General features: G+C 69.0%; 48 protein-coding genes and 8 pseudogenes (2 of these 56 running past the window's edge). 42 read left to right on the top strand and 14 right to left on the bottom strand.

The annotated features are described in order from the left end of the window. The 4 genes and pseudogenes from rplM to QUE79_RS06565 form a co-directional block, all read left to right on the top strand. Positions 1-376: pseudogene (gene rplM / locus QUE79_RS06550) on the top strand (50S ribosomal protein L13); it begins 70 nt to the left of the window's first position. A 29-nt stretch (positions 377-405) separates the two neighbouring features. After that, complete coding sequence (gene rpsI, locus QUE79_RS06555; RefSeq protein WP_286345965.1) at positions 406-891, top strand: 30S ribosomal protein S9; 486 nt, start codon at positions 406-408, stop codon at positions 889-891. 19 nt (positions 892-910) lie between these two features. Then, a complete protein-coding gene (gene glmM, locus QUE79_RS06560; protein ID WP_286345966.1) occupies positions 911-2,281 on the top strand; it encodes a phosphoglucosamine mutase in 1,371 nt (456 codons plus the stop codon). Positions 2,282-2,368: 87 nt separating this feature from the next. Continuing rightward, complete coding sequence (locus tag QUE79_RS06565; RefSeq protein WP_286345967.1) at positions 2,369-3,559, top strand: MFS transporter; 1,191 nt, start codon at positions 2,369-2,371, stop codon at positions 3,557-3,559. Positions 3,560-3,631: 72 nt separating this feature from the next. On the opposite strand, the gene coaA is transcribed toward QUE79_RS06565, so the two are convergent. Then, positions 3,632-4,579 (bottom strand): type I pantothenate kinase, encoded by a 948-nt coding sequence (gene coaA / locus QUE79_RS06570; protein ID WP_286345968.1) that lies wholly within the window; start codon positions 4,577-4,579, stop codon positions 3,632-3,634. A 79-nt stretch (positions 4,580-4,658) separates the two neighbouring features. Here coaA and glmS point away from each other — a divergent pair. The 11 genes and pseudogenes from glmS to QUE79_RS06625 all read left to right on the top strand — a co-directional run bounded on the left by glmS (position 4,659) and on the right by QUE79_RS06625 (position 13,529). Beyond that, positions 4,659-6,505: pseudogene (gene glmS / locus QUE79_RS06575) on the top strand (glutamine--fructose-6-phosphate transaminase (isomerizing)). A 44-nt stretch (positions 6,506-6,549) separates the two neighbouring features. Beyond that, positions 6,550-6,929 (top strand): annotated as a pseudogene (locus QUE79_RS06580) (holo-ACP synthase). After that, positions 6,926-8,041, top strand: a complete 1,116-nt coding sequence (alr, locus tag QUE79_RS06585; protein ID WP_286345969.1) for an alanine racemase — start codon at positions 6,926-6,928, stop codon at positions 8,039-8,041. Before QUE79_RS06580 ends, alr (QUE79_RS06585) begins: the two are co-directional and overlap by 4 nt. After that, positions 8,038-9,219 carry an alanine racemase gene (gene alr, locus QUE79_RS06590; protein ID WP_286345970.1) on the top strand — a complete coding sequence of 394 codons (1,182 nt, stop codon included), beginning with the start codon at positions 8,038-8,040 and terminating at the stop codon, positions 9,217-9,219. The genes alr (QUE79_RS06585) and alr (QUE79_RS06590) overlap by 4 nt, the downstream gene beginning before the upstream one ends. Beyond that, positions 9,219-9,740 carry a tRNA (adenosine(37)-N6)-threonylcarbamoyltransferase complex ATPase subunit type 1 TsaE gene (gene tsaE, locus QUE79_RS06595; protein WP_286345971.1) on the top strand — a complete coding sequence of 174 codons (522 nt, stop codon included), beginning with the start codon at positions 9,219-9,221 and terminating at the stop codon, positions 9,738-9,740. Before alr (QUE79_RS06590) ends, tsaE begins: the two co-directional genes overlap by 1 nt. 90 nt (positions 9,741-9,830) lie before the next feature. Next, entirely contained in the window at positions 9,831-10,514 is a 684-nt protein-coding gene (gene tsaB, locus QUE79_RS06600) for a tRNA (adenosine(37)-N6)-threonylcarbamoyltransferase complex dimerization subunit type 1 TsaB (RefSeq protein WP_286345972.1), read from the top strand. After that, a complete protein-coding gene (rimI, locus tag QUE79_RS06605) occupies positions 10,511-10,993 on the top strand; it encodes a ribosomal protein S18-alanine N-acetyltransferase (protein WP_286345973.1) in 483 nt (160 codons plus the stop codon). Before tsaB ends, rimI begins: the two co-directional genes overlap by 4 nt. After that, positions 10,990-12,045, top strand: coding sequence for a tRNA (adenosine(37)-N6)-threonylcarbamoyltransferase complex transferase subunit TsaD (gene tsaD / locus QUE79_RS06610; RefSeq protein WP_286345974.1), 1,056 nt, complete (start codon positions 10,990-10,992; stop codon positions 12,043-12,045). The genes rimI and tsaD overlap by 4 nt, the downstream gene beginning before the upstream one ends. 111 nt (positions 12,046-12,156) lie before the next feature. Next, a complete protein-coding gene (locus tag QUE79_RS06615; protein WP_286345975.1) occupies positions 12,157-12,468 on the top strand; it encodes a DUF4190 domain-containing protein in 312 nt (103 codons plus the stop codon). A 137-nt stretch (positions 12,469-12,605) separates the two neighbouring features. Beyond that, the gene (locus QUE79_RS06620) at positions 12,606-13,331 is read left to right on the top strand and encodes a DUF4190 domain-containing protein (protein WP_286345976.1); all 726 of its coding nucleotides are present in this window, start codon (positions 12,606-12,608) and stop codon (positions 13,329-13,331) included. Continuing rightward, positions 13,332-13,529 (top strand): hypothetical protein, encoded by a 198-nt coding sequence (locus QUE79_RS06625; protein ID WP_286345977.1) that lies wholly within the window; start codon positions 13,332-13,334, stop codon positions 13,527-13,529. It abuts the gene before it with no gap. Positions 13,530-13,531: 2 nt separating this feature from the next. On the opposite strand, the gene QUE79_RS06630 is transcribed toward QUE79_RS06625, so the two are convergent. Continuing rightward, positions 13,532-14,719 (bottom strand): THUMP-like domain-containing protein, encoded by a 1,188-nt coding sequence (locus QUE79_RS06630; protein ID WP_286345978.1) that lies wholly within the window; start codon positions 14,717-14,719, stop codon positions 13,532-13,534. A gap of 228 nt (positions 14,720-14,947) precedes the next feature. On the opposite strand from QUE79_RS06630, the gene groES reads away from it, so the two are divergent. The 4 genes from groES (at position 14,948) to QUE79_RS06650 (ending at position 18,702) form a co-directional block, all read left to right on the top strand. After that, entirely contained in the window at positions 14,948-15,244 is a 297-nt protein-coding gene (groES, locus tag QUE79_RS06635) for a co-chaperone GroES (RefSeq protein ID WP_286345979.1), read from the top strand. A gap of 149 nt (positions 15,245-15,393) precedes the next feature. After that, entirely contained in the window at positions 15,394-16,347 is a 954-nt protein-coding gene (rarD, locus tag QUE79_RS06640; protein WP_286345980.1) for an EamA family transporter RarD, read from the top strand. Between the two features lie 111 nt (positions 16,348-16,458). After that, positions 16,459-17,796, top strand: a complete 1,338-nt coding sequence (locus QUE79_RS06645; protein WP_286345981.1) for an ABC transporter substrate-binding protein — start codon at positions 16,459-16,461, stop codon at positions 17,794-17,796. A gap of 162 nt (positions 17,797-17,958) precedes the next feature. After that, positions 17,959-18,702 (top strand): SGNH/GDSL hydrolase family protein, encoded by a 744-nt coding sequence (locus QUE79_RS06650; protein WP_286345982.1) that lies wholly within the window; start codon positions 17,959-17,961, stop codon positions 18,700-18,702. 207 nt (positions 18,703-18,909) lie between these two features. Here the strand turns inward: QUE79_RS06650 and QUE79_RS06655 are convergent. From QUE79_RS06655 to QUE79_RS25310, 5 genes and pseudogenes are all read right to left on the bottom strand, one after another. Next, positions 18,910-19,646, bottom strand: a pseudogene (locus QUE79_RS06655) (ABC transporter ATP-binding protein). A gap of 62 nt (positions 19,647-19,708) precedes the next feature. Further along, positions 19,709-20,761: an ABC transporter ATP-binding protein gene (locus tag QUE79_RS06660; RefSeq protein ID WP_434011076.1), complete on the bottom strand. Its 1,053-nt coding sequence runs from the start codon at positions 20,759-20,761 to the stop codon at positions 19,709-19,711. 25 nt (positions 20,762-20,786) lie between these two features. Then, entirely contained in the window at positions 20,787-21,773 is a 987-nt protein-coding gene (locus tag QUE79_RS06665; RefSeq protein ID WP_286345983.1) for a branched-chain amino acid ABC transporter permease, read from the bottom strand. 12 nt (positions 21,774-21,785) lie between these two features. Beyond that, on the bottom strand, positions 21,786-22,499 hold the full coding sequence (locus tag QUE79_RS25305) for a branched-chain amino acid ABC transporter permease (protein WP_350271654.1): 714 nt from the start codon (positions 22,497-22,499) through the stop codon (positions 21,786-21,788). After that, the gene (locus QUE79_RS25310; protein WP_350271655.1) at positions 22,481-23,149 is read right to left on the bottom strand and encodes a carboxypeptidase-like regulatory domain-containing protein; all 669 of its coding nucleotides are present in this window, start codon (positions 23,147-23,149) and stop codon (positions 22,481-22,483) included. Before QUE79_RS25310 ends, QUE79_RS25305 begins: the two co-directional genes overlap by 19 nt. Positions 23,150-23,400: 251 nt before the next feature. Here QUE79_RS25310 and guaB point away from each other — a divergent pair, with 251 nt between their 5' ends. The 9 genes from guaB (at position 23,401) to guaA (ending at position 34,283) form a co-directional block, all read left to right on the top strand. Further along, on the top strand, positions 23,401-24,903 hold the full coding sequence (gene guaB, locus QUE79_RS06675; protein WP_286345984.1) for an IMP dehydrogenase: 1,503 nt from the start codon (positions 23,401-23,403) through the stop codon (positions 24,901-24,903). Positions 24,904-25,046: 143 nt separating this feature from the next. Then, positions 25,047-25,967 (top strand): hypothetical protein, encoded by a 921-nt coding sequence (locus QUE79_RS06680; protein ID WP_286345985.1) that lies wholly within the window; start codon positions 25,047-25,049, stop codon positions 25,965-25,967. A gap of 184 nt (positions 25,968-26,151) precedes the next feature. Continuing rightward, the gene (locus tag QUE79_RS06685) at positions 26,152-27,273 is read left to right on the top strand and encodes a GuaB3 family IMP dehydrogenase-related protein (RefSeq protein WP_286345986.1); all 1,122 of its coding nucleotides are present in this window, start codon (positions 26,152-26,154) and stop codon (positions 27,271-27,273) included. An 83-nt stretch (positions 27,274-27,356) separates the two neighbouring features. Further along, positions 27,357-29,174 carry a glycerol-3-phosphate dehydrogenase/oxidase gene (locus QUE79_RS06690; RefSeq protein ID WP_286345987.1) on the top strand — a complete coding sequence of 606 codons (1,818 nt, stop codon included), beginning with the start codon at positions 27,357-27,359 and terminating at the stop codon, positions 29,172-29,174. 150 nt (positions 29,175-29,324) lie between these two features. Next, on the top strand, positions 29,325-29,885 hold the full coding sequence (locus QUE79_RS06695; protein ID WP_491018485.1) for a cation:proton antiporter regulatory subunit: 561 nt from the start codon (positions 29,325-29,327) through the stop codon (positions 29,883-29,885). Positions 29,886-29,889: 4 nt separating this feature from the next. After that, entirely contained in the window at positions 29,890-31,395 is a 1,506-nt protein-coding gene (locus QUE79_RS06700) for a cation:proton antiporter (RefSeq protein WP_286345989.1), read from the top strand. Continuing rightward, positions 31,395-32,228, top strand: coding sequence for an SURF1 family cytochrome oxidase biogenesis protein (locus tag QUE79_RS06705; protein WP_286345990.1), 834 nt, complete (start codon positions 31,395-31,397; stop codon positions 32,226-32,228). Before QUE79_RS06700 ends, QUE79_RS06705 begins: the two co-directional genes overlap by 1 nt. A gap of 31 nt (positions 32,229-32,259) precedes the next feature. Next, entirely contained in the window at positions 32,260-32,703 is a 444-nt protein-coding gene (locus tag QUE79_RS06710) for a DUF3817 domain-containing protein (protein ID WP_286345991.1), read from the top strand. Next, positions 32,700-34,283, top strand: coding sequence for a glutamine-hydrolyzing GMP synthase (gene guaA / locus QUE79_RS06715; protein ID WP_286345992.1), 1,584 nt, complete (start codon positions 32,700-32,702; stop codon positions 34,281-34,283). Before QUE79_RS06710 ends, guaA begins: the two co-directional genes overlap by 4 nt. Positions 34,284-34,385: 102 nt before the next feature. Here guaA and QUE79_RS06720 read toward each other — a convergent pair whose 3' ends face one another. Next, entirely contained in the window at positions 34,386-34,619 is a 234-nt protein-coding gene (locus QUE79_RS06720; RefSeq protein WP_286345993.1) for a hypothetical protein, read from the bottom strand. Positions 34,620-34,890: 271 nt separating this feature from the next. Next, positions 34,891-35,733: a Bax inhibitor-1/YccA family protein gene (locus tag QUE79_RS06725; RefSeq protein ID WP_286345994.1), complete on the bottom strand. Its 843-nt coding sequence runs from the start codon at positions 35,731-35,733 to the stop codon at positions 34,891-34,893. A gap of 182 nt (positions 35,734-35,915) precedes the next feature. On the opposite strand from QUE79_RS06725, the gene QUE79_RS06730 reads away from it, so the two are divergent. The 3 genes from QUE79_RS06730 to QUE79_RS06740 all read left to right on the top strand — a co-directional run bounded on the left by QUE79_RS06730 (position 35,916) and on the right by QUE79_RS06740 (position 39,967). After that, positions 35,916-36,947 carry a glycerophosphodiester phosphodiesterase family protein gene (locus QUE79_RS06730; RefSeq protein WP_286345995.1) on the top strand — a complete coding sequence of 344 codons (1,032 nt, stop codon included), beginning with the start codon at positions 35,916-35,918 and terminating at the stop codon, positions 36,945-36,947. A 46-nt stretch (positions 36,948-36,993) separates the two neighbouring features. Continuing rightward, positions 36,994-39,462: an ATP-dependent helicase gene (locus QUE79_RS06735; RefSeq protein WP_286345996.1), complete on the top strand. Its 2,469-nt coding sequence runs from the start codon at positions 36,994-36,996 to the stop codon at positions 39,460-39,462. Between the two features lie 298 nt (positions 39,463-39,760). After that, complete coding sequence (locus QUE79_RS06740; RefSeq protein WP_286345997.1) at positions 39,761-39,967, top strand: hypothetical protein; 207 nt, start codon at positions 39,761-39,763, stop codon at positions 39,965-39,967. 61 nt (positions 39,968-40,028) lie between these two features. On the opposite strand, the gene QUE79_RS06745 is transcribed toward QUE79_RS06740, so the two are convergent. From QUE79_RS06745 to QUE79_RS06755, 3 genes are all read right to left on the bottom strand, one after another. Continuing rightward, positions 40,029-41,585: a thioester domain-containing protein gene (locus QUE79_RS06745; RefSeq protein ID WP_286345998.1), complete on the bottom strand. Its 1,557-nt coding sequence runs from the start codon at positions 41,583-41,585 to the stop codon at positions 40,029-40,031. A gap of 100 nt (positions 41,586-41,685) precedes the next feature. Beyond that, a complete protein-coding gene (locus QUE79_RS06750) occupies positions 41,686-41,892 on the bottom strand; it encodes a hypothetical protein (RefSeq protein WP_286345999.1) in 207 nt (68 codons plus the stop codon). Positions 41,893-41,894: 2 nt separating this feature from the next. Further along, positions 41,895-42,305, bottom strand: a complete 411-nt coding sequence (locus QUE79_RS06755; protein ID WP_286346000.1) for an ester cyclase — start codon at positions 42,303-42,305, stop codon at positions 41,895-41,897. Between the two features lie 229 nt (positions 42,306-42,534). Here QUE79_RS06755 and sucC point away from each other — a divergent pair. The 7 genes and pseudogenes from sucC to QUE79_RS06790 all read left to right on the top strand — a co-directional run bounded on the left by sucC (position 42,535) and on the right by QUE79_RS06790 (position 52,640). After that, positions 42,535-43,696, top strand: a pseudogene (gene sucC / locus QUE79_RS06760) (ADP-forming succinate--CoA ligase subunit beta). A 14-nt stretch (positions 43,697-43,710) separates the two neighbouring features. Next, a complete protein-coding gene (gene sucD, locus QUE79_RS06765) occupies positions 43,711-44,604 on the top strand; it encodes a succinate--CoA ligase subunit alpha (protein WP_286346001.1) in 894 nt (297 codons plus the stop codon). Positions 44,605-44,701: 97 nt separating this feature from the next. Then, a pseudogene (locus QUE79_RS06770) lies at positions 44,702-45,880 on the top strand (cell division protein PerM); the annotation flags it as partial. Positions 45,881-46,361: 481 nt separating this feature from the next. Continuing rightward, complete coding sequence (gene purN / locus QUE79_RS06775; protein WP_286346002.1) at positions 46,362-46,955, top strand: phosphoribosylglycinamide formyltransferase; 594 nt, start codon at positions 46,362-46,364, stop codon at positions 46,953-46,955. Continuing rightward, positions 46,952-48,585: pseudogene (purH, locus tag QUE79_RS06780) on the top strand (bifunctional phosphoribosylaminoimidazolecarboxamide formyltransferase/IMP cyclohydrolase). The gene purN and the pseudogene purH overlap by 4 nt, the downstream one beginning before the upstream one ends. Before the next feature lie 399 nt (positions 48,586-48,984). Then, complete coding sequence (locus QUE79_RS06785) at positions 48,985-50,823, top strand: ABC transporter ATP-binding protein (RefSeq protein WP_286346003.1); 1,839 nt, start codon at positions 48,985-48,987, stop codon at positions 50,821-50,823. After that, a complete protein-coding gene (locus QUE79_RS06790; RefSeq protein WP_286346004.1) occupies positions 50,820-52,640 on the top strand; it encodes an ABC transporter ATP-binding protein in 1,821 nt (606 codons plus the stop codon). The genes QUE79_RS06785 and QUE79_RS06790 overlap by 4 nt, the downstream gene beginning before the upstream one ends. 79 nt (positions 52,641-52,719) lie before the next feature. Here the strand turns inward: QUE79_RS06790 and QUE79_RS06795 are convergent, their stop codons facing one another. Then, a complete protein-coding gene (locus QUE79_RS06795) occupies positions 52,720-53,094 on the bottom strand; it encodes an MGMT family protein (RefSeq protein ID WP_286346005.1) in 375 nt (124 codons plus the stop codon). Further along, complete coding sequence (locus QUE79_RS06800; protein ID WP_286346006.1) at positions 53,081-53,560, bottom strand: GNAT family N-acetyltransferase; 480 nt, start codon at positions 53,558-53,560, stop codon at positions 53,081-53,083. The genes QUE79_RS06795 and QUE79_RS06800 overlap by 14 nt, the downstream gene beginning before the upstream one ends. Before the next feature lie 145 nt (positions 53,561-53,705). Between QUE79_RS06800 and QUE79_RS06805 the strand changes: the two genes are divergently transcribed. The 4 genes and pseudogenes from QUE79_RS06805 to QUE79_RS06820 form a co-directional block, all read left to right on the top strand. After that, a complete protein-coding gene (locus QUE79_RS06805; protein WP_286346007.1) occupies positions 53,706-54,947 on the top strand; it encodes an ROK family transcriptional regulator in 1,242 nt (413 codons plus the stop codon). Positions 54,948-55,109: 162 nt separating this feature from the next. Next, positions 55,110-56,507 carry an extracellular solute-binding protein gene (locus QUE79_RS06810; protein ID WP_286346008.1) on the top strand — a complete coding sequence of 466 codons (1,398 nt, stop codon included), beginning with the start codon at positions 55,110-55,112 and terminating at the stop codon, positions 56,505-56,507. Positions 56,508-56,513: 6 nt separating this feature from the next. After that, positions 56,514-57,497, top strand: a complete 984-nt coding sequence (locus QUE79_RS06815) for a carbohydrate ABC transporter permease (protein ID WP_286346009.1) — start codon at positions 56,514-56,516, stop codon at positions 57,495-57,497. 2 nt (positions 57,498-57,499) lie between these two features. Then, positions 57,500-57,671, top strand: a pseudogene (locus QUE79_RS06820) (carbohydrate ABC transporter permease) (it continues 664 nt past the right edge of the window).

Here is a 57,671-nt window from a genome sequence, read left to right on the forward strand (position 1 = left end):
TCGTCCTCGGCCGTCTCGCAAGCCACGCTGCCGCGCTGCTGCGCGGGAAGCACAAGGCCACCTTCGCCCCCACATGGACATGGGCGACTTCGTCATCATCGTCAACGCCGAGAAGATCGCGCTGACCGGATCGAAGCTCCAGACCAAGCTGGCCTACCGCCACTCGGGTTACCCGGGCGGCCTCACGGCTCAGACCTACTCCGAGATGCTCGAGAAGCACCCGACTCGCGCCGTCGAGAAGGCCATCCGCGGCATGCTGCCGAAGAACTCGCTGGGTCGCGCGCAGATCCAGAAGCTGAAGGTGTACGCGGGTCCTGAGCACCCTCACGCGGCACAGAAGCCCACGCCGTACACCCTCGACCAGGTCGCCCAGTAGCGTCCGCCTCCGACTTTAAGGATCCCTAAGTGGCCAGCATCGCCGATTCCATCGAATCCACGCCCGAGAGCTTCACGACCGAGAGCGCCGCTCCCGTCGAGGCCTCGACTCCCCGTCCCGTCCTCACCGTCGGCGGCGGCGCCGTCGGCCGTCGCAAGCAGGCCATCGCCCGCGTGCGCCTCACGCCCGGCACCGGTGTCATCACCGTCAACGGCCGTGCGCTCGACGAGTACTTCCCCAACAAGCTGCACCAGCAGCTGATCAACGACCCGTTCAAGGTCCTCGACCTGCTCGGCTCGTACGACGTCGTCGCGAAGATCTCCGGTGGTGGCCCCTCGGGTCAGGCCGGCGCCCTCCGCCTCGGCATCAGCCGCACGCTGAACGAGATCGACGAAGAGAACAACCGCGCCGAGCTGAAGAAGGCGGGCTTCCTCAGCCGCGACGCTCGCGTCAAGGAGCGCAAGAAGGCCGGCCTCAAGAAGGCCCGTAAGGCTCCTCAGTTCTCCAAGCGCTAAGCACCGGCTCGGTCTCGCGATGACGCGTCTCTTCGGAACCGACGGAGTTCGGGGCCTTGCCAACCGTGAGTTGACGGCCGCACTCGCCCTGGGTCTTGCCCAGGCGAGTGCGGTCGTCCTCACCCGCGGGCACCACGCCGACGCTCGGCGCGCCGAGGGGCGCCGTCCGGTCGCCGTCCTCGCCCGCGACCCCCGCATCAGCGGTGAGTTCCTGGCCGCAGCGGTCGCCGCCGGCCTCGCTTCGTCCGGCGTCGACGTGCTCGACGCCGGGGTGATCCCGACGCCCGCCGCCGCCTTCCTCGTCGCCGACTCCGGCGCCGACTTCGGGGTGATGATCAGTGCGTCGCACAATCCCGCTCCCGACAACGGCATCAAGTTCTTCGCGTTCGGCGGCGCCAAGCTGCCCGACGAGGTCGAAGACCGCATCGAAGCCACCATGGACGCCCCGCGGCTGATGCCGGTGGGAGGCGACGTGGGCAGGATCCGCAGGTTCGCCGACGCCGAGGACCGGTACGTCGTGCACCTGCTCGGTGCGGTCCGGGGCCGCCTCGACGGCATCCACGTCGTCCTCGACTGCGCGCACGGCGCTGCCGCCGGCGTCTCGCCGGAGGTCTTCCACGACCTGGGCGCCCGCGTCACCGTGATCGGTGCCGACCCCGACGGCGTCAACATCAACGACGGAGTGGGTTCGACCCACCTCGGCCAGCTCGCGGAGGCCGTCGTGAAGCACGGCGCCGACGTCGGCATTGCGCACGACGGCGACGCCGACCGCTGCCTCGCCGTCGACGCGCAAGGCACCATCGTCGACGGCGACCAGATCATGGCGATCCTCGCCCTGGCGCTCAAGGAGCGCGGGGGCCTGAAGGACGACACGCTCGTCGCCACCGTCATGAGCAATCTCGGTCTGCGCCGCGCCATGAGCGACAACGGCATCCGGGTCGTCGAGACCGGCGTCGGCGACCGCTACGTCCTCGAAGAGATGAACGAGCACGGCTTCAGCCTGGGTGGCGAGCAGTCCGGCCACATCATCTTCGCCGAGCACGCCACGACCGGTGACGGCGTCCTCACCGGGCTGTCGCTCGTGGCCGAGATGGCTCGCACCGGCAAGTCGCTCGCCGAGCTCGCGTCCGTCATGACGGTGTTCCCGCAGATCCTGGTCAACGTGCGCGACGTCGATCGTTCGGCGCTCGGCGGCGACGAGGTCATCGCTGCCGCCGTCGCTGCGGCTGAGGAGTCGCTCGGCGACTCGGGGCGGGTCCTGCTCCGCCCCTCGGGCACCGAGCAGCTCGTCCGCGTCATGGTCGAGGCCGCCTCACAGGACGACGCCGACCGCATCGCGCACTCGCTGGCCGAGGTCGTGCGAGAGCGCCTGGGCACTGCCGCGGCGTAGAGGCTGCCGCCGCGGAGGGGAGCGACCCGCCCGCGGCGAGGGTCTCGTGGGGGCGACGGCTGTCGCACAACCGAGTACCGTTGACGAGTGACAGCTGAGACAGACACCCGCCAGAATCTCGGCTTCGCCGCCGTCCTCTTCGTCTTCGCCGTGGTGATGATCGGCACGACGCTGCCGACGCCGATCTACCCGCAGTACCAGGCGGCCTTCGGCTTCTCGGGCAGCACCACGACCGTGCTCTTCGCCGTGTACGCGGCCGGGGTCATCGCCGCGCTGATCGGGGTCGGGCAACTGAGCCAGATCATCGGACGGAAGCCGATGCTGCTGGCGGGGATCCTGCTCTCGTTCGTCAGCGCGATCCTGTTCTCGATCGGCACCGCCGAGGGTCTGCTCTTCGCCGGCCGCATCTTCTCGGGCTTCTCCGCCGGCATCCTGACCAGTACCGGCACCGTTGCCGTGCTCGAGCAGGCTCCTGCCGCTCGCAAGGCCGTCGCCGGCGCTCTCGCGACCGCGGCCAACATCGGCGGCCTCGGCCTCGGCATGTTCCTGGCGGGGCTCGTGTCGCAGCTGACGCCCTGGCCCACGCGCGCGCCGTTCGTGATGCACGCTCTCCTGCTCGTCCTGGCCGGGCTGGCGCTGCTGCTCGTCCGCGAGACCGTGAAGAAGCAGCAGGATGCCAGGTTCCGGCTGCAGCGCCCGGGGATCCCTCGCGAGGCCCGCAGCGTGTTCGGCGCGGCGTCCATCGGCGCCGTCGCCGGGTTCGCCGTGTGCGGGCTCTATTCGTCCGTCGCGCCGAACTTCGTCGGCACCGTGCTCGGGATCCACTCGGCGCTCGTCGTCGGGGTCGTGACGGCGTCGCTCTTCGCCGCGTCGGCCGTGGCGCAGATCGTGCTGGGCAAGCTGGCGGTGGTGAGGGCCATCGTCCTCGGGAGCATCCTGCTGTTCGTCGGGATGATCCTGCTCGCCGTGGCGCTCCCGCTGGCGTCGCTCGCGCTGCTCATCGTGTCGTCGGTCGTCTCGGGCGCCGGGCAGGGTCTCCTGTTCAGCTACGGGCTGCGGGCGATCGTCGGTGCCACGCCCGACGACCGCCGCACCGAGGCGACCAGCGCGTACTTCGTGGTGGCGTATCTCGCGATCTCGGTGCCGGCGATCCTGGCCGGGTTCGCCGAGAGGCTGTTCGGCCTCGCGCCGACCGGGATCGGGTTCGCCGCCGTGATGGCCGTGCTGTGCGTGATCGGGTTCGCGACGCGCAAGCGCTTCGCCGGGGCTGCCGACTGACTCGTCCGGCACCACACGCGTGCGCGCCGCCCCGTTCCGCGCCCGAATCCACGTCGACGGGGGAGACACGCCCTAGATCTTGCGGAGGAGCACCGACGCCACCTTGTGGTCGGCGCCCTTGCGCAGCACGAGGGTCGCTCGCGACCTCGTGGGCTGCACGTTCTGCTTCAGGTTGGGCTCGTTGACGGTGCGCCAGACCTCGCGGGCGAAGCCCAGCGCCTCGGCCTCCGGGATCGACGAGAACCGGTGGAAGAACGACTCCTCCTGGCTGAACGCCCCCTCGCGCAGCTGGCGGAAACGTTCGACGAACCAGTTCTCGATGTCGTGGGTGCGGGCGTCGACGTAGAGCGTGAAGTCGAACAGGTCGCTCAGGGCGAGGCGGCCTCCGACGGCAGGCTGGAGCACGTTGAGGCCCTCGACGATGAGGATGTCGGGCCGCCGGATCACGACCTCCGCGCCCGGCACGATGTCGTACTCGACGTGCGAGTAGAACGGCGCCCGCACTTCTTCGGCGCCGCTCTTCACCTGCGACACGAACTTCAGGAGGCGCCGCCGGTCGTACGACTCGGGGAAGCCCTTGCGGTCCATGATGCCGCGGCGCTCGAGCTCGGCGTTGGGGTAGAGGAAGCCGTCGGTCGTGATCAGCTCGACGCGGGGAGTGTCGCTCCAGCGCGACAGCAGTTCGCGGAGGAGCCGAGCCACCGTCGATTTGCCGACCGCCACCGATCCTGCGACCCCGATGACGAACGGGGTGCGCTGCGCGCGCTCGCCCAGGAAGTCGCTCGTGGCGCGGTGCAGGTTGCGCGCGCCGGCCGCGTAGAGGTTGATGAGACGGCTCAGCGGGACGTAGACGTCGCTCACCTCTCGGAGGTCGAGCCGGTCGCCGAGGCCGCGGAGCTGGACCAGCTCGGTCTCGGTCAGGGGGTTCTTGGCCACGGGCGCCAGAGCCGCCCACGCGTCGCGATCGACCTCGACGAAGGGGGTCAGATGCACGGGAGAGGTGGCGGTCGCTTCGGCCATGGGAGTCAGCCTACGGGCGTACGGACCTGCAGCGCGAGGCGGACGAGCCGTGCAGTCGCCGTCGAATAGGCTGGCTCGCATGTGTGGCATCGTGGGTTACGTCGGTTCGGACAAGAGCGTCGAGGTCCTCCTCGGCGGTCTCAAGCGCCTCGAATACCGGGGGTACGACTCCGCCGGCGTGGCCGTGATCGGCCCGGACGGCACTCTCGACATGCGCAAGAAGGCCGGCAAGCTGCAGATGCTCGTCGACGACCTCGACGCTTCGCCGCTGGTGAACGGCTCGACCGGCATCGGGCACACCCGCTGGGCGACCCACGGCGGCCCGACCGATCAGAACGCGCACCCGCACCTCTCCGACGGTGGCAAGCTGGCGCTGATCCACAACGGCATCATCGAGAACTTCTCCGACCTGAAAGAAGAGCTCCTCCTCGAGGGCACGGTCTTCGCCTCCGAGACCGACTCCGAGGTCGCCGCCCACCTCGTCGCCCGCGAGTACCGCGCGGTCGGCGACCTCGCCGAGGCGCTGCGACGGGTCGTGAACCGCCTCGAGGGCGCCTTCACCCTGCTCGTCGTGCACGCCGACCAGCCCGGCGTCGTCGTCGGCGCTCGCCGCAACTCGCCGCTGGTGATCGGCCTGGGCGACGGCGAGAACTTCCTCGGCAGCGACGTCGCTGCCTTCATCGAGTTCACGCACCGCGCCCTGGCGATCGGGCAGGATCAGCTCGTCACGATCACCCCGGAGACCGTCACCGTGGTCGACTTCGCCGGCGCTCCGGTCGAGGCCACCGAGTTCGAGGTCACCTGGGACGCCGCCGCCGCAGAGAAGGGGGCTGGTCGAGCTTCATGGCGAAAGAGATCTCGGAGGAGCCCGAGGCCGTCGCCAACACGCTGCTCGGCCGCGCCGTCGACGGCGGGGTGCACCTCGACGACCTCGACCCGATCAAAGAGCGCCTGCTCACGGTCAACCGGGTCATCGTCATCGCCTGCGGCACCGCCGCCTACGCCGGGATCCTCGGCAAGTACGCCATCGAGCAGTGGTCGCGGCTGCCGGTCGAGGTCGAGCTCGCGCACGAGTTCCGCTACCGCGACCCGGTCCTCGACGAGCACACGCTCGTCGTGTCGATCAGCCAGTCCGGCGAGACGATGGACACCCTGATGGCCGTCAAGTTCGCCCGCGAGCAGGGCGCCCAGGTGCTGTCGATCTGCAACACGCAGGGCGCGACGATCCCGCGCGAGAGCGACGCCGTCATCTACACGCACGCCGGTCCCGAGGTCGCCGTCGCGTCGACGAAGGCGTTCGTCGCCCAGGGCACGGCGCTGTTCCTGCTCGGCCTGCACCTGGCGACGCTCCGCGGCACGATGACCGCCACCGAGATCGCCGAGCAGGTCGACGACCTCCGGGCGATCCCCGAGAAGATCTCGCGGGTGCTCGAGACGGGTGAACGCATCAAGACCCTCGCCGGTTGGATGGCCGACACCCGCTCCGTCCTCTTCCTCGGCCGCCACGTCGGCTATCCGATCGCACTCGAGGGAGCGCTCAAGCTGAAAGAGCTGGCGTACATCCACGCCGAGGGCTTCGCGGCGGGCGAGCTCAAGCACGGCCCGATCGCCCTGATCGAACCGGGCCAGATCGTCTTCGTGATCGTTCCGTCGCCGCGCGACCCGCGGTCGTTGCACGCGAAGGTCGTCTCGAACATCCAAGAGATCCGCGCCCGCGGCGCCCGCGTCATCGCGATCGCCGAAGAGGGCGACGCGGCGGTCCTTCCGTTCGCCGACGAGGTCCTGCACATCCCGCTGGCCGCGCCGCTGTTCGAGCCGCTCCTCGCGGTCGTGCCGCTGCACATCTTCGGCATGGAGCTCGCGGCGGCCAAGGGCCTCGACGTCGACCAGCCCCGCAACCTCGCCAAGAGCGTCACGGTCGAGTAGACGTCGACCAGCAGCGACACGAGAGAGCAGAGCGCAGGATCACCGTGGCAATCGTCGGAATCGGGGTGGACGTCGTCGACGTCAAACGCTTCGGGCGCACCCTCGAGCGCACCCCGAAGCTGCGCTGGCGTCTCTTCACCGACGCCGAGCTCCTGCGCGACGGGGAGCCCCGGCGGGTGGAGTCCCTCGCGGCGCGGTTCGCCGCGAAAGAGGCCCTCATCAAGGCGCTCGGCGGCTCGACCGGTATCGGCTGGCACGACATGGTCGTCGGGGCCGACGACCAGCGGGCACCGTCGCTGACGCTCCGCGGGGAGCCGCCGCGCTCGCCGAGTCGCGCGGCGTGACGACCGTGCACCTGTCGCTGAGCCACGACGCCGGCGTCGCGACGGCCTTCGTCATCGCCGAGACGGTGGCCGCCTCGTGACCCGGGAGGCCCGCCTGACGATCGATACCGGCGCACTCCGGCACAACGTCGCGATCCTGCGCGAAGCGGTCGCGCCCGCCGCAGTGATGGCCGTCGTCAAGGCCAACGCCTATGGGCACGGCGCCGTCGACGCCGCGCTCGCGTTCGAAGAGGGCGGTGTCGACTGGCTGGGCGTCGTCGACCTCGACGAAGCGGTCGCGTTGCGGCGCGGCGGGGTGAGCCTGCCGGTGCTGAGCTGGCTGCACGCACCGGGCGAGACCTTCGAGCGCGCGGTCCGGTTCGAGATCACGCCGGCTGTCAGCGACCTCGCCCAGCTCGAGGCGTGCGCCGCCGCGGGCGTGCCGGCCGTGCACCTCTGCCTCGACACCGGCCTCAGCCGCAACGGCGCCGTCGAGTCGGAGTGGGAGGCCCTCTTCGATCGTGCGGCCATCCTCGAGCAGAGCGGACTTCTGCGCGTCGAAGGCGTGATGAGCCATCTGTCGAACACCTCGCCGCAGGAGGACGGCCACCAGCTGGCCTCCCTCGTGAGCGCGGTGGGCAGTCTCGGCGAGCGAGGGGTGAACCCGCCGCTGCAGCACCTGGCCGCGTCGGCGGCAGCCCTGTCGTACGGCGTCGCCGGGCGCCTCACGCTGGTCCGGTTCGGGCTCGCCCTGTACGGTCTGAGCCCGTTCCCCGATCGCACCCCCGAAGACCTCGGCATCCGCCCGGCGCTCACCCTGTCGGTTCCCGTCATCGGCGTGAAGGCGATCCCCGCCGGCGAGGGCACCTCGTACGGCTACACGTGGCGGGCGCCCCGCGACACCCGGCTCGCCCTCCTTCCGATCGGCTACGCCGACGGCATCGAGCGGATCGCCAGCAACCGTGCGTCGGTGCTCCTCGGCGGGCGACTCTGCCCCGTCGTCGGTCGGATCGCCATGAACGCCATGACCGTCGACATCGGTCCCGACCGAGGCGCCGACTCCGTGGCCGTGTCGCTCGGCGACGAGGCCGTTCTGTTCGGCGACGCCGCTGCCGGGCACCCCACCGCCGCCGACTGGGCCGAGGCCACCGGCACCATCGCCTACGAGGTCGTCGCGCGCCTCTCGCACCGCCTGCCGAGGAGGTACACGTGACCGACGTGTCGTCGACTCCCGAGTCGCCGTGGCTCCGCCGCGCCACCGTCGACCTCGGCGCGTACCGCGCGAACCTCCGACACCTGCGCGAGGTGGTCGCCCCGGCCGAGCTCATGGCGGTCGTGAAAGCCGACGGCTACGGGCACGGCGCCACCGCCGTCGCGGCCGCCGCAGTGGAGGCCGGGGTGACCTGGCTCGGCGCCCTCGAACTCGCCAACGCGCACGAGCTGCGGGCGTCCGGCATCGGCGACTCCGTCTCGATCCTGGCCTGGCAGTTCGCGTCGACCGAGACCTTCGAGCGCGCCGTCGCCGAGCGGATCGACCTCGGCATCTCCTCGCTGGCTCAGCTGGAAGCCGTCGCCAGGGCAGTCGCGTCCGTCGCCGAGGCGCTCGCCCCCGACGCGGCCGCAGCACCGATCGACGCTCCGGCGCTCGTGCACCTCAACGTCGACACCGGCCTGCACCGCGACGGAGTGCTGGTCGGCGAGTGGGACGCCCTGGTGAGCCGAGCGATCGAGCTGCGCGACGCCGGGATCCTGCGCCTTCGCGGGGTGTACTCGCACCTCGCCGAGGCCTCCGACGACGAAGACACCGAGTCGGCCGAGACCCTGACCGAGGCGATCGGTCGCGCGGAGGGCCTGGGGGCCCGCTTCGAGCGACGGCACCTGACGGCGTCGAGCGCGGGGCTCGAACGGCCGGAGTTGCGCCTCGACATGGTGCGGATGGGCGCGAACACCTACGGCATCCCCGTGACGGACGGCGTCACTGCGGCCGATCGGGGTCTCGTCCCGGTGATGACCCTCAGCGCCAGGATCGCCCGCGTCAAGCGCATCGCGGCCGGCACCGGCGTCTCCTACGACTACACCTACCGCGCGCCCCGCGACACGACCGTGGCGCTGGTGCCGATCGGTTACGCCGACGGCCTCTCCCGGCGCTCGCAGCACGGCGTGACCGTCGCCCTGCGCGGCAAGCGGTACCCGATCGTCGGTCGCGTGGCGATGGATCAGTTCCTGATCGACGTCGGTGACGACCCGGTCGAGGCGGGGGACGAAGCGACCCTGTTCGGTCCGGGAACGCGCGGCGAGCTGACCGTGGGCGAGTGGGCCGACCTGATCGGCACGATCGGCGAGGAGATCGTCTCGGGCCTCGGCCCGCGGATCCCGAGGGTCTACGTCTGATGGCCGTGCTGTTCGACGGAGAAATCGCGTCCAGCGAGGGCATGGAGCGATTCGGCATCCGCCTGGCTTCCGAGCTGCGGGCGGGTGACCTCCTCGTGCTGACCGGTCCGCTCGGGGCCGGCAAGACGACTCTGACGCGCGGGATCGGCGCCGGGCTCGACGTGCGCGGGCCGGTGGCGTCGCCGACGTTCGTCCTCGCGCGCACCCACCCGCCGCTCGGCGAGGGCGGCGTCCCCCTGGTGCACGTCGACGCCTACCGGCTCGGGTCCGCGGCCGAGCTGGACGACCTCGACATCGACTTCGACCGCTCCGTGGTGGTGGTCGAGTGGGGGTCCGGCTTCCTCGACGGCGTCGCCGAGTCGTGGCTCGACGTGACGATCGAGCGCCCCGTCGGAGCCGGCGCTCCCGATGCCGGCGCTTCCGATGCCACCGATGCCGATGTCACAGCTCCCGACGACGAGCCCCGCCGCGTCACCGTCGTCGCCCACGGCCCCCGCTGGTCCGCTGTCACGCTCCCCTGACGTTCGAGGCACCGGTTCCGGCTCGCGCCACCGGTCGTTCCGGGTCGCGGGCGGCGTCTTCCGGACGCCGCGGCACCGTACGATTGAGGCATGCTTCTGGCGATCGACACCTCCTCCGGAACGAGTGTCAGCGTCGTCGACCGCGAGGCGGGAGTCCTCGCCGAGGTCACCGAGCTCGACACCCGCCGTCACGCCGAGGTCATCGGCGAACTGATCGCGGCGTGCCTCGACGAGGCCGGCATCGAGCCGAGCCGTCTCAGCGCCGTCGTCGCCGGAATGGGCCCCGGTCCCTTCACCGGCCTCCGCGTCGGCATCGCCGCGGCCCGCGCCTTCGCCTTCGGCGCCGGCAAGCCGTGCCTGCCACTCGTCAGCCACGACGCGATCGCCTTCGAGCGTCTCGGCGGTCCGGCGCTCGCCACGGGCGGCGCTCCCGTCGCCAGGTCCCCGCTGCTCGTCGTGACCGACGCCCGCCGCCGCGAGGTGTACTGGAGCGCGTACTCGCACCTCGACGAACAGGGTCTGCCCGTGCGGGTGGCCGGGCCGTCTCTGGTGCGACCGGCCGATCTCGACGAGGCGATCGCAGGATCCTGCGGCCCCGTCTTCTCGGCGGAGGCCGCGCGCACCGACCCCGCCTCGACCGTGGTGTCGGCCGCCGCCCTCGGCCTGCTCGGCGAGACCCTCTACACGGCCGGCCGGCCGTTCGCCGCTGACGAGCCGCTCTACCTCCGATCGCCCGACGTGACGATCCCCGGTGCGCCCAAGCGGGTCTCGTGAGCGCTGAGCCGTACGAGGTGCGCCAGGCGACGCCCGCCGACCTCGACGCCATCATGGCCATCGAGACCTCGGTGTTCGTGAACGACGCCTGGAGCCCCGAGAGCATGGCGCACGAGCTGGCGAACTCCTCGTGCTTCTACCAGGTCGTCACCGACCCCGCGGGCGAGGTCGTCGCCTACGCGGGGCTGCTCGCCGCGATCGGGTCGCCCGACTCCGACATCCAGACCATCGCCGTGGCTCCGGGCGCGCGCCGCCGCGGCATCGCCCGCGACCTCGTCCGGCGGATGCTCGAGGAGGCGTCGGCGCGCGGCGCCCGCGAGACGTTCCTCGAGGTGCGCGTCGACAACCCGGGCGCCCAGGCGCTCTACGAGTCGTTCGGTTTCGAGGGGATCGCCGTGCGCCCCCGCTACTACATGCCGGACGGCGTCGACGCGCTGGTGATGCGCGCGCGCCTCCGTCCTTCCGGAGGAACCCCATGACCGCTGAACCCCTCGTGCTCGGCATCGAGACCAGTTGCGACGAGACCGGCATCGGTATCGTCCGCGGACGCACGCTGCTGGCCAACGTCATCGCCTCGTCGATGGACGAACACGCCCGCTACGGCGGCGTCGTCCCCGAGATCGCGGCCCGCGCCCACCTCGAAGCGCTCCAGCCGACTCTCGAGGCGGCGCTCGCCGAGGCCGACGTGACCCTCGACGATCTCGACGCCATCGCAGTCACCAGCGGACCAGGCCTCGCCGGTGCGCTGATGGTCGGCGTCGGCGCGGCCAAGGCCCTGGCGCTCGGAGCCGGCAAACCCCTCTACGCCGTGAACCACCTGGTCGGACACGTGGGCGCCGACGTCCTGCGCGCCGACGGCTCGGCCCTCGAACTGCCGACCATCGCGCTGCTCGTGTCGGGCGGGCACACCTCGCTGCTGCACGTCCGCGACCTCCTCGACGACGTCGAACTGCTCGGCGAGACCATCGACGACGCCGCGGGCGAGGCGTTCGACAAGGTCGCGCGCCTGCTCGGACTGCCCTACCCCGGCGGGCCGCAGATCGATCGCGTCGCGGCCTCCGGCGACCCTCGGGCCATTCGTTTCCCGCGCGGCCTCACGCTTCCGAAAGACCTGGAGAAGCACCGCTACGACTTCTCGTTCTCGGGCCTGAAGACGGCCGTCGCGCGCTGGGTCGAGAAGACCGAGGCGGCAGGATCCCCGGTGCCCGTGTCCGACGTGGCGGCCAGCTTCCGCGAGGCGGTCGTCGACGTCCTGCTCACCAAGGCGCTGGCCGCGTGCCGGGATCGCGGGGTGTCGCGCCTGCTCCTCGGCGGCGGGGTCGTCGCCAACGCGCGGGTGCGCGAGGTCGCCGCCGCGCGGTGCGCCGACGCCGGTGTCGAACTCCGCATTCCGCCGCTCTCGCTCTGCACCGACAACGGCGCGATGATCGCGGCGCTCGGCGCCGAGCTCGCCCTGCGCGGGCGCGAACCGTCGCCGCTGTCGTTCGGCGCGGACTCCACGCTTCCGGTGACCACCGCGCAGGCGTTCTAGCCAGCGAACGTCGCGCAGCGTTTCGCGTCGAATCGGTCGCGATGCCCGAGTGCGGACTACCGTCCAGTGAAGGCCACCGTACGTGTGGTCACCCGAAGGAGCTGTACGACGATGTCCGATTCTCTTCCTCCCACCGCCCCGCCCTCGAACGACGCCTACGGCACGCCCGCGGCGGCGTCGGGGCGCTGGAACCCGCTGGCGATCATTTCGCTGATCGCCGGGATCGTGGGCTTCTTCTTCAGCCTGTACGGCGTGATCAGCCTCGTCGCGCTGGTGCTCGGCCTCCTCGGTCGCCGTCAGATCGCCGGTTCCGGCCAGCGGGGGCGGGGTCTCGCCCTGGCCGGCATCATCCTGGGCATCATCGGGATCGTGCTCGAGGTCATCCTCATCATCGTCGGCGCGAGTCACGGCGCGATGCGCTGAGGCCCGTGCCCGTCGAAGAGCCAGCGGCGGAGCGAGCTTGGCGCTAGGGTCGATGGAAACCCGCGCGTCCGGCTCCCGCCGCGGCGCGGGACGGCGGGGGACGCCGTCACTGCGATCACGACTACGGAGCGACGACCATGAGCGACCAGACTTCTTCAGGGCCGACGCCGGCGGAGGAGCCGGCCGGCTCGACGCCCGCCGCCGACGCAGGCGTGCCCGACACCTCCGGGGCCGAAGCTCCCGCATCGGACGCGCCGCCGTCGTACGGCCAGCCCGCATCGGACGCGCCGCCGGCGTACGGCCAGCCCGCTGATGCGGGGCAGTCCGCTCCGGACGCACCACCGGCATACGGCGAGCAGTCCGGCTACGGCGAGCAGTCCGGGTACGGCCAGCAGCCCGGCGCGCAGAACCCCTACGGGCAGCAGTCTGGCGCGCAGAACCCCTACGGGCAGCAGCCCGGCGCGCAGAACCCCTACGGGCAGAACCCTTACGGCCAGGCGCCCGCCCAGAACCCCTACGCCCAGAACCCCTACGCTCAGAACCCGTACGCTCAGAATCCCTACGCGACGTACGGCGGTCCGGTCCCCGGGAGCACCAGCGCGCTCGCGATCGTGTCCATGGTCCTGGGCATCGTCGGGGTCATCGGTGGGTTCCTCTTCATCGCCCTGATGCCCATCGCGGCGATCATCACCGGCTTCATCGCGCGTCGTCGCGCGAAGCAATTCCAGCAGCAGGGATCGGGCATGGCCCTCGCCGGCATCATCACCGGCTTCGTCGGCGTCGCCTTCTTCCTCGGCTACATCGCCATCTTCGTCGTCATCGGCATCACCTCCGCCAACAGCGGCTCCGGCTCGAGCTTCTAGATGATCCCCGCGGCGTGGCGGTTCGGCCTGGCGTTCGCGCTGTGGCGCCGCTACCGCGCCGCCGCGACGCCCGCGGAGCGCGAGAGCGCCGGGCGCGCCATCATCGTCCTGACCGCCGTCTGGGCGGGCGCACTCGCCCTCACCGGCTTCCTGGTGCTGGCCTGCGTCGCGTTCCTGATCGTCGTCGTCCGGTCCTGACGCTAGACGCGCTCGCAGAGCAGCGCCGTGTGGTGCCCCCTGAACCGGGTCAGGATCAGCGTCGCCTCGTTGGAGCCCGACAGCTGCAGCTTCTTGCGGAACGCGGCCGGATCGACGTCCACCCCGCGCTTCTTGATCTCCACCCGGCCGATGCCGCGCTTCTTCAACTCCTGGCGCAGCCGCTTCTCGTCGAGCGGGAACGTCTCGAGCACCCGGAAGCACTGGGCGAAGGGCGTCTCGGTGGCCGCGGACGACGAGAGGTAGGCGATGTCGCGGCTGATGGTCGACGCGCCGAGCTGCCGGGCGAGATCGCCGATGAGCCGCGCCCGGATCACGCCGCCGTCGGGTTCGTAGACGTACTCGGCCAGATCGCCGACCTCGACGTCGTCCGAGTCTCCGGATGCCGTCAGTTCGGCCGGGCCGTGCGCACCCAGCACGAGTGCGGCGCGTTTCACCCCGGGCCGGGCGAGGGGGCCGAACCAGACGCCGACCTCGACCACCGATCGGTCGACCGAGATCCACTGGCACTCGGCGTCGTCGGGCAGCAGCTCGCGGTCGATTCCGGGGCCGAGCTTCACCCCTGTGGGCAGGCGCGAGGCGAAGGCGAACGCCGTGTCGAGCGTGGGGGACCAGCCGGCAGGATCCTGCAGCCGCTGCGTCGACGAGTGGCCCGAGGTGCGCCGAGCGGGATCGAGGAACACCCCGTCGACGCCGTCGAGGTCGGCCTCTTCGGCGGTTCCGAGGCGAACCTCGGCCGACGGCCACGGCGCCAGGTTGTAGGTGGCGATGGCGGCCGTCACCTCGTCGCGGTCGACGGCGACGACCCCGAGATCGAGGGCGGCCAGGGCGAGGGCGTCCCCGCCGATGCCGCAGCCGAGGTCGGCGATGCGAGTGAGGCCCGCGCGGCGGAACCGCCCGGCGTGCGTCGAGGCCACCGGGAGACGGGTCGCCTGCTCGAGGCCTGCCTCGGTGAAGAGCATGCGCTCGGCGAAGTCGCCGAACTTGGCGCGCCCCTTGGAACGGAGCTTCGCCTGGGTCAGGACCGCGGCGACGAGCTCCGGGGAGTGCCCGGCCTTGCGCAGCTTCGCGACCTGCGCGAGCACGTCGGCCTTCTGATCGAAGGCGGGAAGCGAGTCGAGGAGGCGAAGCCCCTCGGGCGTGAGGAGTTCGCGGAGTTCTTTCGCCTGCATGGGTCAATCATCCCGCGGCGGCGGCTCCGTCTCCGGCACGAGCCTTCGAGCACATGCTCCAGAGACGGGGGAGACGCGACGAAGCCGCCCGCGGCGACACAGTCTGGCACTCGGATTGACCGAGTGCCAGCCACGCCCTATGGTTGATCTGGCACTCACACGCGTGAAGTGCCAACCACGGATTTCCAGTTCCGCCGTCGCAGCTCGTTTAGAAAGAAGAGGTCAACCGTGTCGGTCAACATCAAGCCGCTCGAAGATCGCATCGTCATTCGTCAGGTCGAGGCCGAGCAGACCACTGCTTCCGGCCTCGTGATCCCCGACACCGCCAAGGAGAAGCCCCAGGAGGGCGAGGTCGTGGCTGTCGGACCGGGTCGCATCGACGACAAGGGCAATCGCGTTCCGCTCGACGTCGCCGTCGGCGACAAGGTCATCTACTCCAAGTACGGCGGAACCGAGGTGAAGTACGGCGGCGAAGACCTGCTCGTGCTCTCGGCCCGCGACGTGCTCGCGGTCATCGTCAAGTAGCACCGCTGCTGCAGAAGGGCCCCGTCTCCGCAAGGAGGCGGGGCCCTTCGCGTGCGCGGCGGGCAGCGCAGGATCACGTGGCAGCAGGACGACGGTCGGTGGCCGTCACGAGCCTGCCCGACGTCGGAGGCAGCGGTTAGCCTTTCGAGGTGAGCAACGAAGATCCTGCCAAGGCGAGAGCCGGCCTGCTGTTCGCTGTCGGCGCGTACGGCCTGTGGGGCTTCCTGCCCGTCTACTTCCTGCTCCTGCAGCCGGCCGGCGCCGTCGAGATCGTCGCCTGGCGCATCCTCTGGTCGCTCGTCTTCTGCGCCGTGCTGCTGGCTGCCACCAAGTCGTTCCGTCGCTTCGCCGCCCTCCTCCGCGATCGCCGCACCGTCGGCACCATGGCTCTGGCGGGCGCCATCATCGTCGTCAACTGGACCACGTTCATCTTCGCCACCCTGAGCGGTCACCTTGTCGAGGCCGCGCTCGGGTACTTCATCAACCCGGTGGTCACCGTCCTGCTCGGCGTCGTGATCCTGCGCGAGCGGCTCCGGCTCCGGCAGTGGATCGCGGTCGGCATCAGCGTCGTCGCCATCGTCGTGATCGCGGTCGGCTACGGCACCATGCCGTGGATCTCCCTGATCCTCGCCTTCTCGTTCGGTACCTACGGCCTGATCAAGAAGCGCGTCGGCGGCCGGGTCGACGCGATCGGCGGCCTCACCCTCGAGACGCTCGCGCTCTCGCCCGCCGCCGCGATCGCCCTGATCGTCGTCGGCGTCAACGGCGGCCTGGCCTTCGGCACCTCCGGTGTTCCGCAGGCGGTGGCCGTGGTCGGCACGGGGGCGATCACGGCGGTCCCGCTGCTCTTCTTCGCCGCGGCCGCGAGCCGGCTGCCGCTCTCGACGCTCGGCCTGACGCAGTACATCGCGCCGATCCTGCAGCTCGTCGTGGGCGTCGCGTTCCTGCACGAGCCGATGTCCGCCTCGCGCTGGTTCGGCTTCGCCCTGATCTGGGTCGCTCTGGCCGTTCTCAGCGCCGACGCGGTGCTCGTGAACCGGTCGAGTCGGGCGCGGCAGCTCTCAGCGAATACATCACGAATTGCTAACGAAACGGCGAGGTGATGCCAGCAACACACGGGTGAAACATTCGCCCCCTAGGTTCTTACCCATTCACACGGTTGGGTCGCGCGCCATCGCGCGACCGCATCACCACCGTTCAGAAAGGGTTCACGGATGATCAGATCCACCACTGCCCTGAAGGCACTCACGATCACGGCAGCAGCGACACTGCTCCTCGTCGGGTGTTCCTCCACGGGTTCCAAGACTTCGTCCTCCAGCTCGTCGACGCCGAAGTCGACGGCGAAGGCCGACCCCGCAGCGAGCTGCAAGGCGCCTTCGACGCCGAGCACGGACGCCATGAAGATCGGCACGCTCCTGCCGCTCACCGGTTCGCTCGCGTACCTCGGCCCTCCCGCTGTCGCGGGTGCAGGCCTGGCGCTCGACGACATCAACGCGGGCGGCGGCGTCGTCGGCAAGCCCGCGGCGATCTCGTCGGTGACCGACTCCGGCGACTCGACCGACCTCACCGTTTCCAGCTCGGCTGCCGCCAAGCTGAAGGCGGCCAAGGTCTCGGTCGTCCTCGGCGCCGAGTCGTCCAGCGTCACGCTGAACGTCATCGACCAGATCACCGGCAGCTGCACCATCGAGATCTCGCCGGCCAACACCGCGTCGTCGCTCTCGGGCTACTCGTCGTACTACTACCGCACCGCTCCGCCGGACTCGGTCCAGGGCTCGGCCCTCGGTCAGCTCGTCGTCGGTGACGGCCACGCCAAGGTCGCCTTCCTGGTCTTCAACGACTCGTACGGCACCGGCCTCCGCGACTCGACGCAGAAGGCCATCGAGGCCGCCGGCGGTTCGGTCGTCTACGGCGGCACCGGCAAGAGCCAGGAGTTCCCGCCCGGTCAGAAGACCTTCTCGTCCGAGGTGACGGCCGCTCTGGCCGCCAAGCCCGACGCGATCGTCATCCTGGCGTTCGACGAGACCAAGCAGATCGTGCCCGAGCTCGTGTCGCAGGGCTGGGACCTCTCGAAGACCTACATGTCGGACGGAAACACCGCCGACTACTCAAAGGACTTCCCGGCCAAGACGCTGCTGAACGGAAAGGGCACCATCCCCGGCGCCCAGCCCACCACGGCACTCAAGGCCCGTCTCAACGCGTGGTACCTGAAGAACGACAAGAAGGCGCTGACCGACTACTCCTACGCGGCCGAGTCGTACGACGCCATCACCCTCGCGGCGCTCGCCGCCGAGAAGGGCAAGGGCACCGACGCCGGGACCATCCAGGCCAACATGGCTGCGGTCTCCGGAGCCGACGGCGGCACCAAGTGCGCCACGTACGCCGACTGCAAGAAGCTCCTCGACGCCGGCAGCAAGATCCAGTACCAGGGCCCGTCCGGCATCGGTCCGTTCAACAAGAACAACGACCCGTCGAGCGCCTACATCGGCATCTACAAGTACGACGACAAGAACGTCCCCGTCTACCAGAGCAGCATCCAGGGCGACGTGAAGTAACTCTCACCACCAGTCAGACCCGACGCCGGAAGCCCGGCAGGAGCGATCCTGCCGGGCTTTCCGGTGTTTCCGACGCTCCTGCGAGCGCCGCGAAAAAATGTCCTCCTTTTTGGGGACATTCAATGCCGGGTCGAGCACCCTCCGCATGCCACGATTGTGGAGATGACAACGCTGCCCGAAGAGCGTCGCCGGCCCGGGCGCCGTCGCCCGCTCGACGCCCTGCTCCTGCTCGCGCGTCCCCTCCTCCTCGTTTCCTTCGCTCTCTACCAGCTCGAGGTCCGCCGCAATCTCTACCCCCGAGACACGCCGTCAGCGGCCTTCGAGGGTGTCGACCCGGTTCGCCTGCTCTTCATCGGCGACGTCGCCGTCTCCGGCCACGGCGTCCTGAGCCACGGGCTGACCGTGGTGTCGCGGACCGCGGAGCGCATCGCCGTCGATTCCGGCCGCGGCGCCACGTGGACGGTGGTCGCCGAGCCAGACCTCACGCTGGCCAAACTGGTGGCGCGCCGCGAGATCGGCGCTGCGGGCGTCGAGGTGGCCTACGTCGCGCTCGGCATTCCCGACGTCTTGCTCATCACCCGACCGGAGCGCTGGTCGCGCGACCTCGAGACCGTGGCGCGCAGGATCCAGAGCGAGTCCGGTCTGCGCGCGTGTCGCGTGGTGATCTCGGGGATCCCGCCGCTGTCCGACTTCCGGCCGATCCGGCCCGCCGTGCGCCGCATCATCAACCGGCAGGTCGACCGCCTCAACGCCGCCAGCGCCGACCTCGCAGCGTCGGTGCCCGGCCTGATCTTCGTGCCGTTCCCGACCTGGCGCATCGGCGACATGTACATCAAGCAGGCATTCTCCTGGCGGACGATGCACGACGCCTGGGCCGAGACCTTGGCGTCCGTGCTGCGCGCCTGACGCCCCTCCCGCAGGTCACGGGGGTGGCGGAGCACCCCTCGGAGGCGCGAGATGCAAGGCGGAGGAGGAGGGCCATGGCGGAGCCATTGCCGACGACGACAACGCCGCAGGTCGCGGGGGTGGCGGAGCGCCCGTCGGAGGCGCGAGATGCAAGGCGGAGGAGGAGGGCCATGGCGGAGCCATTGCCGACGACGACAACGCCGCAGGTCACGCCCCCGAGGGGTGCTCGCTGTCGACGTCTTTGGCGAGGGTGCCGAGGTAGAGCTCGATCACCTTCGGGTCGTCGGCCAGCTCGTGGCCGGTGCCCGAGTAGGCGTTGCGGCCTTGGTCGAGCACGTAGCCGCGGTCGCAGATCTGCAGGCAGCGCCGCGCGTTCTGCTCGACCATGATGACCGAGACGCCGGCCTTGTTGATGCGGCGGGTGCGGATGAACGTCTCGTCCTGGCGCACGGGGAGAGTCCCGCGGACGGCTCGTCGAGCAACAGCACCTTGGGGTCCATCATGAGGGCCCTGGCCATCGCCACCGACTGCCGCTCGCCGCCCGAGAGGGATCCTGCGCGCTGATCGCGCCGATCGGCCAGGACGGGGAACAGGTCGAAGATCACGTCGAGGCGCTCGGCGAACTTCTTCGGGCGGAGGAACATGCCCATCTGGAGGTTCTCCTCGATGGTCAGCGACGGGAAGACGTTGTTCGTCTGCGGCACGAAGCCGATGCCGGCCTGGACGAGCTTGTTGGCCTTCAGGTTGGTGATGTCCTGGCCGGCGAGCGTCACGCTGCCGGAGTGGATCTTCACCAGGCCGAACAGCGCTTTCAGCAGCGTCGACTTGCCGGCCCCGTTCGGGCCGATGATGCCGATCAGCTCGCCGGGGTAGCAGACGAGGTCGCAGTTGTTCAGGATGTTCACGCCCGGCAGGTAGCCGGCGACGAGGTCGTCGGCTCGCATGATCGGTTCTTGGCCGGCGAACTTCTCGGTGCCCTTGTGAACGGTGGTGTCGATGGTCGTGCTCATTTGTCGTCCTCGGCGGGTGCGTCGATCTGGTGCTCTTCTTCGTTCAGCTCCGGGGCCGGCTCGCGGCCGACCCGCTCCGGTTCTGCGGAGCCGCGGGCGGCGTCCTCCTGTTTGACCTCGGCCTCGAGCTCCTCGAGGGTGTCGTCGGTCAGCAGGGAGTCGTCGCCGAGGTCGGTGTCGTGGTGGGCGCCCAGGTAGGCGTCGATCACCGCGGGGTTGTCCATGACGGTGTCCGCGGGACCTTCCGCGACGATCCTGCCCTCGGCCATGACGATCACCCAGTCGGAGATGTGCCGGACCATGTGCATGTCGTGCTCGACGAAGAGCACCGTGGTGCCCTCGTCGCGCAGGCTCTGGATGTGTCCGAGGAGCGACTGGGTCAGGGCCGGGTTCACGCCGGCCATCGGCTCGTCGAGCATGATCATGGCCGGATCGCTCATCAGCGCCCTCGCCATCTCGAGCAGTTTGCGCTGGCCGCCCGACAGGGATCCTGCGTAGTCGTCCTTCTTCTCGAGCAGCTTGAAGCGCTCCAGCAGATCGATGGCTTTGAGCTCGATCTCGGCTTCGCGCTTTTTCCAGAGCGGTTTCACGATCGCGACGAAGAAGTTCTCGCCCGGCTGGTCCTTGGCGCCGAGCAGCATGTTCTGCATGACCGTCAGTCGGGAGAGCGCTTTGGTCAGCTGGAAGGTGCGCACCATGCCGGTGCGGGCCACCTTGGCGGCACCGACGGCGCTCATGGCCTTGCCGTCGAACACCCAGCGGGCGGTGTTCGGGCCGCGGTTGGTGATCGACGGTGCCGAGTTCGGCTTGTCGAATCCGGTGAGCAGGTTGAAGAAGGTGGTCTTGCCGGCGCCGTTCGGGCCGATCAGAGCGGTGATCGCGCCCCGCTGCACCTCGACGTGCCCCACGTCGACGGCGGTCATGCCGCCGAAGCGACGCACGACGTTGTCGACGGTGAGGATGGGATCGGGCTTCGCGCTGCCCGGCTCCTCGGTCACCGTCGCCAGCTTGCGACGCAGCTCGGTGCGGTCGTAGTCGTAACCGGGAATGCTGCCCCGCGGGGTCTTCGTGGTCTCAGACACTGAACGACAGCTCCCTCTTGTTGCCCAGGATGCCCTGGGGTCTGAAGATGATCAGGCACATCAGCGCCACTCCGACGAGCACGTAGGAGAACTGCACCGTCTGCTGCCCGTTCATGATGGACGACGGGATGAAGTCCTGGGCCAGCGTCTGTACGAGCAGGCGCATGACGAAGAACAGGATCGCGCCGAGGATGGGTCCGAACACCGTCGCGGCTCCACCGAGCAGCAGCGCCGTGTAGATGAAGAACGTCGTCGATCTCCCGAGGCCGTCGGGCTGGACGGACGACGGCAGCACGTAGATGATGCCCGCGATGGCACCGATCAGGCCGCCGAGGATGAGCGCCTGCAGCTTGTAGCTGTAGACGTTCTTGCCGAGGCTGCGCACGGCGTCCTCGTCCTCGCGGATGCCCTTGAGCAGCCGGCCCCACGGGCTCCGTGCCAGCGCCCAGACGAGCAGCGCGAACAGGGCCACGAGGCCCCATCCGACGATGCGGATCCACCAGCCGTTGACACCGTTGTTGTCGTAGTTGAACCAGAGGATCTGCGTGGTGCCGTCCGGAAGGGGCGACAGGGCGTTGAACGGACCGTTGTAGGTGTTGCCGGTGATGCCGTTCGAGCCACCGGTGACGTCGGTCAGGATCGACGATCGGCCGACCATGCGGATGATCTCGGCGGCCGAGATGGTCACGATGGCGAGGTAGTCGCCCCGCAGCTTCAGCGTCGGCAGTCCGAGTATCAGAGCGAATGCCAGCGCCACGATCAGAGCGACCAGCACGGCGAGGAAGATCGGCAGACCGCGCTCGATCGAGATCGCGAAGCCGTAGGCGCCGAGCAGGAGGAACGCGGCCTGGCCGATGTTCAGCAGGCCTGCGAAGCCGAAGTGGATGTTGAGCCCGATGGCGGCGATCGCGAAGGCGGCGGTCGTCGGCGCGAGCGCCTGGACGGAGAGCGATTGCAAGAGGCTGACGATGTAGTCCATGAGTGGTCTCCTTTAACCGATGCGCTCTCGGCGACCGAAGATGCCCTGCGGTCGGAACATGAGAATGATGATGAGGATCAACAGCGCCGTCGCGTACTTGAAGTCGCCTGGCAGCACCAGGTTCGTGAGCTCGACGATCATGCCGACGATGAGCGAGCCGACCAGGGCGCCGAAGGCGGTGCCGAGGCCGCCGAGGGTGACCGCTGCGAAGATCAGCAGCAGGATCTGGAGGCCGAGCTCCCAGTTCACGCCGTTCAGCACCAGGCCGAGCATGACGCCGGAGAGGCCGGCGAGGCCGGCGGCGATGGTCCAGACGAGCCGGATGATCCTGTCGACGTCGATGCCCGAGGCGGCGGCGAGAGCAGGGTTGTCGCTCACGGCGCGGGTCGCGCGGCCGGTCCTGGTCTTCAGCAGGAACAGGCCGGCGAGCACGAGGACCACGACGGAGATCCCCATCGCGACGTACGACTGGACCGTCAGCACGACGCCGCCGATGTCGACAGTCTTCGGGTTGGCGATGCTGATCCGGACCGTTGCGGCGCCGTAGAAGTACTGGAACGCGTACTGCAGGGCGATCGAGAGGCCGATCGTCACGATCATGAGCTGCGTGAGGCTGAGCCCCTTCTTCCGCAGCGGCTTCCAGATGAGCTGGTCCTGGAAGAAGCCGGTCGCCGCCGAGATGACCACGGTGATCACCGCCGCCAGGATCAGCGGAAGGCCGAGCACGTTGGCGAAGGTGTACGCCAGCAGCCCCCGAGCGTCACCTGCTCGCCGTGCGCGAAGCTCTGGAGGCCCGTGGTCCCGTAGACGAGCGAGAGGCCGATGGCGGCCAGCGCGAGCAGGAGCCCGAGCCGGAGACCGGATGCGGCCTGCTGCGCGAGCCGCTGGAACGAGAAGTCGTCGCCCGAGGTGTTGTTGTCGATCACCGCGCCCTTGGTCGTCGAGAGCTGGAAGATGGTGCCGGCGCTCGAGCCGAGTGTGACGGGGACCTTGCGGTCGTTCGTCTTCTCGTTGGCGAGGTACTGGCCGCTCGGGAGCGTCCCCTCCTTGAGCGTGACCGTGTACGTGCCGGACGACTTCGCCGCGATGGACCAGCGTCCGGTGCCGTCCGTGACGCTGGTCAGTGCCGCGCCGGTCGGCGGCTTGGCAGAGATCGTCACGCCCTTGGCCGGCTTGCCGTCGCTCCGCAGCAGCGTGCCCTGGATACACGCGGTGGTCGCATCGGTGGCACACGTCGTCGTGGCCGCACTCGCGGTGCCCGGTGCGAACGCCAGCGACGTGAGACTCGCCAGGAGTCCCAGCAGCAGCACCGCTGCCAGGATCGCCAGGGAGTGACGCCGTCGGGCGGGTGGTGTGTTCGTTGGGACGAGAATCACAGAACCTCCTGGACGGCCCAGTCGGACATTTCCCCGAGGGTCTGGCTCGCCGTCGTCGTTGACAGTACTTTCCCTATGTGTCCGCTGTGTTTCCGCGATAACACAGTAGAGACACAGGAGTCTAAATGGTTCCTAGGCCCTGGCAGTGACATCGGGAATGGAATCGCCGCGCCTGGGTTAAGATGTACCACCGGTGATCGACGGCGAAACCGGGCTCCCCGTTCCCGTTTTCTCCCTTCGAGAGGTGGCTCATGGACCAGCCGGATCCCTTCGGTTTCATCGGACTCACGTACGACGACGTCATGCTCCTGCCTGGGCAGACCGACGTCATCCCTTCCGAGGCCGACACGTCCTCGCAGCTGACGAAGCGCATCCGCGTCGCCACGCCGCTGCTGTCCGCCGCGATGGACACCGTCACCGAGTCGCGCATGGCCATCGCCATGGCGCGCCAGGGCGGCATCGGCATCATCCACCGCAACCTGTCGATCGAAGACCAGGCGGCGCACGTCGACAAGGTCAAGCGCAGCGAGTCCGGCATGATCACGAACCCGGTCACGACCACTCCCGACGCCACGGTCGCCGAGGTCGACGCGGTGTGCGGGCAGTTCCGCGTCTCGGGCCTGCCGGTCATCGAGCGCGACGGCACCCTCGTGGGCATCATCACCAACCGCGACATGCGCTTCGTCTCCAAGTTCGAGATGGCCACCACCTACGTGCGCGACGTCATGACCAAGGCGCCGCTGATCACGGCCCCCGAGGGCATCGACCCCGACTCCGCCGTCGCGATCTTCGCCCAGCACAAGATCGAGAAGCTGCCGCTCGTCGACGAGCAGGGCAAGCTCCGCGGCCTCATCACGGTCAAAGACTTCGACAAGACCGAGAAGTACCCCGACGCCACGAAAGACGACGCGGGCCGCCTCCGCGTCGGTGCGGCCATCGGCTTCTTCGGCGACGCCTGGCAGCGCGCCCAGGCCCTCCGCGACGCGGGCGTCGACGTCCTCGTCGTCGACACGGCCAACGGCGAGAGCACCGGCGAGCTCGACATGATCAAGCGCATCAAGGCCGATCCGACCTTCGCCGACATCGACGTCATCGGCGGCAACGTCGCGACCCGCAGCGGCGCCCAGGCCCTGATCGATGCCGGCGCCGACGCCGTCAAGGTCGGCGTGGGCCCCGGCTCGATCTGCACCACGCGCGTCGTCTCCGGCGTCGGGGTCCCGCAGGTCACCGCCGTCTACGAGGCCTTCCTCGCCGCCCGCGAAGCCGGCGTCCCGGTCATCGCCGACGGTGGTCTCCAGTACTCGGGCGACATCGCCAAGGCCCTCGTGGCCGGTGCCGACACCGTCATGCTGGGGTCGCTCCTCGCCGGCTGCGACGAGAGCCCGGGCGAGATGGTCTTCATCAACGGCAAGCAGTTCAAGGCCTACCGCGGCATGGGCTCCCTCGGAGCGATGCAGACGCGAGGCAAGAACACCTCGTACTCCAAAGACCGCTACTTCCAGGCCGACGTCCCCAGCGACGACAAGCTCATCCCCGAGGGCGTCGAAGGGCAGGTGCCCTATCGCGGCGCCCTGTCGAACGTCGTGTACCAGCTCGCCGGCGGTCTGCGTCAGTCGATGTTCTACGTCGGCGGTCGCACGATCCCCGAGCTCAAGGCCCGCGGCAAGTTCGTCCGCATCACGGCGGCCGGTCTGAAAGAGAGCCACCCGCACGACCTCCAGATGGTCGTCGAGGCGCCCAACTACCGCGGCTGACCCGCCCCTCCCGTTTCGCCGCAAGACGTTTCGCGGACACATCACCCTGCCGCGGCAGGGTGATTCGTCCGCGAGGCGTCTCGTTATCCACACGCGGCGTCGGAGACCGTGCAGCCGGACGACGGGTTCGGGATCCTGCCGTCATGACTTCCAGCAACCGTCTCGATGTCGGGACCGAACTCATCCGCAGCAGCACCTCCGACCGGGCTCTTCGTCGGCTTGCAGCAGCCGGAACCCTCGTGACGCTCGCCCGCGGCTGTCACGTTGCCCGTGATCTCTGGGAGGAAGCGGATCTCGATCATCGGTTCCGGCTCCGGATCGCCGCCGCACGGGCCATCAGCCGAACGGCACCCGTCCTGTCTCACGCCGCGGCCGCGTACGTGTGGGACCTCCCGTGGATCGGGCCGTGGCCCGACCTCGTGTCGGCCACCGATCCCACCCGGTCGTCCACCCGAAGCGGCAGTCTCGTGCGCTGGCACAGTTCTCCGCTCTCCGTCGGCGAAGTGGTGCGCTACCACGGCGTTGCCGTGACGACCCCGACGCGGACCTCCGTCGACCTGGCGCTCACCCTCCCGTTCTCGTCCGCCGTCGCCCTCGTGGACGGAGCCCTGCAGCGGGGAGCAACCGATCGCGCTCGACTCGGCGAGGCCTTGAACCGCCGGTGCGAGGCACGGAACGCCCCCTCCGCGGGGCGCGCTCTGGCGTTCGCCGATGCCCGTGCGGAGTCGGCGGGCGAGTCCATGAGCCGGGTGTCGATAGCCGAGAGCAGGATCGACGTGCCCGACCTCCAAAAGGAGTTCCGCGACGGCGAGGGGCTGATCGGGTTCGTCGATTTCTGGTGGCCGCGATGGGGCGTCGTCGGAGAGTTCGACGGCGACAAGAAATACCTGCGGCCGGAGTTTCGCGGCGGCCGGTCCACCGAGCGGGTGTTGCTCGACGAGAAGCGCCGGGCCGACCGGATCCAGGCGTTGCCTCAGGTCCGCCGCCTGGTGCGCTGGGGTTGGCGGGAGGCCCGCGATCCTGCGCTCCTGTCCGGCCGGCTCGGCCTGCCCGGTCGTCGATAGGGTCTGCGGCGGTGTGGTTCCGAGCGGCGCTGCGCTGCGCGGCGCGGGTTGCGCGGGGTGGCGCTGCGCTGCGCGGCGGCTGCCGCAAAACGTTTCGCGGACAATTCGACCTGCCGCGGCGGGTCGCATTGTCCGCGAAACGCGCTACGGCGGGCGGGACAGAGGCGACCGGTAGGGTTGACGCGTGACTGAGGTAGAGATCGGCGTGGCCAAGCGCGCCCGCAGGGCATACGCGTTCGACGACATCGCGATCGTTCCGTCGAGGCGAACCCGCGACCCGCACGACGTCAACGTCGGCTGGTCGATCGACGCCTTCCAGTTCGAGACGCCGATCATCGCGGCTCCGATGGACTCCGTCGTCAGCCCGGCCACGGCGATCCGCATCGGCCAGCTCGGCGGCCTCGGCGTGCTCGACCTCGAGGGCGTCTGGACGAGGTACGAAGACCCCGAAGCGGTCCTGGCCGAGATCCGCGGGCTCCCCGACGAGATCGCGACGACCAGGATGCAAGAGATCTACGCCGCCCCCATCCGCCCCGATCTCGTGGCCGCCCGTCTCGCCGAGATCCGTGCAGCGGGTGTCGTGGTCGCGGGGGCACTGAGCCCGCAACGCACGCAAGACCTGTACCAGACGGTGGTCGACGCCGGTGTCGACATCTTCGTTATCCGTGGCACCACCGTGTCAGCAGAGCACGTCTCGAAGAACACCGAACCCCTCAACCTCAAGAAGTTCATCTACGAACTCGACGTCCCGGTGATCGTGGGCGGTGCGTCCACGTACACGGCGGCGCTGCACCTCATGCGCACGGGTGCCGCCGGCGTCCTGGTCGGTTTCGGTGGCGGCGCGGCGTCGACCACGCGCGCCTCGCTCGGCATCCACGCGCCCATGGCGACCGCTGTGGCCGATGTCGCCGGTGCTCGCCGCGACTACCTCGACGAGTCGGGTGGCCGCTACGTGCACGTCATCGCCGACGGGGGCCTCGGCACGTCGGGCGACCTCGTCAAGGCCGTCGCCGTCGGCGCCGACGCCGTCATGCTCGGCGCCGCTCTGGCCCGCGCGAACGACGTTCCCGGTGGCGGTTTCCACTGGGGCGCCGAGGCGCACCACCCCGAGCTCCCGCGCGGCCGCCGCGTTCGGGTCGGCACCACGGGCACGCTCGAGAACATCCTGTACGGCCCTGCTCCCACGGCCGACGGCACCGCCAACCTCATGGGCGCCCTGCGCCGCTCGATGGCGACGACCGGGTACAGCGACCTGAAGGAATTCCAGCGGGTCGAGGTCGTCGTAGCTCCGTACCACCCGCACTGAGCACTGGTCAGGCGGCCCCCTCGGGGCGTTGAATGGGCTCGAGCGGCAGCGACGCCGTTCGACCTCATCCGACGGAGGAACGCATGGCCCTCTCAGCATCCGCGTCCATCTCGAACAAGCTCGGTCCGGCCGAGCGCGAGGCCGCCCTGGCCGCCCTGAAGTCGAAAGAGCTCGACATCCTGGTCATCGGAGGAGGCGTCGTGGGCGCCGGGAGCGCTCTCGACGCCGTCACGCGCGGGCTCAGCGTCGGCATCGTCGAAGCTCGCGACTGGGGCTCCGGTACCTCGAGCCGCTCGTCGAAGCTCGTACACGGCGGCATCCGCTACCTCGAGCAGCTCAATTTCCGGCTGGTGCGCGAGGCCCTGATCGAGCGCGGTCTCCTGCTGCAGCGGATCGCCCCGCACCTGGTCAAACCGGTCCGCTTCCTCTACCCGCTCAACAAGCGCGTGATCGAGCGGGTCTACATCGGCGCGGGCATGCTGCTCTACGACCTGTTCAGCTGGTCGGGCGGGCGCCCGCCCGGTGTGCCGCACCACCGCCACCTCTCCAAGTCGCAGGTGCTGCGGTCGATCCCGAGCCTGTCGAAGGACGCGCTCGTCGGAGGCATGACCTACTACGACGCCCAGGTCGACGACGCGCGCTACGTCTCCTCGCTGGTGCGGACGGCGTCGAGCTACGGTGCGCACGCCGCGAGTCGGGTGCGAGTCGAAGGATTCGTCAAGGTGGGGGAGCGCGTGGTCGGCGTGCACGCCCACGACATCCAGACCGGCGAGCAGTTCGACATCCGCGCGAAGCAGGTCGTCAACGCGACCGGAGTCTGGACGGACGACACGCAGGCCATGGTGGGGTCGCGCGGGCAGTTCAAGGTCCGAGCGTCGAAGGGCGTCCACCTCGTCATCCCGCGCGACCGGTTCCAGTCGAAGATGGGCATGATCCTGCGCACCGAGAAGAGCGTGCTCTTCGTCATCCCGTGGGGCAGGCACTGGCTCGTCGGCACCACCGACACCGACTGGAACCTCGACAAGGCGCACCCGGCGGCGACCGCCGCCGACATCGACTACATCCTCGAGCACGTCAACAGGGTCCTGGCGGTGCCGCTCACGCGCGACGACGTCGAGGGCGTGTACGCAGGACTCCGCCCGCTGCTGGCCGGGGAGTCCGACCAGACCTCGAAGCTGTCGCGCGAGCACATCGTGGCTCACACCGTCCCCGGCCTGGTCGTCGTGGCGGGCGGCAAGTGGACCACCTACCGCGTGATGGCGAAGGACGCGATCGACGAGGCCGTGGCAGCGCTCGACGGAAAGATCCCGGAGAGCATCACGCAGGAGATCCCCCTGCTCGGCGCCGAGGGGTACTGGGCGGCGATGAACAAGGCCGGCAAGATCGGCCGTGCCTTCGGCGTCCACCAGGTCAGGATCGAGCACCTGCTCAACCGGTACGGAACTCTCACCGACGAACTCCTCGACATCATTCGCGACGATGCCTCGCTCGCCGAGCCGCTGCCGGGCGCTGACGACTACCTCCGGGCCGAGGTGGTCTACGCCGCGGGCCACGAGGGAGCCCTTCACCTCGAAGACGTCCTCGCCCGCCGCACGCGCATCTCGATCGAGGCGTGGGACCGCGGTGACTCGGCCGCGCCCGTCGCAGCGAAGCTGATGGCGGGTGTCCTCGGCTGGACCGACGCCCAGACCGAGGAGGAGGTCGGCAACTACCTCACCCGGGTGGCCGCGGAGAGGGCGAGTCAGCTCGAACCGGACGACGCCTCGGCGGATCGCGTGCGGCTCGAGGCGCCGGACATCGCTTTCGGGTTCGAGGAGGACGACGTCGTCGTGAAGCCCGCGGAAACGGCGAAAGCGGCGCCGCGACCCGCCTCGAAGCCGCGGCCCCGCAAACAACACTGACGGTTTCGCTCTGGGCGTGCTGAACCGCGGTTCCGTTCGGAACAGACGGGGCAGGATCCTGGTTATCCACAGACAGGTACAGCCCGGCTTCCGCCCGTCCCCCCGACGGTAAGCTGAGACGACTGCCCCCGAGCTTCTGGAGACCAGCCCATGGTTGACGTTCGTCGTGTGAAACTCCCCGGTGTGGGAGTCCTTCACACATTCATCACCGATGACGGTGGCAAATGCGGTGTCATCACCCACCGCTCCGGTCACAGTGACCTGATCACCTTCAGCGACGAGTCCGACGACAAAGACGTCACGAAGGTCTCGCTGCGACTGAGCGAAGACGAGGCCCACACTCTCGCCGAGCTCCTCGGTGGTACCCGGATCACGGAGTCCCTCTCGGCCCTCGAGCAGATGCCCGGCCTCAGCATCGACTGGTTCACCGTCGACTACGACGACCACATCGCCGGTCAGCCCCTCGGCGATCTCTCGGCCAAGGGCGTCGTCGGCCTCACCGTGGTCGCGGTCGTCCGCGGCGAGACCGCCAACCCCGCCCCGTCTGGTGACTTCCGCGTGTTCCCCGGCGACACCCTCGTCGTCGCCGGTTCGCCCGAGAAGGTGGCCAAGGCCTTCGCCTTCTATCGCAGTGGCGCCCTCAAGCACGCGACGGCCGTCGCCGGGGCAGTCGACTCCCCGCCGGGGGCGTCCGCGCTGCCCAGAGAGTAGGCGCATGCACCTCGGCCAAGAGCTCGTCGTCCTCGGCGTCCTCCTCCTGATCGCGTACGTTCTCGGAAGGCTCGCCAAGCTCATCGGCCTGCCCACCATTCCGGTGTACATGGTCGTGGGTCTCCTGGCGAGCCCGCACGTCGGCTGGTTCCCGCTCAGCTTCGGGGCCGACAAGATCGAACTGATCGCGATCTTCGGGCTGATCCTGCTGTTGTTCAATCTCGGCCTCGAATTCGATCAAGACGAATTCTTCGGCAACGTCGGGCGGCTCGTGCTGTCGGGCGGCAGCTACATCCTCGTCAATATGGTCGTCGGCCTGGCCTTCGGTTTCTGGGTCGGCTGGGGCACCCGAGAGGCCCTCATCATCGCCGGGATCACGGCGACGTCGTCGAGCGCGATCGTCACCAAGCTCTTGATCGAGCTGGGCCGACTGGCCAATCGCGAGACGCCGATGATCCTGGGCATCACGGTCGTCGAAGACATCTTCATCGCGATCTACCTCGCCATCGTCTCCGTCGTCCTGAGCGGCGAGACGGCTCCTCTGCCCGTCATCGGCAAACTGGCCATCGCCTTCCTCTTCTTGATCGTGATGTTCACGATTGCGCGCTGGGGCGGCAAATGGGTCTCCCGGCTCATGCGCACCAAAGACGACGAGCTCTTCACGGTGCTGTTCTTCGGGCTCGCCGTCATGTTCGCCGGCATCGGCGAGATCCTGGGCGTGACCGACGCCATCGGGGCCTTCCTCATCGGTCTGGTCTGCGGCGCGACGCGTTTCCGCAACCGCATCGAGACCTTCGCGCTGCCGATGCGCGACGTCTTCGCCGCCTTCTTCTTCCTCAACTTCGGGCTGAGCCTCAACCCGGGGTTGTTCCCCCTCGTCATCTGGCCCGTGGTGGGCGCCGTCGTCATGACCCTCGTGCTCAACGCCGGCGCCGGGCAATTCGTCGCCTGGTTGAACAAACTCGGCCCCCAGGCCGGCATCAACGCGTCGTCGATCCTGCACAATCGCGGTGAATTCGCCCTGATTCTGGCGACACTCTCCCTGGGCGCGGGGCTCGATCACCGCATTCAGCCCTTTGCGGGCCTGTACGTGCTCGTCATGGCCGTGATCGGTCCCCTGCTCGCGGCCAATTCCGAGCGGATCGGGGGCGTACTCTTGCGATCGCGGAAGAAAGCCGGCGCGTCCGACCGAAACCGCCAGGCGGTCCCTCGTCACAGCGAAGAGATCGCCCTGATGGAAGCCGCGCTCGCGGGCGACCGCCTGCCGGGCGATCAGCCAGACGACGACCTCGAGGCCGTCGCCCTGGCGCTCGGCGACGACGACGTCGTGGCGGGGAGCGGTGCCGAAACCCAGCGCACCGCCGAGGCCGCGGTCGCCGACGAGTTCGACGACTACGACCTCGACGACGAGTACGACACCGACCAGTCCGCCGTCTACGACGCGGCGGCCGAGCAGGCCGGGCAGCAGTCCGACCAGCGAGCGACCAGGCAGAGAGATCCCGAGTACTGATGCACGACACCGCGACGCGACCGGGCCCCGAGCTCCCCGAGACGATGTGGGAGGTCGCGAGGCGACCCCGCTGGATCGGGATGCTCGTCTTCGCCCTCGCGGTCGCGGCACTCTTCGCGTATCTCGGGCACTGGCAGCTCGACCGGAGCGTCGAAAGTCTCAAGCCCGTGAACACGGGGTCGGAGACCCGGAAGGTCCTCTCCGACGTCACTGAACCGCAGACCGAGTTCCTCGACAAGATGACCGGGCAGAAAGTGTCGGTCACGGGCTCGTTCGCGCCGAGCGACTTCACCGTGCTGAGCGGCCGGATCCAGCAGGGCAAGACCGGCTATTGGCTGGTCGGCCGCTTCGTCGACTCGACCGACCAGTCGTCGCTCGTCGTCGCGCTCGGCTGGGGCACGACGCGAGCCGAGGCGCGGGAGGCCATCCCGTCGATTCCGCTGGCGCCCACCGTCGAGACGTTGTCCGGACGGTACCTCCCGACGGAGGCCGCCGACGACGGCAAGTTCACGCAGGGGCTCCAGACAGTCGTCTCCGTTCCGCAGCTGATCAACCAGTGGTCGAACTTCTCGGGCGACGTCTACAACGGCTATGTCGTCGACCACCGCGGCTGGGGCGGGCTCACCCCGATCTACTCGCCAGCCCCCATCGACAAGGCCACGCTCAACTGGCTCAACGTCTTCTACGCCGTCGAGTGGGTCGTCTTTGCGGGCTTCGCGATCTTCCTCTGGTTCCGGCTCGTGCGCGACGCGTTCGAGCGCGAGACCGAGGAGGCCGAAGAGGAAGCAGCCCTCCTCGCGGCCTCGCCGCCGACCCCCACGCGCACCGAATAGCCTCCAGACAACCTCGATTAGACTGGCCCCCATGCCCCTGAAGCCCCGGCCGCGCAACATCCCCAAGATTCCGGGGGCCGTGCGCCTGTACAAGATCTCCGCCTACGTCACGGGCGTGATGCTCCTCCTGCTCTGCATGGAGATGATCCTGAAGTACACGGGTCTGCACACCGAACTCGCCCTCGGCGACTCGCGCGGGCTCTTCGTCCCCGCCGGCACCATCCGCAGCCCGGCCATCGACCTCTCGCTCACCATCCTGATCGTCCACGGGTGGCTCTACGTCGTCTACCTGTTCGTCGACTTCCGCCTCTGGAGCATCATGCGCTGGCCGTTCTCGCGGTTCGTACTGATCGCTCTCGGCGGTGTCATCCCCTTCCTGTCCTTCTTCGTGGAGAGCCACATGGCCAAGATCGCCCTGTCCCAGTACGAGACCCTCCAGGCCGAGCGTGCCGTGGCCCAGACGGCCACCGCATGAGCGACGAGACCACGCAGCAGCCCGTCCTCGTCGTCGACTTCGGCGCGCAGTACGCCCAGCTGATCGCCCGGCGCGTGCGCGAGGCCAACGTGTACTCCGAGATCGTGCCCCACACGATCACCGCGGCCGAGGTCGCCGCGAAGAACCCCGTCGGCATCGTGCTGAGCGGTGGCCCCTCGAGCGTGTACGAGGCGGGCGCGCCGTCCCTCGATCCTGCGATTCTCGACCTCGAGGTCCCTGTCCTGGGAATCTGCTACGGCTTCCAGGCGATGGCTGTCGCCCTCGGCGGCGAGGTCGCCCAGACCGGCCTGCGCGAGTACGGGGCGACCGATGTCGTCCTCACCGCGACCGATTCCACCCTGCTCGGCGGACAGCCCGCAGAGCAGACGACCTGGATGAGCCACGGCGACTCCGTGTCGAAGGCTCCGGAGGGCTTCGAGGTGCTCGCGTCGAGCGCGTCGACTCCGGTCGCCGCCTTCGCCTCCGACGCTCGGCGGCTGTACGGCGTGCAGTGGCACCCCGAGGTCAAGCACACCGCGTACGGCCAGGCCGTTCTCGAGAACTTCCTCCACCGCGCGGCGGGCATCCCCGCCGACTGGAACAGCGGCAGCGTCATCGCCGAGCAGGTGGCCCGCATCCAGGAGCAGGTCGGCGCCGGTCGCGTCATCTGCGGCCTCTCCGGCGGCGTCGACTCCGCCGTCGCTGCGGCCATCGTGCACGAGGCCGTCGGCGACCAGCTCACCTGCATCTTCGTTGACCACGGCCTCCTGCGCGCCGACGAGCGGGCGCAGGTCGAGAAAGACTACGTCGCAGCCACGGGCATCCGGCTCGTCACGATCGACGCCGAGAAGCAGTTCCTCGACGCTCTGGCCGGAGTCACCGACCCCGAGCAGAAGCGCAAGATCATCGGCCGCGAGTTCATCCGCTCGTTCGAAGAGGCCGCGACGGCTCTCGTGCTGGAGGCCGACGCGTCGGGTTCGGGCGAGGCGGTCAAGTTCCTCGTGCAGGGCACCCTCTACCCCGACGTCGTCGAGTCGGGCGGTGGCACGGGCACCGCGAACATCAAGAGCCACCACAACGTCGGCGGACTTCCCGAAGACCTGCAGTTCGAACTGGTCGAGCCGCTGCGTGCCTTGTTCAAAGACGAGGTCCGTGCCATCGGCCGCGAGCTCGGGCTGCCCGAGGTCATCGTCGGACGCCAGCCGTTCCCCGGCCCGGGCCTCGGTATCCGCATCGTCGGCGAGGTCACCTTCGAGCGCCTCGAGCTCCTCCGCGCGGCCGACAAGATCGCGCGCACCGAGCTGACCGCTGCCGGCCTCGACGGTGAGATCTGGCAGTGCCCCGTGGTCCTGCTCGCCGACGTCCGCTCGGTCGGCGTCCAGGGCGACGGCCGCACCTACGGTCACCCGATCGTGCTGCGCCCCGTCTCCTCCGAAGACGCGATGACCGCCGACTGGACCCGCCTGCCCTACGACGTCCTGGCCCGGATCTCCAACCGCATCACCAACGAGGTCGCCGGCGTCAACCGCGTCGTGCTCGACGTGACGTCGAAGCCGCCGGGCACCATCGAGTGGGAGTAGCCCCGCCGCCCCCACGACTCACGAGAATCCCGTGATTTCGGCCCTCACCGGGCCCACATCACGGGATTTTCCTGTTGTCGCGACACCGGCGCCGATCCTGCCCTAGCGGATGGCGCCCGTGAGCGCGGCAATCAGCGCGACGACCCCGACCACCATGAAGAAGCCGCCAGCGAGCGCCATCAGGAGCGGCGGCTGCGTGTTCGGGCCGACGCGGATCCCCTGTCGCTCGCGCCGCGCGCGGGCGGCGTTCGAGACGGTCCGGCGGAAGACGATGAAAAACGCGCCGAACAGGATCGCGAAGGGCCCCCACAGCAGAGCGAAGGTGTGAGCCGTCATGGTGCCATCCAACTCGGGGCGGAGACGTGTGGTTAGCGGGCGAGCGGCCGGTCGGGTGGTCGGCCGGTCGGCCAGTCGTGCCGTGGGTCTCGGTGGCGCCCGGAGCGTCGGCGAGGCGGGGACGCGGCGGGACCGGGTGTGCGTGAGATGACCCCATCTGTCGGGTCGCAGACATGCGGGCGACAGAACCGGCCATCTCATGGAGGGCCGCCGCCTGTCACGCAAAGAGCGGGCCGCCCCGAAGGACGGCCCGCTCTTGCGACAGAAGTCGCTAGTTGTTTCCGCGCAGGATGGCCAGCATGCGCAGGATCTCGGTGTACAGCCACACGATCGTGACGACCAGCCCGAAAGCCGCCTGCCATCCGAAGATCCGCGGGGCACCGCGGTCGACGCCGACCTTGATCTGCGTGAAGTCGAGAACAAGGGAGTACGCCGCCAGGACGACGACGACGATGCCGATCCAGAACCCCAGGGGAATACCCAGGAACTCGATGCTGCGGAGCCCGAACTGACCCTTGGTCACGCCGAAGATCTGCAATGCGAAGCTGATCAAGGAGAACGCCAGGTAGCCGAACATCGCGACGAGGAAGATCTGCGTCGCGCGCTTGGACGCTCGTACCTTGCCCGACGCGAAGAGAGCGAGAGTCACGCCGAAAACCCCGAGTGTGCCCAGAACGGCCTGAACGACGATCCCGTCGTAGGCCGCTTCGAAGTAGCTGGACAGACCGCCGACAAGCAGCCCCTCGAAGCCGGCGTAGGCCAGGACAAGAGCGCCGGACGGGCGCTTCTTGAAGATGTTGACCAACGCCAGGACGAAGCCCACGATGCCACCGACGATGGCGAGCGCCGGAACGAACCACCCGACAGCCGCACCGACGAGCAACACGGCGAAGGCGCCGACGGTTTTGGCGATGGTGTCTTCGTAGGTCATCCGGTCGGTGTCGACCGGCGATGCGCTGGGCTGGTTGTACATCGCCTGCAGCTGCTCGGCCGTCATGCCGCCGTTGACGACGGGCTGGCGGGCGGCGGCCTGGGCGTTCTGCCACTTGACGAGGTCGTTGCTGTTGTTCGAAAAAGCCGGCGACTGACTGAAGCCGGGATTCGAGTGAGCCATTGGGTCCTCCGAGGATCCGTGCTGGTGAGGCACAACTGTTGTGGCCTCACAGCTTACGCGAGGCTCGAGGTCTCGCCACTGAGAATTTGCCTGATGAGAGGCGGGATTCGCCGAAAGCATAACTGCGCGACCTGCAGGTTTGCAGTTGCTGCAGCAGGGGCCGAGGGCGCTAGCGTGAAGGGGTGAGCCGAGCCCCGATCGTCATCGCCCATCGCGGAGCCTCCGGGCACCGCCCCGAACACGGGGCGGACGCCTACCGGCTCGCCGTCGAACTCGGCGCCGACGCCATCGAGCCCGACATCGTCGCGACGCTCGACGGCGTCCTCGTCCTCCGCCACGAGAACGAGATCTCGGGTACCACCGACGTGGCCGACCACACCGAGTTCGCCGACCGCCGCACCACGAAAGAGGTCGACGGTGCCGCTGTCACCGGTTGGTTCACCGAAGACTTCACCTGGGCGGAGCTGTCGACACTGCGGATCCGCGAGCGCCTGCCGAAGCTGAGACCCGCTTCGGCGGCGCACGACGGCGAGGGCAGGATCCAGAGACTGGGCGACCTCCTCGACCTCCTCGACGCGGACGACGTTCGAAGCGCCCGCGGCGGAGCGGGCGTCGGCCTGGTCGCCGAGATCAAGCACGCCACCTACTTCGAGTCGATCGGCCTTCCCCTCGACGAGCTCGTGGCAGCCGAGCTGACGGCCTCGGGCTGGGCGACCGATCCGCGCCTGACGGTCGAGAGCTTCGAGCGGACCGTGCTGGGCAAGCTGCGAGCTCGCGGCGTGACGGGACGCTCGGTCTACCTCCTCGAGTCGAGCGGGGCGGCCGCCGACCTCGTCGCGCGGTCGGGCTCGGCCGCGCCCCAGTACCTCGAGCAGCTCGAACCGGCAGCCCTCGCCGAGCTGGCGTCGGGAGCCGACGGCGCCAGGATCGACGGCATCAGCCTCGACAAGAAGATGCTGATCGACGCGGCCGGGGTCGCGGATCCTGCGCTCGTCGCTCGTGGCCACGCACTCGGCCTCGACGTCTTCACCTGGACGGTCCGCCCCGAGAACTCCTTCGTCAGCAAGGCGCTCCGGAGCAGTTCCCACAAGGCCGACTTCGGCCACTGGCAGACCGAGCTCGCCCGCCTCGTCGGCACGGGGGTCGACGGCGTCTTCGCGGACTATCCGGAGCTCGTGCGGGTCGCGCTCGCGGAGGAACCTGCTGCCCTGTGATCCCGGGGCCGGCGATGTCGGTGCGCGCGCTTAAGCTGGTACGACCATGACGATCGTGCTCGAGCCCTCCGAACCGAACAACGGCCCCGGCGCCTCCGCGCCTGGCCCGGGCGGTGCCGGTTTCGGCGCGCGCCTGACCGCCGGGCTCAATCCTCAGCAGAAAGAGGCGGTCGAGTACCGAGGTCCATCGCTGCTCATCGTCGCGGGCGCGGGCTCCGGCAAGACCAGCGTGCTCACGCGCCGCATCGCAGGGCTGATCGACTCGCGCGAGGCCTGGCCCAGCCAGATCCTGGCCATCACGTTCACCAACAAGGCCGCGGCCGAGATGCGCGAGCGCGTGGCACAGCTGATCGGGCAGTCGTCCGAGGGCATGTGGATCTCGACCTTCCACTCCGCCTGCGTCCGCATCCTGCGGCGAGAGGCCGAGCAGTTCGGATTCACGAAGAGCTTCACCATCTACGACTCCGCCGACTCCCGGGCCCTGCTCAAGCGCATCCTCAAAGAACTCGACGCCGATTCGCTCGGCTTCACGGTCAGCCAGGCCTCGGGCAAGATCTCGAAGCTGAAGAACGAGCTCAGCGACGTCGAGAGCTACTCCCGGCAGATCAACATGGGCGACCCGCAAGAGGTCATGTTCCTCGAGATCTTCCGCCAGTACACGCGAGAGCTTCAGCGTGCCAACGCGTTCGACTTCGACGATCTCATCGCGCAGACCGTCTACCTGTTCCGCGCCTTTCCGCACGTCGCGGCGGTCTACCAGCGGCGGTTCCGGCACATCCTGGTCGACGAGTACCAAGACACCAACCACGCGCAGTACGCCTTGATCCGCGAGCTCACCCGACCGATCGACCCCGAGCTGGTCGACGATCTCGAGCGCGGTGGCCAGTTCGTCACCAGCCTCAAAGACGGAAGCGGCAGGATCCCCGGTGCCTCGCTCACGGTCGTCGGCGACTCCGACCAGTCGATCTACGCCTTCCGCGGGGCGGACATCCGCAACATCACCGAATTCGAGCACGATTTTCCGAATTCCAAGGTGATCCTCCTCGAACAGAACTACCGCTCGACCCAGAACATCCTCGACGCCGCCAACGCCGTGATCGCGAACAACTTCGATCGCCAGGCGAAGAATCTCTTCACGACGGTCGGTGCCGGCGAGAAGATCATCGGCTTCACCGGTTACACCGGGCACGACGAGGCTCAGTTCGTCGCCGACGAGATCGCCACGCTCCACGAGGCGGGCACGGCGTACAAAGACATCGCCGTGTTCTACCGGACCAACTCGCAGACTCGTGCTCTCGAAGAGATCTTCATCCGGTCGGCGATTCCGTACCGCGTGCTGGGCGGCACGAAGTTCTACGAGCGCGCCGAGATCAAAGACGCCATGGCGTACCTCATCGCGGTGGCGAATCCCGCCGACCCGATGGCGCTGCGCCGCGTGATGAACACCCCCAAGCGCGGCATCGGGCCCGCCACCGAGACGGCCCTGCAGCGCTACGCCGACCAGAACGAGGTCACGCTTCGCGACGCGATGCGCAGCGCCGCCGAGCTCGGGCTGGGCCCGAAGGTGACCGGGGCGATCACCGGCCTGGCGAAGCTTCTCGACGAGGTGTCGGCCACGGCCGCGACGGCGCCCGTGAGCGACATCCTCACGGCGCTGCTCGAAGGAAGCGGTCTCGTCACGGCCCTCCGCGCCTCGCGCGACCCGCAAGACGAAGCCCGCGCCGAGAACATCGACGAGCTCGTGGCCGTCACGAAAGAGTTCCAGAAGAACAACCCCGACGGCGTGCTCCTCGACTTCTTGACCGAGGTCACGCTCGTCGCCGCGGCCGACGATCTCGACGACACCAGCGGCACGGTGTCGCTGATGACCCTTCACACCGCCAAGGGGCTCGAGTACGAGGCCGTGTTCTTGACCGGCGTCGAAGAAGACCTCCTCCCGCACCGCATGTCGGCCTCCGAGCCGGGTGGCCCGGCCGAAGAGCGGCGGCTGTTCTACGTCGGAATCACTCGGGCCAGGCAGAAGCTGTTCCTGTCGCTCGCAATGACGAGGGCGCAGTTCGGCGAGGTCAATGTGGCGATGCCGTCTCGCTACCTTCAAGAGATCCCGGTCGAGCTGATCGACTGGAAGCAATCGCCCGGCATGGCCAACAGTCGGGGAGGCACCCAGCCCCGCGCTCTGAACGCGCGCCGCGACGGCGGGTTCGGCGGCGACAGCGGCGGCTTCGCAGGGCGCACGCGCTCCGGCGGTGGCTACGGGGGCGGCAGCTACGACCGAGCCACGGCTGCGGCGAAGACGAAGCCGAAGACCGAGTGGACCAACCGCGTCACGGGCACCGTCCGCGACAACGGCGACCTCGAACTCGACGCAGGCGACCGCATCTCGCACCTCGACTTCGGTGAGGGCCGCGTGATCGCAGTCACCGGCGTCGGGGCTCGGCGCATCGCCGAGGTCCAGTTCGACACCGCCGGTCGGAAGAAGCTCCTGATCAAGGTCGCTCCCATCGACAAGCTCTAGTCGGCCGTCCTCTAGTCGGTCGCCGCGGCGCGGGCGAGGTGGACGCGGCGCCGCGCGAGGGCGCGGCGCCGCGCGAGGGCGCGGCGCGCGAGCGCAGCCGGCACCGAGATCGGCACCGGCTGCGCTCTCGAACGCTCTAGCTCTGCGCCGGGCGATCCGGGCTCGCGTCGCCCAGCGGGTCCGTCTCGGCGCCGAGGCCGCGTCGGCGTCGGAGCGCCGCTCGGCCGGCCAGCGCCAGCACTCCGAGGAGACGACGCCGCCACCCAGGGCGATCAGCCCCGGTGTCCCGTCACTGCCTGTGAACGCGAGCGCCGGCGGGGCGGACTTCGACGGCCGAGGGGCCGGCGGAACGCTGGCCTCCGGCGTGACGGGCGGCGTCGGCTTCACCGGCTCGACGACTCGGAACATCTCGGGTGCGTGCGCGGTGAAATCGGCGAAGGCCGGGATGAGCTGGTGGCCGGCCGAATCGCGCTCGGACCCGTCAGACCGGAACACGAACACGTAGTGCCCCGCTTCCCTCACGCGGATGCACGGCGTGTCGTAGTCACCGTCCGCCGCGACCGTCGTCACCGCCGTGCCGGCGAGGGGGAGGAGTCGATGTCCGAGAGGTCGCGACCGTCGGAAACCGGTTCGGCGAAGGGACCGAGCAGCAGCGACTCGACGTCGACCTCCGGGTGTTCGCCCTCGGCGATCTGCGAGAAACCGGACACGTCGAGCTCGTCGACCGCGCAGGATCCTGCGTCGAGTTGCTCGTCGCGGACCCGGGTCTGCACCGCGATGCTCTTCGGGCTGAAGGTGACCTCGCTCGCCGTGCCGAACGGCGACTTCCACGGCCGGACCCTGTCTCGGCCCTTGTCGCTCGGGGTGTCTGCGGGGTCGATGGTCTCGACCCAGACGTAGTAGCCGGGGGCCGGTACGCGGCAGGGCGGGGTCGTCGCCTTCGCCGGGCCGCTCGCGAAAACGGTCGAGACCGTGCAGACCGTCGGGGGTTCGTCGGGCCAAGCGGGCGCCGGGGCGATCGGGTCTACGAAGGGACCGAGCAGCCGGCTCGTGACCGTGACCGGGATCGGGGCCAGCGATTCACCCGATCGATACCGTCCCCACTCGGGCAGCAGCCCGGGCCCCTGCGCCACGCTCACTTCGAGTCGGTCGACCAGGAGGGCGCCCGGCTTCGCTTGCGCGGCACTCGTCTGCGTCTCGACGCGAGGCTGGAACGGTCGCGGCGAGAGGGCCTTCTTGGTGTCGTGCGCGGTCACGGTCGCCCTCCCGCCGGCCGAGAACAGCAAGCCCTGCGAGCGGGAGGGGCTCGTGCCGACGTAGACCTCGCGGCCGAACGGCAGATCGGTGAAGGTGACGTCGGCGCGGACCTGCATCTCGGGCTTCGACGTGTCGGGCGTGATCGCGACCGGCTCGCCGTTCTTGACCGAGCCGCTCGTCTTCCCGTCGGGAAGCGTGGCCCCGACGAGCTTCGTCGACCCGGCGTGCTGACCGCTCGGCAGCACCGTCGGCGAGCCTCCGGGCGCCGTGGTGAGGATGTCGCCGGTGATCCGCGCGGTGCCGCGCTCATCGAGCTGAAGGGTCATCCGAGCGCTCGCCGTCATCGTCGCCTTGGTGTCGGCGTCCGCCAGGATCGCCTTGGCGCGCTGCAGGACGAACGCCGCCCGCTCGTTCGCCCGAGCCGCGTAGTACTCCTGTGTGTGCCCGTTGAGCCCGGTGATGGTCCAGACGGCCAGCTGCGCGGCGGCGGCATCGTCTCTGGAGGTCGTGGCCGCGTAGGTCCGAGCGATCCAGGCCAGGCGGGCCGTCTCCTCCGGCGTGGTGCCGGCGACCTGCGTGGTCAGACTCGTGGAGTAGTCGTTGCCGATGGGCGAGGGCCGCCCCGCCTCGAGGCAGAAGCCGAGCCGACCGTCGTCCATTCGGTAGCTGCCGATCCAGGAGAAGTTGTCGCCCTTCCAGAGATGGCCGACGCCGTGACTGCTCGAGGCGAGGCCGTGCGCGGGCAACGGCTGGAGGAGAGCGAGCAGACCTCCGAAGACGAGGACGAGCGCGAGGCCGATGGCAGCAACTCGCGGCCGATGCCGCGGGGTGAGTGGTGATCCGTGTATCCGAAGTCGTGTGAACATGGCCACGACCCTGCAGGATCACGAAGCTCTCGCGTCGGCCGCCGGAGCGCGCCTGTGGACAGCTTCCCGCGGTCTGTCTCCTGGGGAGAACGGGTGCAGATCAGTCGATCTCGTCGCCCTCGAGGTCGTTCGGAGCCTCGTACGGCTCTCCCTCGTGAGGGGAGCCGCCGGTCGGGCCATCGTTCCCCTCGCCGACTCCCGGCTCGACCGTCTCGCCGGCGACGGCGTCGTTCGTGGCGATCTGCTCCGACTCCTCGAAGCGGGTCTCGGCGTCGTCGTCGCTGAAGGGGGTGCTCGTGTCGCTCATCGTCACGCCAGCCCGAGCTGCTGCATCAGCGTCGCCTGGTCGGTCGCTCCCCAGCGCTCCACGAGGAGTCCGTCGTCATCGAAGCGGCCGACCTGGATGCCGCGCACCGAGAAGCTCTTGCCGGTGGGCTCGTGGCCCTGGAACGGGCCGGTGTGCGTTCCGGACACGGTGAACACGGCGGCGACCTGGGTGTCGTCGGCGACGAGGGTCTCGACCTGGAGGTCCAGGTCCGGGAAGGCTTCGAAGAACGAGGACCAGAATTCCTGGATCCCGGCGAGGCCGGCCGAGGCGCCGGGCACCGGGTCGTGATCGACGACGTCCCTGTGGAAACCTTCCCCGAGCCGAGACACGTCGCGCGCGGTGATGATCTCGCCGATCTTTTCCTGGGTTGTGAGGTTCTGCTCTTTGGACATGTCGCCGTTCTACTCCGGGGCTTCGACCGAGCACGCAGGTGCCGGGGGACAGGACCGCGCAGGAGCCGGGGGCAGGACCGCGCGCAGCTTCGAGAAGGCTCGAAGCGCTAGGCTGTTCACGGCCCGATGTCTCGATATCAAGAGAGCTCGAGGCGAGTGCGAACGGGGTCGGGCATCCTCGGAGTCGACCCCTCGGTGATGACGCAGCGATGCGGATTGGAAGAACAGCGTGGATCTTTTCGAGTACCAGGCCAGAGACCTCTTCGAGGCCTATGGCGTCCCCGTCCTGCCGGGCATCATTGCCGACACCCCGGGCGAGGTCAGAGCCGCGGCGGAGAAGATCGGCGGGGTGACCGTCGTCAAGGCGCAGGTCAAGGTCGGCGGCCGCGGCAAGGCCGGCGGCGTCAAGGTCGCCAAGACGCCCGACGACGCGCAGACGGCCGCCGAGGCCATCCTGGGGCTCGACATCAAGGGCCACACCGTCAAGCGGGTCATGGTCGCCGGCGGCGCCCAGATCAAGCAGGAGTTCTACTTCTCGGTCCTCCTCGACCGAGCCAACCGCTCGTACCTCTCCCTCTGCAGCGTCGAGGGCGGCATGGAGATCGAAGAGCTCGCCGTCGAGCGTCCCGAGGCACTCGCTCGTGTCGAGGTCGACCCGTTGACCGGCATCGACCTCGAGAAGGCCAAGGCTATCGCCGAAGCCGGCGGCTTCCCCGACGACCTGATCGAGAAGGTCGCTCCCGTTCTCGTCAAGCTCTACGACGTCTACAAGGGCGAAGACGCCTCGCTGGTCGAGGTGAACCCGCTGGTCCTCACCGAGCAGGGCGACATCGTCGCCCTCGACGGCAAGGTCTCCATCGACGAGAACGCCGACTTCCGTCACCCGAACCACGCCGAGCTCGAAGACGCCGAGGCCGCCGATCCGCTCGAGGCGAAGGCCAAGGCCGCCGGTCTGAATTACGTGAAGCTCGACGGAGAAGTCGGCATCATCGGCAACGGCGCCGGGCTCGTCATGTCGACTCTCGACGTCGTCGCCTACGCCGGTGAGAAGTACAACGGTGTGAAGCCGGCCAACTTCCTCGACATCGGAGGCGGGGCGAGCGCCGAGGTGATGGCGAACGGCCTCGACGTGATCCTGGGCGACGCTCAGGTCAAGAGCGTGTTCGTCAACGTCTTCGGTGGCATCACCGCCTGCGATGCCGTCGCCAACGGAATCGTCGCCGCCCTCGGGATCCTGGGCGACGCCGCGACCAAGCCGCTCGTGGTGCGCCTCGACGGCAACAACGTCGAGGAGGGGCGTCGCATCCTGGCCGAGGCCGACCACCCTCGTGACCGTCGTACCGACCATGGACGAAGCGGCCGACAAGGCCGCCGAGCTGGCTTCGAAGTAAGGGCTTCAAGAACAATGTCGATCTTCCTCAACAAAGACAACAAGGTCATCGTCCAGGGCATCACCGGCGGCGAAGGCTCCAAGCACACGGCGCTCATGCTGAAAGCCGGTACGCAGGTCGTCGGCGGCGTCAACGCGCGCAAGGCCGGCACCACGGTCACGCACGGCGACGTCACTCTCCCGGTCTTCGGCGCGGTCAGCGAGGCCATCGCCGAGACGGGCGCCGACGTGTCGATCGTCTTCGTGCCGCCGGCCTTCGCCAAAGACGCCGTCGTCGAGGCCATCGAGGCCGGCATCCCCCTCGTCGTGGTCATCACCGAGGGCATCCCGGCGCAAGACGCTGCCGAGTTCTGGGCCCTGGCCAAGTCGAAGGGCGGCGCCACCCGCATCATCGGCCCGAACTGCCCCGGCATCATCACCCCCGGCGAGTCCCTGGTCGGCATCACGCCGAACAACATCACCGGCAAGGGGCCGATCGGTCTCGTCTCGAAGTCGGGCACGCTGACCTACCAGATGATGTTCGAGCTGCGCGACCTCGGATTCTCGACGGCGATCGGCATCGGTGGCGACCCCGTCATCGGCACCACGCACATCGACGCTCTGAAGGCGTTCGAGGCCGACCCCGAGACGAAGGCGATCGTCATGATCGGCGAGATCGGCGGAGACGCCGAGGAGCGCGCGGCCGACTTCATCAAAGCGAACGTCACCAAGCCGGTCGTCGGCTACGTGGCCGGCTTCACGGCGCCCGAGGGAAAGACGATGGGTCACGCGGGCGCGATCGTGTCAGGATCAGCGGGCACCGCTCAGGCGAAGAAAGAGGCTCTCGAGGCGGCCGGCGTCAAGGTCGGCAAGACGCCGTCCGAGACCGCCGCTCTGCTCCGTGAGGTCTACGCCGGTCTGTCGTCCTGAGACTTTCGGTCCCGTCTGAAAAGACAGCCTGAAGGGCCGCTCCGCCTCGGCGGGGCGGCCCTTCGGCGTCGGTGGCCGCAGGTACAGTCATGGCCGTATGAATCGCCCTGTCACCGTCGTCTTCGCCGCGCTCGAGTCCCTCCTCGTCGTGGGCATCGGCGTGGGCATCCCCGTCGTCGCCCTCACCTTCCTCTGGGCGTTCCAATACGGCCTGCAGGTCGACTGGCTCGAGTTCTGGCGGGCGGGTGCCGACGTCTGGCTCGTCGGGCACGGTGTCGACCTCACCCTGACGCTGTCGAAGTCGGCCGCCGCGGCGACCGGCATCACGGGGGCCGGCGCCCCCATCGTCCTCACGATCGCGGCGCTGGGCTTCGCCGTCGCCACGGTGCTGCTCGGGGCGCGGTCGGGGCGCCGGATCGCCGAGACTCGCCACCGCGCCATCGGCAGCGTCTCGGCGATCGCGACCTTCGCGGTCTTCTCGGCGCTCGTCAGCGTCTCCGCGCGCCAGCCCGGTGCCGAGCCGGCGCCGGTCCAGGGCATCGTGCTTCCGACGCTGGTGTTCGCCGTTCCGCTGCTGGTCGCGGCCGAGGTCAACCGGCGTCGACGAGGGGCCGATCCCGATCCCGTCACCGGGGCGATCCTGGCTGCCATCGATCGCATTCCCGTCGTCGGGCGGGCCGTCGTCGCCGTGGCGGTTCGCGCCGGCCTCGGCATCGCGGTCGTCGTCTTCGCGGTGGCCGGTCTCGCTGTCGGGCTTCTGCTGCTGACGCACTACGCGCAGATCATCACGCTCTACGAGGGCGCCCACGCCGGCGGCCTCGGGGGCCTGGCGCTGACCCTCGGCCAGATCGCGCTGATCCCCAATGCGATCGCCTGGGCGACCTCCTGGTTCGTGGGGCCGGGCTTCGCACTCGGCACCGGATCCTCGGTGTCCCCGCTCGGCACGACGATCGGGCCGATGCCGGCGGTCCCGTTCCTCGGCGCTCTCCCGACCAGCGAGCTCGCGTTCGGATTCGTCGGCATCCTCGTGCCCGTCGTGGCGACCTTCGTGGTCGTCACCCTGTTCCGCGCGAGCATCGAGCGTCAGCTCGGCAGCGACGACACCCTGGTCGTGCGCATCGTCGCCGGCGCCGCCACCGGCGTCGTGGCCGGCCTCGCGCTGGGCATCGTCGCGGGCTTCTCCGCCGGTTCGGCGGGGCCAGGGCGTCTCGCCTCGGTGGGGCCGAACGGTCTCGTCGTCGGAGCGTTCGCGGCTCTCGAAGTCGCGGTCCCGGCGATCCTGGCGCTCGTCGTCCGGCAGCCCGACGTCTCGCTGGGTGATCTCACCTCTGCGGTCGGAGACCGTCTGTCGAGCCGCGGCGACGGTGTGGCGGTCGGCCGGAACGGGGCGTCGACGTCGTCGCCCTCGAACAAGCCGTCGGACGAGCGGCCGAACGAGCGGCCGTCGACCGAGCCGTCGAACGAGCCGTCGTCGGCGAGATCGGTGCCGAACGGGAGCGACCGTGATCCTGCGTCCGACGACGCGCGGGCGACCGACGTCCTGCCCCGTCTCGACGAGGTGCTCGACGGCCGCGGTGCGAAACCCCGGTCGCCGTCCCGAGGAACGCCGGGCAGCCCGGCGACCCCGACGCCGTCGAGACCGAACGGCTCGACGGCTTCACGCGCTGAGCACTCGGTACGGTGGGCGCGTCAGAACCGTCGCGCAGGGCCCGTCCCGACCCGCCGGAGCGCCGGCGGCCGCACGGTAGGCTTGCCGAGTGCTGAAGCTCGTCGTGCTCATCTCCGGCGGAGGCTCGAACCTTCGAGCCCTCCTCGAGGCCGCGCAAGACGCGGAGTACCCCGCTCGCGTGGTGGCCATCGGCGCCGACCGCGAGGCCGACGGGTTCGAGCACGCGGAGGCCTATGGCATCCCCACGTTCTCGGTGCCGTTCACGAGTTTCTCCGACCGTGACGCCTGGGGCGCCGAGCTCCTCTCGCAGGTGCAGCAGTGGGGCGCCGACCTGGTCGTGCTGAGCGGTTTCATGCGTCTCCTGCCTCCGCGATTCGTGGCCGCTCTCAGCCCGAATCTCATCAACACGCACCCGGCGTACCTTCCCGAGTTCCCGGGCGCGCACGGTGTGCGCGATGCCCTGGCCGCCGGCGCCTCCCAGACGGGGGCGAGCGTGATCGTCGTCGACAACGGCGTCGACTCCGGCCCGATCCTCGCCCAGGAGCGCATTCCCGTGCTCGCAGGCGACACCGAATCGGCGCTGCACGACCGAATCAAGGTCGTCGAACGCCGCCTGCTCGTGCAGAGCATCCTCGACATTGCCAACGGAACACTCGACCTTACGGAGAAGACCCCCGCATGAGCGGCCACGCCATCGACCCCAGCCTGTATCGCGACCGCGACGCCGTCCAGATCCGGCGCGCCCTCCTCTCGGTGAGCGACAAGACCGGGCTCATCGAGCTCGCGACAGCCCTGGCCGGCGCGGGCGTCGAGATCGTGTCGACGGGGTCGACCGCGCAGACGATCCGCGACGCCGGATTCGCCGTGACCGATGTGAGCGCCGTGACCGGTTTCCCGGAGTCGCTCGACGGTCGCGTGAAGACGCTCCACCCCGCCATCCACGCCGGTGTGCTCGCCGATCTCCGACTCGAGTCGCACGAAGACCAGCTGCGCGACCTCGACATCGAGCCGTTCGAGCTCGTCGTCGTCAACCTCTATCCGTTCGTCGAGACGGTGGCCTCGGGCGCCGAGGCGCCCACCGTCATCGAGAACATCGATATCGGAGGCCCTGCGCTCGTCCGCGCTGCGGCCAAGAACCACGCGAACGTCGCCATCGCCGTCTCGCCCGCCTCGTACCCGCAGATCGTCAAGGCGCTCACGCTCGGCGGCACGACGCTCGCTCAGCGGCAGCGTCTCGCCGGCGAGGCGTTCGCGCACACGGCCTCCTACGACACCGCGGTCGCCGCCTACTTCGCCGGACACGTCGGCGTTCGGGCCGAGCACGAGGCCACCGAGAAGGCGCAGGATCACGAGGCCCCCTTCGAGCAGACCCTCACCGTCACCGCCGCCCTCCAGCACACGCTCCGCTATGGCGAGAACTCGCACCAGCGCGCTGCGATCTACGCGCAGCCGGGTGCCCACGGCATCGCGCAGGCCGAGCAGCTGCACGGCAAAGAGATGTCGTACAACAACTACGTCGACGCCGACGCGGCCGTGCGCGCGGCGTACGACTTCGCTGACCCCGCCGTCGCGATCATCAAGCACGCCAACCCGTGCGGCATCGCCGTCGGGGGCTGCTCGAAGACGATCCGATCGCCGACGCGCACGCTCGCGCGCACGCCTGCGACCCGGTCTCGGCGTACGGCGGAGTGATCGCGGCCAACCGCACGGTCACGCGAGCGATGGCCGAGACGGTGAAGGACATCTTCACCGAGGTGGTCGTGGCCCCCGACTTCGAACCCGAGGCGCTCGCGATCCTGCAGTCCAAGAAGAACATCCGCCTGCTCAGGCTCCCGGTCGGCTTCGCGCTCGCCGACCAGGAGATCAAGCAGATCTCGGGCGGTGTGCTTCTGCAAGACAGCGACCGGTTCACCGGCTTCTCGTCGGCGGGCTGGACACTCGTCGCCGGAGACGAAGCCGACGTCCAGACGCGCGCCGATCTCGAGTTCGCCTGGGTCGCGGCCCGCGCGGTCAAGTCGAATGCGATCCTGCTGGCCGACGCGGGGGCGTCCGTCGGCGTCGGAATGGGCCAGGTCAACCGCGTCGACTCGTGCCACCTCGCCGTCGACCGGGCCGGAGAGCGGGCCTCGGGCTCCGTTGCCGCCTCCGACGCGTTCTTCCCGTTCGCCGACGGCCTCGAAGTCCTTCTCTCCGCCGGCGTGCGAGCCGTCGTGCAGCCCGGCGGGTCGATCCGCGACGATGAGGTCATCGCAGCGGCGAAGGCCGCCGGAGTCACGATGTACCTCACGGGCGAACGGCACTTCTTCCACTGATTTCGGACGGGTTCTGCGCAGTCGTGCATTCGCTCTTGTAATCGCGAGCGAGGGCATCGTATTCTGTAAGGCTGCATGCAGCCGGCCGCTTGTCGGTCGAGGAGATCACACACACTGCGAATGCCTCGGGAGGACATGATGAAGAAGACAACCCAGACCACGGTCGAGACCACAGCCGTCCTCGAGGGTGCCCTCTTCGCGTCCCCGCGAATCGCCGACTAGAGGCACCCGCCGCACCAGAACACCCCACGCAGAGCCGCGCCCGAGCGCGCCTCAGGGAATCATCCCGCGGCAGCCGCCGCCTGCACCCCGTCCGCCGTCCGTTTCGTCGGTCGGCGACGCACAACCACTGTTTCGGGTCGATCCGTCGACCCCGCTCCACGACGACTGGATATCTCCATGCCTCAGCATCCCCCGTCACCCGTCGACACGCCTCAGAAGGGCGCCGGCGAGAGACTCTCGACCTTCCGCACGCTGATGCGGCTCTACCCCTACATCAAGCCGGCGCTGCCCCGCATCGTGCTCGGCATGGTCGCCGCGCTCCTCGCGTCCGTCGTCGCGCTCGTGATTCCGTTCGTGCTCCAATCGCTCGTCGACGGGCCGTTGGCGAGCCACGACGACCGGCAGATCTGGCCCGCCTTCGTGATCCTGCTCGCGCTCGGCGCGATCGAAGCCGTGATGATCATGGCTCGGCGTTGGCTCGTGCTCACCCCGAGCACGTACGTCGAGGCGACCATGCGCAACGGACTGTACGCGAAGCTCCAAGACCTGCCGGTCGCGTTCCACGACCGCTGGCAGAGCGGCCAGCTACTCAGCCGGTCGGTCAGCGACCTCAGCCTGATCAGGCGGTGGCTCGCGTTCGGGATCGTGCTGCTGGTCGTGAACTTCGTCACCATCGCGATCGGCTTCGTCGTGCTGTTCTTCTACAGCTGGGTGCTCGGCGCCATCTTCCTGGTCGCGTCGATCCCGATCTGGATCGTCGGCCTGCGCTTCGAGAAGCGCTATTCGACGATCGCCCGACGCAGCCAGGACCAGGTCGGCGACCTCGCGACGAGCGTCGAGGAATCGGTGCACGGCATCCGCGTGCTCAAGGCCTTCGGCCGGGGGAAGCACTCGTTGCGCGACTTCGCGAAGCGCGCCGAAGACCTTCGCGGAACCGAGATCGAGAAGTCGCAGGCCGTCGCCGGGCTGTGGTTCTGGCTGCTCCTGGTGCCGGATGTCGCGTTCGCCTTCTGCCTGCTCGCGGGCATCTGGCTCGCCGCCTCCGACCACCTGAGCGTCGGTGCGCTCTTCGCGTTCTTCTCCACCGCCACCGTGCTGCGGTTCCCGGTCGAGTCGATCGGCTTCCTGCTCTCGATGACGTTCGACACCCGCACCGCCGTGGACCGCTTCTTCGAGGTCACCGACAGCGTCAACACCGTCACCGACCCCGAGCACCCCAAGACGATCACCGAGCCTCACGGTCGCCTCGAGTTCCGCGACACGCACTTCCGGTACCAGGATTCCGCGGCCCAGTTCCCCGACCTCGTCGACGGTGTCGACCTCGTGCTCGAGCCCGGCGAGACCATGGCTCTGGTCGGCCTCACCGGCTCCGGAAAGACGACGCTGCTCGCGCTCGTCCCGCGGCTCTACGACGTCACGGGCGGCGAGGTGCTGCTCGACGGCGTCGACGTCCGCGACCTGACTCGAGAAGAGCTGAGGAGGCACATCGGCATGGCCTTCGAAGACGCGACGTTGTTCAGCACCACCGTGCGCGACAACGTCCTGCTCGGTCGCCCCGACCTGTCGGGGGACGAAGCCGAACGCGTGATGCGCGAGGCTCTCGAGATCGCCCAGGCCGACTTCGTCGACCACCTGCCGGAGGGCGTCGACACGACGGTCGGTGAAGAGGGACTCAGCCTCTCGGGCGGACAGCGTCAACGTCTCGCCCTGGCCAGGGCTATAGCGGCGCGGCCGTCCGTCCTGGTGCTCGACGACCCGCTGTCGGCGCTCGACGTCGACACCGAGGCGCGAGTCGAGGCCGGCCTGCGCCGAGTGCTGGCGTCGACCACCTCACTGATCGTCGCTCACCGGCCCTCGACGGTCAACCTGGCCGACCGGGTCGCGCTGCTCGAGAACGGCCGCGTCACCGCGGTCGGTCGCCACTCCGACCTGATCGCCACCAACGATCACTACCGCTACGTGATCTCGTCGCTCGACGACGACGATCAGAACACCCGAGAGGAGGTGCTCGCGTGAGCACCGCATCGACAACCCAGGGCGTCCGCGGCGAGGAACGCGAGAACTTCACCCGCGAAGAGAGCCGGAGGCTGCGAGAGCGCTCGCGGATCCTGCTCGCCTCGCTCCTCGCGCCCCTCCGCGTGCGGCTCGTCATCACGGCGATCATCGTCGTGGTGTCGACCGCCGCGCAGGTCGCCGGGCCGACGCTCATCGCCTACGGCATCGACAACGCACTTCCCGCGCTCGTGAAACGGAACGACTGGCTGCCCACGATCGTCATCGTCGTGCTGTACCTGGTGACGGGGATCGTCGGCGCCGTCCTGATGGCCCAGTACACCGTGCTGTTCGCGCGGGTGAGCCAGAGCGTGCTGTTCGACCTGCGCAAGCGGCTCTTCCTCCACACGCAGCGGTTGAGCCTCGAGTTCCACGAGAGCTACACCTCGGGCAGGATCATCTCGCGGCAGACGAGCGACCTCGACTCCATCCGAGAGCTGTTCGACTCCGGGATCAACCAGCTCGTGCAGGGGCTGCTCTACATGATCTTCACGGCGATCGCGCTGGTGAGCCTCGACGCACCCTCCGGCCTCGTGCTGGGTGTCGCGCTCATCCCGCTGTTCGTCCTCACGCGCTGGTTCCAGGTGCGGTCGGCGAAGCTGTTCCGTGCGACCAGGGTGACGAGCGCTCGCGTGATCGTGCACTTCGTCGAGACGATGACCGGCATGCGCGCGGTGCAGGCTTTCCGCAAGGAGAAGCGGAACGAGAAGGAGTACGGCGGTTATGTGGAGGACTACCGCGCCGCCAACTCCAAGGTCTTCCAGCTGTTCGGGACCTTCGATCCCGCCCTCGTGATGATCGGGAACGCGACTCTTGCGGCCGTCGTGCTGTTCGGCGGTTTCCGCGTCGTCGGAGGCTCGATGGAGATCGGCGCGCTGCTCGCGGTCGCCCTGTACGCCAAACGGTTCTTCGATCCCGCCGAAGAGCTGGCCGTGTTCTACAACGGCTACCAGTCGGCGTCGGCGGCGCTCGAGAAGATCTCGGGTGTGCTCGAAGAAGAACCGAGCGTCCCGGATCCCGTGCGCCCGACCGATCTCTGGCACGCGCGCGGCTCGATCGACTTCGACGACGTCGAGTTCGCGTACAACAGCGACGCCGTCGTCCTGCCGGAGTTCGATCTGCACGTGCCGTCCGGCCAGACGATCGCGCTCGTCGGATCGACCGGCGCCGGCAAGTCGACCCTCGCGAAGCTCATCGCGCGGTTCTACGATCCGACGCGCGGCAGCATCCGGCTCGACGGTGTCGACCTGCGTGACCTGCACCCGAAAGACCTTCGACGCGCGATCGTCATGGTGACCCAGGAGGCCTACCTGTTCTCGGGGACCGTGGCGGACAACATCGCTCTCGGAAAACCGGATGCCACGCGGGACGAAATCGAGCGGGCCTCGCGGGCGGTCGGCGCGCACGAGTTCATCATGGCGTTGCCCGACGGCTACGACACCGACGTGAACAAGCGCGGTGGGCGGGTTTCTGCGGGTCAGCGCCAGCTGCTCTCGTTCGCGCGGGCGTTCATCGCCGACCCGGCGGTGCTCATCCTCGACGAGGCCACGGCGTCGCTCGACATCCCGTCGGAGCGGCTCGTCCAGGAGGCGCTTCAGACGCTGCTCGCCGACCGGACCGCGCTGATCATCGCGCACCGGCTGTCGACCGTGGCGATCGCCGACCGGGTGCTCGTGATGGAGTACGGCCGCGTCGTCGAAGACGGGAGCCCCGACGACCTGATCTCGGGCACCGGTCGCTTCGCTCAGCTGCACGCGGCCTGGCGCGACTCGCTGGTGTAGCCCGCAGGCGGCCGAACCGAGAACAGCTCCCGCGACCGGATGTCACCGGTGGCGGGAGCTGTTTCGGTCTGGGGTGCGATCACCCCGACCAGGTGGCTCGCGTCAGGTCGACGCGCCAGGTGCCGGCCCGTGACCACGCGAGCGGCGTGCCCTCGACGCGGTACATCTCGAGCGCCCTCTGCGCGTGGTTCTCGGGCGGGTGGCCGGAAGCGCGGATCACGCGCCACCAGGGCAGCTCGGAACCGGCGTGCGCCATGACCTTGCCGACACCTCGCGACGATCGTGACCCGATGGCCGCCGCCACCCCGCCGTAGGTCATGACCCGACCCGCGGGGATGGACTCGACGACTCCGATGACCAGCGAGAACCAGTCGTCGCCGGCGGGGTGAGGCTCGGCTGGCTCGGTCGCCTCGGGCGGCTCGGTCTCCTCGGCCGGCTCGCTACTCGCCGTCACCGGTGGTGGCGGGGCTGATGGTGAGCGCGGCGAGATGCTCGCCGTACTGGGTCTCGCCGATGACCTCGAACCCGATCCGCTTGAAGAACGCCTCGGGGCCGCCCTCGCCGGGCTCGTAGGCGACGGTGAGCTTCTCGAAGCCTCGGCTGCGCGCCTCCGCGGCCAGAGCGTGGACCGCGAAGCGCCCGACGCCCTGGCCCTGCGCATCGGCGGAGACGTTGATTCGGAGGATGGCGCTGCGGAGATCTTCGTGGTCGTTCTCGGCGTCGAAATTGCCCATGATGAAGCCGACGACCTCGTCGCCCTGGAGCACTACTCGAGGCCACGCGCTCACGGGATTGACGTACGCCTGGGCGATCGAATGCGACACCGGCTCGACGTATTGCTCCTGGCCCGGCTTGAGGGTGAGGGAGTTTGCGGCCACGATGGTGGTGGCCGAGAGCTCTTCGAGGCGCAGGTCGTTCATGTGGTTCAGGGTAGCGCGCGCTGCACCCGCGCGGCACTGTCGTGGCGAACCTGTGGACAACTGCGGCGAGGCTCCCGGCGAACGCGAACTGGAGATCGTGCCGCTAGGGTGCATCTGGACGACACCTGACGGCGAAGGGGGCGGCATGCGCACCGGCACCAACCTGCCCGCCATCGGCGGGTACAACCAGGCGGTGGTCCTCGACGCCATCCGGAGGGCCGAAGACGGCCTCAGCCGGGTCGAGCTCGCCGAGAGAACGGGCCTCAGCGCGCAGACGATCGGGAACGTCTCCCGTCGGCTGCTCGACGCCGGTCTCGTGATCGAGACCGGCAAGATCGTCAACGGACCGGGCAAGCCGCGCACGATCCTGCAGCTCGAATCGCGAGGGAGCTACGCGGTGGGCGTCCACATCGACCCCGCCGTCATCACCTACGTGGTCCTGGACCTGCGCGGATCGATCGTGTCGCATTCCCGCACCCGGACGCCGTCGGCATCGCAGCCCGACCAGGTCGTCGACCTGATGGCACGCTCGATCGACCACCTCATCGACGACTCCGGCGTCGATCGCTCACTGGTGCTCGGCGTCGGCATCGCGTCACCCGGGCCGATCGACGCGGACGCCGGGATCGTCCTCGACCCGCCCATGCTGCCGCGCTGGCAGGACGTCCCTCTGCGTGCCGCGCTCAGTGAGGCGACCGGACTCCCCGTGCTGCTCGAAAAGGACGTCACGGCGGCGGCTGTCGCCGAACTCTGGTTCTCGAGTCGGAACGGCCGGGCGAACTTCGCCTTCGTCTACTACGGGACCGGCTTCGGCACCGGGCTGGTGATCAACCGCGAAGCGGTCAGAGGGGCCAGCTCGAACGCCGGGGACGCCGGGCACATCACCGTCGACGCCGGCGGCCGCGTGTGCATCTGCGGTCGTCGCGGCTGCGTCGGCGACCTCATCACACCGCGATCGCTGGTCCGTCAGGCGGTCGAAGCCGGGCTGCTGCCGCTTCCTCCGGCGACCGAAGACGACCTCCTCGACCTCGCGTCGATCGTCAGCTCCCTTCATCGGCTGGCCGAGCTGGCAGGATCGGGAGACCCCGCCGCGACGAAGATCCTCCACGACGCGGGCCGTCACCTCGCCCGCGCGATCGTGGTGATCGTCAACCTGCTCGACCTCGACGAGATCGTCTTCGGCGGCCCGTTCTGGGAAGAGATCAGCGGTGCGATCCTCGAGGTGCTGCCGTTCGCCGTCGAGTCGTCGGAGGCTCTCATCCCCAAGCACGGCCTGCGGTTCGAGCGGTCGGCCGTCGGTGAGGACGTCGCCGCGGTGGGCGCAGCGGTGCTGGTGCTCGACCACGCTTTCTCGCCGCGCCCGTCGGCGATGCTCATCTCGGTCTGACCGGAGCGTGTCGAGCCGATCACGGCGGAGCAGGGGCTTGACAACGAGTTACTCACTACGTTTTAGTTAATGGGACAGCGGTCCGGCAGAGCAGCCGGGCAGGGCCGCGACGGGCTGGTGATCATCCAGCACGGAGGCCCCCTTGTGGAGCAAAGGAGCACCATGAAACGCAGCAGCATCACCAGTCCGTCGCACTCGCGTCGACGTCTGGCCACTCGAGTACTCGGTATCACCGCCGGAGTCATGGCGACCGCCCTGATGGCCACGGGGTGCAGCGGCGCCGGCGGAAGCAGTAGCAACACCATCAAGGTGGCGTACGAGAAGTTCGGCAACTTCACCCAGCTCGACGACCACCTCAAGGCCGTCAAGAAGACCTTCGAGAAGGCCAACCCCGGCATCACGATCAAGCTCGAGCCGATCGCCGCCCAGAACGACGACTACTACACGAAGCTCGCCCTGATGGAGCGCGCTCCGGCGACGGCTCCCGACGTCATCTACGAAGACACGTTCAAGGTGAAGGCCGACGCGGCCGCCGGCTACCTGCTGCCCCTCGACTCGTACACGAAGAAGTGGGCCGACTGGAGCAAGTTCTACGACAACGCCAAAGAGGCCGGCGTCGGCATCGACGGCAAGACCTACGGCATCCCGATGGGCACTGACACGCGCGCCCTCTGGTACAACAAGGATCTCTTCGCCAAAGCGGGCCTGCCCGTTCCGTGGCAGCCCAAGACCTGGGACGACGTGCTCGCGGCAGCCAAGACGGTCAAGTCGAAGCTCCCCGGCGTCGTGCCGCTGAACGTCTACTCCGGCAAGCCGCAGGGTGAGGGGTCCACGATGCAGGGCTTCGAAATGCTGCTGTACGGCACTCCGAAGGGCACCCTGTACGACGCCTCCTCCAAGAAGTGGGTCTCCGGCTCGAAGAACTTCACCGACTCGCTGGGCTTCATCAAAGACGTCTACCAGGGCAACCTCGGCCCGACACCCGAGCAGGCGCTCGACACCAACGCGGCCACCGTGGTGACCGGCGATTGGCTGCCGAAGAGCAAGCTCGCCATCGACCTCGACGGCTCGTGGGTCAGCGGCTCGTGGCTCTCCACCGGCAGCAACCCGTGGCCCCAGTGGAGCAAAGTGATGGGCGTGGCCGCGATGCCGACCCAGGACGGCCAGGCCCCAGGGGTCAACAGCATGTCCGGTGGCTGGACCCTCGCGGTCGGTTCGAAGACGAAGAACCCGCAGAAGGCGTTCGACTTCATCGCGCAGGCGCTCAACAAGAAGGGGTCGCAGTCGTACGACATCGCCGCCAGCCAGATCGCGGTTCGCAGCGACGTCGCCACCGACCCGGCCTACGTCAACTCCAACCCCACGTCGAAGTTCTTCTCCTCGCTCGTGAAAGACACGCACTTCCGGCCCGCGACGACCGACTACAGCCAGATCTCCAACCAGATCACCGTGGCGATGGAGTCGGTCATGACGGGGCAGCAGTCGCCGAAGGAAGCGGCTGCCGCCTACGACACCGCCCTGGCCGGAATTGTCGGCGCCAAGTCCATCACCAAGAAGTAGGTCAGCATGTCCACGCTCGCTCCGACTCCGGTCGGTAAGAACGACGATTCGGCCGGCACGCGCCGGGCCGGGTCCGGCGACGGTTCGTCGCGGGGCTCGCGCCCGGGGTCGGGGCGGGCGCGGCGGCTCCGCACGGTGGGGCGCACGCTCCCGCTCGTGCCCTCGATGGTCCTCCTCGCGCTGTTCCTGCTCGGGCCGATCATCAGCTCGTTCTACGGCTCGTTCACCAACTCGTCCCTCACAGGGGCGACGGCGCAGAGTTCGCAGTTCATCGGCTTCTCGAACTACACGAAGCTGTTCGCCGATCCCGACTTCCCGAAGTCCGTCGTCCTGACGCTGGTCTTCCTGTTCACCTCCGCGGTGATCGGTCAGAACCTCGTCGGCCTCGGGCTCGCCCTCCTCATGCGGTCGGCGCACAAGACCGTCCGCGCGATCGTCGGAACGTTCGTTGTGGCCGCGTGGGTCCTGCCCGAGATCGTCGCCGCGTTTGCGGCGTACGCGTTCTTCAATCAGACGGGCACGCTCAACACGATGCTCGCCTGGTTCGGCATCCACGGGGCGAACTGGCTCTACACGTTCCCTCTTCTCTCGGTCATCCTCGCCAACATCTGGCGCGGTACCGCGTTCTCGATGCTCGTCTACGCGGCGGCCGTGCAAGAGGTCCCGCCCGAGATCACCGAGTCGGCCGAGGTCGACGGTGCCGGCGGTTTCAAGCGGCTCATCTACATCACGCTCCCCGTGATCCGCCGCAGCATCTCGACCAACCTCATGCTGACGACGCTGCAGACGCTATCCGTCTTCACGCTGATCTTCGTGATGACCGGCGGTGGTCCCGGGACGAACAGCTCGACCCTGCCGATCCTCGCCTACCAAGAGGCGTTCAAGTTCTCGCAGCTCGGCTTCGGTACTGCGATCGCGACGATCATGCTGCTCGTCGGCGCGATCTTCTCGATCGTCTACATCCGCGCTCTCAAACCGGAGGTCGACTGACCATGGCCATGACATCTCCCAGCGGTCGGAGCCTCAAGGCGGTCTCCAACACCGTGCTCGTGATCGTCGCCTTCTGCTTCGCCGTCCCCTGGCGTGGCTGCTCCTGGCCTCGTTCGACTCGTCGGCGACGCTGTCGGTCAAGATCCCGACGGAGTTCACCCTCAGCAACTTCCA

Origin of the sequence: Frondihabitans sucicola (assembly GCF_030296615.1) — a bacterium.
In the GTDB taxonomy this organism is placed as follows: domain Bacteria; phylum Actinomycetota; class Actinomycetes; order Actinomycetales; family Microbacteriaceae; genus Frondihabitans; species Frondihabitans sucicola.

Excerpts from the sequence above, each read along its gene's own strand:
- tsaE (WP_286345971.1), top strand. The coding sequence starts at position 9,219 with ATGGCCGTGCTGTTCGACGGAGAAATCGCGTCCAGCGAGGGCATGGAG.
- QUE79_RS06815 (WP_286346009.1), top strand. The coding sequence starts at position 56,514 with ATGTCCACGCTCGCTCCGACTCCGGTCGGTAAGAACGACGATTCGGCC.
- QUE79_RS06690 (WP_286345987.1), top strand. The coding sequence starts at position 27,357 with ATGGCCCTCTCAGCATCCGCGTCCATCTCGAACAAGCTCGGTCCGGCC.
- QUE79_RS06750 (WP_286345999.1), bottom strand. The coding sequence starts at position 41,892 with ATGAGCGACACGAGCACCCCCTTCAGCGACGACGACGCCGAGACCCGC.
- QUE79_RS06630 (WP_286345978.1), bottom strand. The coding sequence starts at position 14,719 with ATGCAGGCGAAAGAACTCCGCGAACTCCTCACGCCCGAGGGGCTTCGC.
- QUE79_RS06745 (WP_286345998.1), bottom strand. The coding sequence starts at position 41,585 with ATGTTCACACGACTTCGGATACACGGATCACCACTCACCCCGCGGCAT.
- QUE79_RS06785 (WP_286346003.1), top strand. The coding sequence starts at position 48,985 with ATGCCTCAGCATCCCCCGTCACCCGTCGACACGCCTCAGAAGGGCGCC.
- guaB (WP_286345984.1), top strand. The coding sequence starts at position 23,401 with ATGGACCAGCCGGATCCCTTCGGTTTCATCGGACTCACGTACGACGAC.
- QUE79_RS06720 (WP_286345993.1), bottom strand. The coding sequence starts at position 34,619 with ATGACGGCTCACACCTTCGCTCTGCTGTGGGGGCCCTTCGCGATCCTG.
- QUE79_RS06710 (WP_286345991.1), top strand. The coding sequence starts at position 32,260 with ATGCCCCTGAAGCCCCGGCCGCGCAACATCCCCAAGATTCCGGGGGCC.
- QUE79_RS06805 (WP_286346007.1), top strand. The coding sequence starts at position 53,706 with ATGCGCACCGGCACCAACCTGCCCGCCATCGGCGGGTACAACCAGGCG.
- QUE79_RS06665 (WP_286345983.1), bottom strand. The coding sequence starts at position 21,773 with ATGGACTACATCGTCAGCCTCTTGCAATCGCTCTCCGTCCAGGCGCTC.
- QUE79_RS06680 (WP_286345985.1), top strand. The coding sequence starts at position 25,047 with ATGACTTCCAGCAACCGTCTCGATGTCGGGACCGAACTCATCCGCAGC.
- sucD (WP_286346001.1), top strand. The coding sequence starts at position 43,711 with ATGTCGATCTTCCTCAACAAAGACAACAAGGTCATCGTCCAGGGCATC.
- QUE79_RS06755 (WP_286346000.1), bottom strand. The coding sequence starts at position 42,305 with ATGTCCAAAGAGCAGAACCTCACAACCCAGGAAAAGATCGGCGAGATC.
- coaA (WP_286345968.1), bottom strand. The coding sequence starts at position 4,579 with ATGGCCGAAGCGACCGCCACCTCTCCCGTGCATCTGACCCCCTTCGTC.
- QUE79_RS06695 (WP_491018485.1), top strand. The coding sequence starts at position 29,325 with ATGGTTGACGTTCGTCGTGTGAAACTCCCCGGTGTGGGAGTCCTTCAC.
- glmM (WP_286345966.1), top strand. The coding sequence starts at position 911 with ATGACGCGTCTCTTCGGAACCGACGGAGTTCGGGGCCTTGCCAACCGT.
- QUE79_RS06615 (WP_286345975.1), top strand. The coding sequence starts at position 12,157 with ATGTCCGATTCTCTTCCTCCCACCGCCCCGCCCTCGAACGACGCCTAC.
- QUE79_RS06620 (WP_286345976.1), top strand. The coding sequence starts at position 12,606 with ATGAGCGACCAGACTTCTTCAGGGCCGACGCCGGCGGAGGAGCCGGCC.
- tsaD (WP_286345974.1), top strand. The coding sequence starts at position 10,990 with ATGACCGCTGAACCCCTCGTGCTCGGCATCGAGACCAGTTGCGACGAG.
- tsaB (WP_286345972.1), top strand. The coding sequence starts at position 9,831 with ATGCTTCTGGCGATCGACACCTCCTCCGGAACGAGTGTCAGCGTCGTC.
- QUE79_RS06705 (WP_286345990.1), top strand. The coding sequence starts at position 31,395 with ATGCACGACACCGCGACGCGACCGGGCCCCGAGCTCCCCGAGACGATG.
- QUE79_RS06645 (WP_286345981.1), top strand. The coding sequence starts at position 16,459 with ATGATCAGATCCACCACTGCCCTGAAGGCACTCACGATCACGGCAGCA.
- QUE79_RS06810 (WP_286346008.1), top strand. The coding sequence starts at position 55,110 with ATGAAACGCAGCAGCATCACCAGTCCGTCGCACTCGCGTCGACGTCTG.
- guaA (WP_286345992.1), top strand. The coding sequence starts at position 32,700 with ATGAGCGACGAGACCACGCAGCAGCCCGTCCTCGTCGTCGACTTCGGC.
- QUE79_RS06625 (WP_286345977.1), top strand. The coding sequence starts at position 13,332 with ATGATCCCCGCGGCGTGGCGGTTCGGCCTGGCGTTCGCGCTGTGGCGC.
- QUE79_RS06700 (WP_286345989.1), top strand. The coding sequence starts at position 29,890 with ATGCACCTCGGCCAAGAGCTCGTCGTCCTCGGCGTCCTCCTCCTGATC.
- QUE79_RS06735 (WP_286345996.1), top strand. The coding sequence starts at position 36,994 with ATGACGATCGTGCTCGAGCCCTCCGAACCGAACAACGGCCCCGGCGCC.
- QUE79_RS06725 (WP_286345994.1), bottom strand. The coding sequence starts at position 35,733 with ATGGCTCACTCGAATCCCGGCTTCAGTCAGTCGCCGGCTTTTTCGAAC.
- QUE79_RS06650 (WP_286345982.1), top strand. The coding sequence starts at position 17,959 with ATGACAACGCTGCCCGAAGAGCGTCGCCGGCCCGGGCGCCGTCGCCCG.
- QUE79_RS06800 (WP_286346006.1), bottom strand. The coding sequence starts at position 53,560 with ATGAACGACCTGCGCCTCGAAGAGCTCTCGGCCACCACCATCGTGGCC.